A 54,573-nucleotide genomic window follows, 5' to 3' on the forward strand; every position below is an offset into this window, starting at 1 on the left:
ATCCGGCGTCGGACACGGCCATCGGCCGCACCGCCTACGCCTCGGCCGAGGTGTTCGAGAGCCTGACCCGCCGGTACGGCAAGCCCGACTGGGGGCTGGAGACGCTTGAGATCGACGGCAAGCCGGTTCGCACCACCGAACAGGTCGTCTGGTCCTCGCCCTGGTGCCGACTGGTGCGGTTCGCCCGCAACATCGGCGACCTGAAGCGCGCGGGCAAGCCCGCGGCGGCGCCCGCCGTGGTGATCGTGGCCCCGCTGTCGGGCCACTACGCCACCCTGCTGCGCGGCACGGTCGAGACCTTCCTGCAGGACCACGACGTCTACGTCGCCGACTGGACCAACGCCCGCCAGGTGCCGATGCTGGAAGGGCGGTTCGACTTCAACGACTACATCGACCACGTGCGCGACATGCTCGCGGCGGTGGGGCCGCGCGCCCACATCGTCGGCGTCTGCCAGCCGGGGCCGCCGGTGCTGGCCGCCTGCGCGGTGATGGCGGCGCAGAACGACCCGAACCGGCCCGCCTCCATGACCTTCATGGGCTCGCCCATCGACGCCCGCCTGTCGCCGACGACGACGAACCAACTGGCCGAGGAAAAGCCCTTCACCTGGTTCAAGTCGAACATGATCCACACCGTGCCCTGGCCCTATCCGGGCGTGGGGCGGCGGGTCTATCCGGGCTTCGTCCAGCTCTACAGCTTCATGTCGATGAACGAGGACAAGCACGTCGACGCCCATCGCCGCTATTTCGAGAGCTTGGTCGAAGGCGACGGCGACGGGGTCGAGAAGCACGAGCAGTTCTACGACGAATATCTGTCGGTGCTGGACCTGACCGAGGAGTTCTATCTCCAGACCATCGACATCGTCTTCCAGCAGCACCTGCTGCCGCGCGGCCTGTTGCAGCATCGCGGCGAGACGGTCGATCTGACGGCGATCGCGGACATCGGCCTGGCCACCATCGAGGGCGAGATGGACGACATCTCCGGCGTCGGCCAGACCCAGGCGGCGCACGGCCTGACGCCCAACATTCCCGACGACCGGCGCCTGCTCTACGTCCAGCCCAAGGTCGGCCACTACGGCGTCTTCAACGGCCGCCGTTTCCGCGAGGAGATCTATCCCCGCGTGCGCGACTTCATCGCCCAGAACGAAGCCATCAGTGTCGTACCGGAACGGTCAGCGTCTGCCGCTTGAGGGCGGCGGCGCCCTGAGGCTGTCGGTCAATCCGCGCGCGCGTCGGCTGTCGATCCGCATCGACGCCCGCGCCGGCGAGGCCGTGGCCGTAGCGCCCAGCGAGCGACGCCTGGGCGAGGTGGTGGCCTTCGCCCGCACCAAGGCCGGATGGATCGCCGAGCGACTGGCCGCGCGCGTTGACGCCCAGCCGTTCGAGCCGGGCGCGGTCGTGACCTGGCTGGGTCGCCCGGTGCGCCTGGAAGCCAGCGGAGGCGCAGGAGCGGCCCGCCTGATCGACACGCCTGAGGGTCCGGTGCTGCGCTCGGGCGGCGAGGGCGAGGCTTTCTCTCGCCGCATCGAGAACTGGTTCCGCCGCGCCGCGCGGGACTTCCTGGTCGAGCGAACCGACGTCCACCTGAAGACCCTGGGCCAGAAGCCGGTGAAGGTGTCCATCGTCGACACCCGCTCGCGCTGGGGCTCATGCAGCCCGCACAACCGCTCGATCCGCTATTCCTGGCGCGTCATCATGGCCCCGCCCGCCGTCGCCGACTACCTGGCCGCGCACGAGGTCGCCCACCTGGTCCACGCCGACCACAGCCCCGCCTATTGGGCGGTGGTCGCCCGCCTGGTCGGAGATCACCGCCCGCATCGCCGTTGGCTGCGCGATCACGGCGCAGCCCTGCACGCGGTGGGCGGATAGGGCTTCAGTCCCGCATCGTCCTGAGCGCGCCCAGGCGGGCGAAGGCCAGGGTCAGGGCCTTGCGGCGCGCGGGCGCCAGGGGCGTAGCCGGCGCGTCGCGCACCACCGCCCCGCCGAAGCCGTCGGCGACGATCAGGCCCGGCTCGTCCGGCAGCACGCCTTCGGGGAACTCCGGCGCGACGGCGAAGTAGAAGGCGTCGCAGAAGGGGCCGTACTCCTGCCATTTGCGATCGACGCGGTAGTCGTCGATCCCCGACTTCACCTCGCAGATGACGATGTCGCCCTTGGGCCCCAGGGCCATGACGTCGGCGCGCCGCCCATTGGGCAGGCAGACCTCCAGCAGGGGCGCATAACCCATGTCCAGCATGAGCCGCGCCGCCCCCCGCGTGACGGACAGGGTCGTTTCGGGGCGGCTGAAGACCAGTTCGAGGTGAAGCGCGGCGGCGGGCATTCGCCTTTATGTTCCGCCTATGTTCCTACCGCAAGCGCTGCCGGTTCACGCGCCACTGCTCGCGCGACTGACCCCACAGGTTGACCGCGTGCTCATGGAAGGGCGGCGGCATGACGCCCGGCCCGCGATTGGTCGAGCCCAGCCGCTCGGCCACCTTCTCCGACGCCCGGTTGTCGGGGTCGATGCAGTGGATGACGTCCGGCCAGTCCAGCACGTCGCAGGCGTAGTCCATCGTCGCCGCGGCGGCCTCGATCGCATAGCCCTTGCCCGTGGCGTCGCGGTGCAGGCTCCAGCCCACCTCCCGACCCGGCCAGCCATAGGGATGCAGCGGCCCGATGCGCCCCATCCACAGGCCGGTCGTCTTCTCGATCAGCGAGAACATGCCCTCGCCGTGCAGCGCCCACATGCCCGCGACCGAAGCGATGGCGCGCCACACCTCATGCCGGGACTGCACCCCGCCGATGAAGCGCGTCGTCTCGGGGTCGCTCATGAAGTCGGCCCAGCGCGGAAAATCCTCCAGCATCGGCGGGCGCAGGAACAGGCGTTCGGTCTCCAGCGTGGGACCGAGGGGCGATGTCGGGCGATCGATCACAACAGATACTCGCGTTCCAGGGTGTAGACGCTGCCGTCCCCGGTCAGGACGCTGGAGTACAAGCCGAAGCGATCCACGCGGATCGGCGGCGACTTCAACAGATTGTGCCCGGTGATCCAGGCGCCGATGCGGTCGGGGTTCGCCTGGGGCTTCAGATAGGCCAGGGTGACGTGCGGCCGGTATTCGCGCTTCTCAGGCGGAACGCCCGCCCGCTCGCCCGCCGACCGACAACGCCCGGCCAGGACGTTCAGCCGCTCGGACCGCTCCAGCCCGGCCCACAGGGTATGGCTGCGGTGGGCGTCGCCGAAGGCGCCGACGCCGTTCAGGGTGATCTCGAACGCCCCGCCGCCCTCGGCCCGCGTCAGTTCCGAGGCCAGATCGTCGGCCGTGCGCTCGGACGCCTCGCCATAGAAGGCCAGGGTGACGTGCAGGGCGTCCAGCGGCCGCCAGCGCGCGCCGGGCAGGCCGGATTGACGCCGCGCCAGGGTCTCGGCGACGTCCTCGGGAATGGCGATGGCGGTGAACAGGCGCAACATGCGACCCTTGGTAGCGGGCGGAACCGGCGGCCGGAAGTCCGGTTTTTCTTGCAAGGATGCGTCTGCATCCCGATATTTCAGCCAAAGGTCGGGACATTCCCGGCCGAATGGGAGACTTCTTTCGCGATGAGCGATTTCAACAACGGCTATGCGCGCCCGCTTCCGCAGTCGGCGGACATGTCCGTCGACGCCGGTCTGCGCGCCTTCATGCTGGGCGTTTACAATAAGCTGGCGATCGGTCTGGTCGTCGCGGGCGCCCTGGCCTACGTCACCGGCAACGTCCCGGCGGTGCAGCAGCTGCTGTTCGCCCGCATGGACGACGGCCGCATCGGCCTGACGATGCTGGGCATGATCGTCCAGTTCTCGCCGCTGGTCATGCTGTTCGGCTCGATGTTCTTCATGAAGAACCCGACCGCCAAGGGCGTGAACATGCTCTACTGGGCCGTGGTCGCCACGATCGGCGCGGGCCTGGGCGTGCTGTTCCTGCGCTACACCAACGGTTCGCTGGCCTCGACCTTCTTCGTCACCGCCGCCGCCTTCGCGGGTCTGAGCCTGGTCGGCTACACGACCAAGAAGGATCTGACCGGCATGGGCACCTTCCTGATCATGGGCGTGATCGGCCTGGTCATCGCCTCGATCGTGAACATCTTCATGCAATCGGGCGTGATGTACCTGATCATCTCCGGCGCCGGCGTGCTGATCTTCTCGGGCCTGATCGCCTATGACACCCAGCGTCTGAAGATGACCTACTACGCCCTGGGCGGCGACAAGAACGCGATGGGCGTGGCGACGGGCTTCGGCGCGCTGAGCCTGTTCATCAACTTCATCAACCTGTTCCAGTTCCTGCTGGCCTTCATGGGCAGCCGCGAATAGGGGCACAGGCGGTTTGAAACACAGAAGGCCCCGGCAGCAACGCCGGGGACTTTTTCTTAGCTGCGTTCACGTTGAGGGTTGGCGACTGCCTAGCTCCGGGCATCCCGGCGGACGCCGGGATCCAGTGCTTTGGCTTCAGAGCGCCCGGCTCAGCGGCTCGGCCCCGCTTTGGCTCACTCTCTGGATCCCGGCGTCCGCCGGGATGAGCGGGAATGAAAGGGCGCCCTACTCCACCACCGTGAACTTGCGGCTGTCGAAGACGCGCAGCACCTGGGCCAGGTCGCGGCCGCGCTTCAGCACATGGCCGCCCTCGCCGATCACGGCCCACTGTCCCTGTTTCAGGCGCAGGGCCGGACGCTTCTCGATCCGATAGAGCGGCGCGTCGCCGTGGCGGCGAAAGACGGCGAACTCGGCGTGGTCCTTCTGGCCGGCCATGGCGTAGTCGCGCCATTCGCCCGCCGCCACCATCCGCCCATAGACCCGCAGCATCTGGTCCAGTTCGCGACGGTCGAAGAAGACCGGCCCCGCCTCCGGTTGCGCATTCGGACTGTCGACGTCGAAGCTCATGGCATCAACTTAGGCCGCTCGCCGCGAAACGCCAGCGGCGGATCACGGGTCGGATCAGGGCCTGAACGCTTGTCACCCGCCGCGCGCCCGTCCAAAAGGCGGAACAAGTTCTAGATACGGAGACGAACCCATGGCGACGAGCGAAGGCTGGGACATGCCCACCGGAGACCTCATGAAGGGCAAGAAGGGCCTGATCATGGGGGTCGCGAACTCCAGCTCCATCGCCTGGGGCATCGCCTCGCAGCTGGCCGCCCAAGGCGCCGAGCTGGCCTTCACCTATCTGGGCGAGGGGCTTGAGCGCCGCGTGCGCCCGCTGGCCGAAAGCGTCGGCGCCAAGCTGCTGATCCAGGCCGACGTCACCGACGACGCCTCGATGGACGCCGCCTTCGCCGAGCTGGAAAAGGAATTCGGCACGATCGACTTCGTCGTCCACTCGGTGGCCTTCGCCAACAAGGACGAGCTGAAGGGCTCCTTCGTCGACAACACCACCCGCGACAGCTTCCTGCTGGCCATGAACATCTCGGCCTTCAGCTTCGTCGACGTGGCCAAGCGTTCGGCCAGGCTGATGCCGAATGGCGGCTCGATGATCACCCTGACCTACCTCGGGTCCGAGCGGGTCATCCCCAACTACAACACCATGGGCGTGGCCAAGGCCGCCCTGGAAGCCGCGACCCGCTACATCGCCCGCGACCTGGGTCCGAAGAACATCCGCGTCAACGCCATCTCGGCGGGCGCCATGCGCACCCTGTCGCTGGCCGGCATCTCGGGCGGGCGCGGCCTGCACTCCAAGTCGGCGCAGTTCTCGCTGATCAAGGAAGAGACCTCGATGGAAGGCGTCGCCGGCGCCGCCCTGTGGCTATGCTCGGACCTGGGCCGCTCGACCACGGGCGAAGTCGTCCACGTCGACGCCGGTTTCCACGCCGTCGGCCTGCCGGACGACATGGAAGGCTGAACCCGACCGGGTTTCGGACAGACAGAGGGCCGCCGGGACACCGACGGCCCTTTTTGCATCTCCCCCCACTAGCCGCTCATCCCGGCGTCCGCCGGATGAGCGGAAAGCCGCATTTCTACTTTCAGGCGTCCGCCCCTCGGCCTAGCTTGAACGCATGAGTGCCCTGCGCCTGCCGCCGCCCGCCAGTTTCTCCGCCGCCGCCGTGGCGACCGTCGTCGGCTTCGGCGGCACGGTCGCCCTGGTGGTGCAGGCCGGACAGGCCATGGGCGCGGCGCCCGCCCAGATCATCTCCATGGTCACCGCCCTGTGCCTGGGCATCGGCCTGCCCGGCGCGGTGTTGAGCTGGCGGCTGAAGATGCCCGTGGTGCTGGCCTGGTCGACGCCGGGCGCGGCCCTGTTGGCGGCCTCGACCCTCGGTCTCGGCTGGAGCACCGCCGTCGGCGCCTTCGTCATCGCCGGGCTGCTGATGGTGCTGACGGGACTGGTCCCGGCGCTGGGGAGGCTGGCCGAACGCATTCCCGCCGCCGTCGCCTCGGCCATGCTGGCGGGGGTGCTGCTGCCCTTCTGCCTCAAGCTGTTCCTGGTGTTCCCGACCGACATGACGCTGGCGGCGGGTCTGCTCCTGGTCTTTGTGGTCATGCGGCGTCTGGCGCCCGCCTGGACCCTCCCCGTCGTTCTGGTCGCCGCCTTCGCCGTGCTGGCGCTACGCGGTCAGGTCGCCCTGCCCGAGGGGACCGGCCTGTTCGGCAATCTGTCGCCGGTCATGCCCGCCTTCGACTGGAAGGCGGCGATCAGTCTGGCCCTGCCGCTGTATCTCGTGACGCTGGCCTCGCAGAACCTGCCCGGTCTGGTGGTGCTGAGGGCCGCCGGATACGCCCCGCCCGCCGGAAAGTTGATCTTCTGGGGCGGGCTGACCAGCACGCTTCTGGCTCCGTTCGGCGCGCACGGCGTCAATCTGGCCGCCATCACCGCCGCCATCTGCACCGAGCCGGACGCCCACCCCGACGCCTCCAAACGCTGGACCGTGGGCGTGATCTACGGCCTGTTCTACCTGGTCGTCGCCCTGTTCGCGGCGCCGCTGGCGGGCCTGTTCATCGCCATGCCCACGGGGGCGCTGGCCGCCATCACCGGCCTGGCCCTGATCGCGCCCCTGACCGGATCGCTGGGCGCCATGATGGCCGCGGCCAAGGATCGCGAGGCGGCGGTGCTGACCTTCGCCGCCACCGCGTCGGGCGTGGCCCTGTTCGGGGTCGGTTCGGCCTTCTGGGGCCTGGCGATCGGCTTCCTGGCCCTGGCGGCGCGGCGCTGGATTCCAGCGCGCGGCTGATCGCCTCACGGCCTTTTACATTTCACGCCCTTTACGCCTTGAGCGGGGCCGTGGCAGCTTCCTCGCCTCGGCCGACTGGCGGCCGTCAGAGCGAGGCGATCATGGCGCACAAGTTCGAAGTCTATCAGGACAAGGCCGGCGAGTTCCGCGTCCGGTTCAAATACAACTCGGAAATCATCTTCTCGACCGAAGGCTATTCCGACAAGTCGGGCGCCAAGCGCGCCATCGAGTCGATCAAGAAATACGTCGGCGACGCCCCGACCGAAGAAGTCTGAGACTGCGCGGGGGCGCGGCGCACCGCCCGCCCCCGCAACCTCGCCTTACGGCTGCGCCGGGATGCTCAGGCCCCGCTGCACGGCCGGTCGGGCCAGCCCGCGCGCCAGCCAGGCGGCCACGCGCGGGAAGTCCGCATAGCCGACCAGATCGCCCGCGCCATAGTGTTCGATCAGGTTGCGCACCCAGCCCAGGATGGCGATGTCGGCGATGGTGTAGTCGTCGCCCATGATCCACTGGCGGCCCTCCAGACGCCCTTCCAGCACGCCCAGCAGACGCCGCGATTCCGCGACGTAGCGATCGCGCGGCCGCTTGTCCTCGTACTCGCGCCCGGCGAATTTATGGAAGAAGCCGACCTGGCCGAACATCGGGCCGATGGCCGCCATCTGGAAGAAGACCCACTGCAGCGTCTCATAGCGCGCCGCCGGATCGGTCGGCAGGAAGCGCCCCGCCTTCTCCGCCAGATAGACCAGGATGGCGCCGGACTCGAACAGGGCCAGCGGCTTATGCCCCGGACCGTCGGGGTCGATGATGGCGGGGATCTTGCCGTTGGGGTTCAGCGACAGGAACTCAGGCGTCCAGGTCTCGTCCTTGCTGATGTCGACCCGGTGCGCCTCATAGGGCAGGCCCAGCTCCTCCAGCAGGATGGAGACCTTCACCCCGTTCGGCGTCGTCAGGGAATAGAGCTGAAGCCGATCAGGATGCTGCGGCGGAAACTGGCGGGTGACGGGAAAGGCGGACAGATCGGCCATGAAGCGCTCCGGCTGGTGTGACCCCCTCCATGTTGGAAGCCTGCGCGCAATCCGCAACCGTGTCAGCGTCAGTCTTCGTCGCGATCGCTGACTTCGCTCGGGCGAACGATACGCAGCCAGCCTTCCTTGATGTGCAGTTCGGGCGCCGCCTCGCGCGTGAAGGGCAGATACCAGGTCGGGCCGCCCTCGGCTGGGGCGATCTCCAGCATGTCGTCGGCGCCGAAGTTCTGAACCGACTTCACCTTGCCCAGCACCACGTCGGCCGGATCGCGCCCTTCCAGGCCGATCAGGTCGGTCAGGTAGAACTCGTCTTCTTCAGGCTCAGGCAGGGCGTCGCGGGTGACGAACAGCTTCTGGCCGCGCCGGGCGTCGGCCTCTTCCTTGGAGGCGATCTCCTTGACGCGCGCCACCACGCCCGCCTTGTCAGGCCGCGCCGAAAGCAGGGTCAGCACCGGCTTGCCGTCGGCGCCCAGCAGCGGCGAATAGCCGACCAGGGCCATGGCGTCAGCGGTATAGGCGCTGATCCGCACCTCGCCCTTCACCCCGAAGGCGCCGCCGATCTGGCCGACCAGGATCAGTCTGTCTTCGCTGCTCATGACCGGGCTCCGTTTGCCGATGCGATGGGTCCAGATAGCAGAAAAGCAGCGCCCCGGAAGGACGCTGCTTTCCCGTTTCAACCGGCCGGGGCCGGATGAAGAGATAAGGCTCAGGCCTGCTCTTCGGTCGCCTCGGCGGCGACTTCAGCAGCGGGGGCTTCTTCAGCCGGCGCTTCTTCCACGGCCGGAGCGGCGGCGGCGGCGGCGGCGGCTTCAGCGGCCTCGGCCTTGGCGGCGGCTTCGGCTTCCAGGCGGTCGGCTTCGCGCTGGGCGCGCTCGGCGGCGCGTTCCTGGGCCTTCTTGCCCGGCTCGCCCTTCTTCGGGTTGTTGCTCTGGGTCCACTTGACCTTGCCGACCAGAACTTCGTCCTGGCTCTGGCTGATGAAGCGGGCGACGCGGTCGGTCGGCTGAGCGCCCTTGGCCAGCCATTCCGAGATGCGGTCAGCCTTCAGGACGATGCGCGGGGTGGCGCTGTCCTTCGGCAGCATCGGGTTGTAGCTGCCGACGCGCTCGATGAACTTGCCGTCGCGCGGGCTGTGCGAGTCGGCGATGACGATGTGGTAGTAGGGGCGCTTCTTGGCGCCGCCGCGGGCCAGACGAATCTTCAGCATTTTCAGTCTCTTTCTAGAAAGGCGCTAGTTCTTTTTGGGGAAGCCCGGCAGACCCGGAAGGCCCCCCGGAAGTTGTCCGCCGCCCAGACCCGCCAGGCGGTCCTGAATGGCTTTCATTTCATCGGCCGAGGGTTCCGGCATCTTGCCGCCGCCCAGGGCCTTCAGGCGGTTCATGTCCGGACCGCCGCCGCCCATGCCGGGCAGGCCGCCCATCATGGAGGCCATCTTCTGCAGGTTCTTGCCGCCGCCCTTGGACAACGACTTGACCATGTCGGCCATCTGTCGGTGCTGCTTCAGCAGGCGATTGATGTCCTGAACCTCGACCCCGGCGCCCTTGGCGACACGTTTCTTGCGGCTGGCGTTCAGCAGGTCCGGCTTCTTGCGCTCGGCCTTGGTCATGGAGCTGATGACGGCCAGCTGGCGGTCGATCATCTTGTCCGAGACGTTGTTCTCGGCCATCTGGTTCTTCAGCTTGGCCACGCCGGGCAGCAGGCCCATGATGCCCTGAAGACCGCCCATCTTCTTCATCTGGTTCAGCTGACCCGCCAGGTCGTCCAGATCGAACTGGCCCTTGGCCAGCTTGCGGGCCATCTTCTCGGCCTTGGCCTGATCCAGCTCGCCCGCGGCCTTCTCGACCAGGGCGACGATGTCCCCCTGCCCCAGGATGCGGCCAGCGACGCGGCGGGCGTCGAAGACGTCCAGCGCATCGACCTTTTCGCCCGCGCCCAGATATTTGATCGGCAGGCCGGTGACGGCGCGCATCGACAGCATGGCGCCGCCGCGCCCGTCGCCGTCGGCGCGGGTCAGCACCAGGCCCGTCAGCGGCAGACGCTCGTGGAAGGCGGCGGCGGTGCGCACCGCGTCTTGACCCGTCAGGCTGTCGGCGACCAGCAGGGTCTCGACCGGCTTGGCGATCGCGGCGACCTCGGCCACCTCGTTCATCAACCCTTCGTCAAGGGTGATGCGGCCGGCGGTGTCGAGGATCAGGACGTCAAAGCCCTGAAGCTTGGCCGACTGCAGCGCGCGGCGGGTGATCTGGACCGCGCTCTCGCCCGCCACGATGGGCAGGGTCGCGACCTCGATCTGCTGACCGAGCGTAGCCAGCTGCTCCATGGCCGCCGGACGACGCGTGTCCAGCGAGGCCATCATGACCTTCTTCTTGTCGAACTTCGACAGACGCAAGGCCAGCTTGGCCGAGGTCGTCGTCTTGCCCGAGCCCTGCAGACCGGCCATCAGCACGACGGCGGGCGGGGTCGCATTGGTGTTCAGCGGAACCGGCTCTTCGCCGCCCAGCATCTCGACCAGGCCGTCATAGACGATCTTGACCACCTGATCGGCGGGCTTGACCGCGCGGATGACTTCCTCGCCGGTCGCGGCCGTCTTGGCGCGGGCGATGAAGTCCTTGACCACCGGCAGGGCGACGTCGGCCTCGAGCAGGGCGACGCGGACCTCGCGCAGGGCCTCCTCGACATCCTTTTCGGACAGGGCGCCGCGCCCGGTGATCCGGTCGAAGACGCCTGTCAGCCGCTCGTTCAGAGCCTCGAACATTCAAACCCTTTCATGCGCCTGGGCCGTCAGCCTCCATGAGAAACGCCCATAGGCGGGCGACCTCTGCGAACGATCACGTCGACAGAGGCCCTCTCCGGGCTCATCCATCCATGAAAGGATGGGGTCGTCCCGGTGGAGGCGCAGGTTCAATTGCGCCGGAAGTCGCGGCTTATGGCGGAAAAGCAAGGCGATGTCGACTCCGTTTCTCGCGACGAAAGGCGACCACACAAAGGGTTTCTGCGTTGCAGCATGGGCTGGCGCGTTCGGATCCCGCTGATACGGTTCCGGTCCGGCCTCCCCGCTGAGAGACGACCCACATGACCCAAGCCCCCGAGTTTCCCCACGACCGCCTCCGCGACGAAGTCCGGCTTCTGGGCGCCTTGCTGGGCGAGGTGATCCGCGACGAGGGCGGCCAGGATCTCTACGACCGTATCGAGGCGGTGCGGCGGGCCTCGGTGGCCTATCACCGCGACCCGGCCTCGGACGACGCTTCGGAGCTGGAGCGGCTGCTGGGCGAGCTGTCGCTGGATCAGGCCATCGGCCTGACGCACGGCTTCGCCGCCTTCTCCCTGCTGGCCAATGTCGCCGAGGATCGCGCAGGCAAGCGCCGCGCCCAGGCCCAGGCCGAGGCCGGCGAACGGGCAGACACCCCCGAAGGCGTGCTCAAGCGTCTGGCCGAGGCGGGCGCCGACAGGAACGCCGTGCGCGACCTGCTGGCCCAGGCCCTGATCTCGCCGGTGCTGACCGCCCACCCGTCCGAGGTGCGCCGCAAGAGCGTCATCGACCGCACCACGGCGGTCGGCGAACTGCTGGACGGCTGCGACCGCGACGGGATCGCCTGCGACGCCGACACCCTGAAGGCCGCGCTGCGCCGCCAGATCGTCATCCTGTGGGCCACGCGGCTGACCCGCGCCTCGGCCCTGGTGGTGCAGGACGAGATCGACACCGTGGTCGACTGGCTGCAGCGCATCTTTCTTCATGTCGCCCCGGCCCAGCTGGCCGAGTGGCGCCGCCTGCTCGACGCGCCGGACCTGACGCCCTTCGTGCGCATCGGCTCCTGGGTCGGCGGCGATCGCGACGGCAACCCCAATGTCGACGCCGACACCCTGCGCGCCGCCTTCCGCAGCCAGGCCCGGGCGGCGCTGGGCTTCTATCTGGACGAGGTGCACGCCCTGGGCGCCGAACTCAGCCTGTCCATCGACCTGACCCGCGTCACGCCCGAACTGGCCGCCCTGGCGCAAGGGTCGGGCGACGCCTCCATCCAGCGCGCCGACGAGCCCTATCGCCGGGCGCTCAGCCAGATCTACGCCCGGCTGTCGGCCGCCCACCCCGCCCTGACCGGCGAGCCGACGCCGCGCCCGGCCCGCTTTGACGCCCCGGCCTATGACGGACCCGACGCCTTCCGCGCCGACCTGAACGTGCTGCACGACAGTCTGGTGCGGACCCACGGCGCCGTCTTCGCCGACGACCGGCTGGCGCGGCTGATCACGGCGGCGGACGTGTTCGGCTTCCACATGGCGACGCTGGACCTGCGCCAGAATTCGGACGTGCATCAGCGCGTGGTCGCCGACCTGCTGAAGGTCGCGGGCGTCTGCCCCGACTACGCCGCCCTAGACGAGGCCGAACGGCTGGCCGTGCTGGCGCGCGAACTGGCCAGTCCCCGTCCCCTCTTCTCCCCCTATGCCGACTACGCGGCCGAGACGCTGAAGGAGCGCGCCATCCTTCAGGCCGCCGCCGAGGCCCTTTCGACCTTCGGCCCGCAGGCGATCCGCACCCACATCGTGTCCAAGACCGACGCCGCCTCGGACATGCTGGAGGTCTATCTGCTGCTCAAGGAGGTCGGCCTCTACGACCCGGCCGACCCCGGCGCCTGCCCCATCCAGGCCGCGCCCCTGTTCGAGACCATCGACGATCTGCGCGCCGCCCGGGCCACGCTGGAGCGCGTCCTGGCCGAGCCTTCCGCCCGCGCCGTGGCCGAGGCGCGTGGGGTGCAGGAGGTGATGATCGGCTATTCCGACTCCAACAAGGACGGCTCCTACCTGACCTCGGGGTGGGAGCTGCACGAGGCCTCGCGCGCCCTGCTGGACGTCACGCGCGCGGCAGGGGTGCGGCTCCAGCTGTTCCACGGCCGGGGCGGCGCCGTGGGGCGCGGCGGCGGCTCCGCCTTCTCGGCCGTGCTGGGCCAGCCCGCCGGCACGGTCGGGGGCCGCATCCGCGTCACCGAACAGGGCGAGGTCATCGCCAACAAATACGGCGAGCCGGAAGTGGCGCAGCGCAACCTCGACGCCCTGACCTGCGGAACCCTGCTGGCCTCGCTGGGGCCGCAGTCCGACGCGGGCTACAGCGCCGAGCACGGGGCCGCGGCCGCGCGCCTGTCGGCCGCCTCGATGAAGGCCTATCGGGCCCTCGTCTATGAGACGCCGGGCTTCGTCGACTATTTCCGCGCCGCCACCCCCATCGCCGAGATCGCCGACCTGAAGATCGGCTCGCGCCCGGCCAGCCGCACCGCCTCCCCTGCCATCGAGGACCTGCGCGCCATTCCCTGGGTGTTCAGTTGGTCGCAGTCGCGGGTCATGCTGCCCGGCTGGTTCGGCTTCGGCTCGGCGGTTCAGGGCGAAGACCCAGCCGAACTGCGCGCCATGGCCGAGGCCTGGCCCTTCTTCCGCACCGTGGTCCAGAACATGGAGATGGTGATGGCCAAGGCCGACATGGCCATCGCGCGCCGCTACGCCGGGCTGGTCCCCGACGCCGCCCTGGCCGAGCGCATCTATGACGCCATCCGCGCCGAATGGGACCGCACCGTCGCGGCCGTCCTGTCGATCACCGGCCAACGGACTCTATTGGGCGGCCAGCCCGAACTGGACCGGCTGATCCGCCAGCGGATGCCCTATGTCGAGCCGCTGAACCATGTGCAGATCGAGCTGATCCGTCGTCGCCGCGCAGGCGACGACGACCCGCGCGTCAGCAACGGCATCCTGCTCGCCATCAACGGCGTGGCGGCGGGTCTCAGGAACAGCGGCTGATCACAGCCACCGGGTCCGCTTGAAGGTGACGTAAAGGCCGATGCAGATGGCGACGATCAAGGCCAGCACCGCCGGATAGCCATAGGTCCAGCGCAGCTCGGGCATATGCTCGAAATTCATGCCGTAGATGCCCGCCACCGCCGTCGGCGTCGCCAGGATGGCGGCCCAGGCGGCCAGTTTGCGGGTGATGACGCCCTGGCGCTGCTGCTCCAGCAGGTTGGACACCTCGAACACCGAGGCCAGGATGTCGCGCAGGCCCGCCGCGCGGCTGGCGACGCGGCGCACATGGTCGGCCACGTCGCGGAAGTAGGGCCGCACCTCGCGGTCGATGCAGGGCAGGTCCAGCGACTGCAACTTGACGCAGAGCTCCTCCATCGGCCCCAGCACCCGGCTGAACTTCACCAGTTCGCGACGCAACTGGAACAGGCGGGTGATGTCGTCGCGCGACAGGAAGCTGTCCAGCGCGACCTGCTCCATCTCCAGCACCTTGTCCTCGATGGCGTCGATGATGGGGATGTAGCCGTCGACGATGAAGTCCAGCACCCCGTGCAGGATGAAGTCCGGCCCGTGGCTCAACTGGTGCGGCGAGGCCTCCAGTTGGGCGCGCAACTGAGTGTGCGCCCGCGCCGATCCATGGCGGATGGTGATGACGTAGTTGGGGCCGAGGAAGACATGGGTCTCGCCATACAGGATGCGGTCGCCCTTGGCCTGGGCCGTGCGGGCGACGATGAAGAGTTCGGAGCCGTAGACCTCCAGCTTGGGGATCTGATGCGCCGACAATGCGTCCTCGACCGCCAGGGGGTGCAGGTGGAAACGGCGCACCAGGACGTCGAACTCTTCATCCGACGGCTCGTGCAGGCCGATCCAGAGGTACTCCCCCTTGGCCAGGTTCAGCCCCTGAGGCGTCAGCGGCGCTTCGCGCACCCGCTTGCCGTCCTTGTAGACGTAGGAGGCGACGACGCTCATGGGCGCTCCTTCTTTGCTGTGCCGCGATCAGAAGGCTCCGCCTTCTCGACCCGACGCAGCCCGTGACACAGCCAAGGCTTACGCCACCCCGGCCGAAATAGAAAAGGCCCGGCGGATTTCTCCGCCAGGCCCCCTCTTTGGTTGGGCCGCGGTCAGAAGGCTTTCGCCTTCTCGACCCGACGCGGCCCTAGGCGCCCAACGGGCCTCAAGTAGCCCGAAGGGCGGTAGGCCCACTTAAGAAACCGGGAAGCCGCGCACCTTCAGCAGGGCCGCCACGTCCGGGTTGCGGCCGCGGAACTGGCGATAGGCGTCGCCGCGATCCGTGGTGTTGCCCGGCGCCAGGATGATCGACTTGAAGCGGCCGCCGATGTCCGGATTGAAGACGTCGCCCGACTCCTCGAAGTAGGCCCAGGTGTCGGCGTCCATCACTTCCGACCACAGGTAGGAGTAGTAGCCGGCCGAATAGGCGTCCGAGGTGAACAGGTGATTGAACTGCGGCAGGCGGTGCCGCATCACGATCTCCTTGGGCATGCCCAGACGGCCCAGCGAGGCCTTCTCGAAGGCGTCGATATCCGTCGGCGGCGTCGCCTGGGTGTGCAGGTCCATGTCGACCAGGGCCGAGGACAGGTAGCTGACTGTGGCGTAGCCCTGGTTGAAGGTCGAGGAGGCCTCGATCTTGTCCACCAGCGCCTGCGGCATCGGCTGCTTGGTCTCGACGTGCTTCATGTAGCCGTCGAGGATCGGGCGGCTCAGCACCCAGTGCTCGTGCACCTGCGACGGATATTCCACGAAGTCGCGCGGCGTGTTGCCGAACGACGGATAGGTCACCACCGACGAGAAGTAGTGCAGGGCGTGGCCGAACTCGTGGAACAGGGTCTCGGCGTCGTCCAGCGAGATCAGCAGCGGCTGACCGTCCGGCGCCTTGACGAAGTTGTTGTTGTTCGAGGCCAGGATCGGCTTGGAGCCGGTCAGCTTCGAGAACGAGCGGTAGGTCGTCATCCAGGCGCCCGAACGCTTGCCCGGACGGGCGAAGTCGTCGGCGTAGAACAGGCCGATCAGCTTGCCGGTGGCCTTGTCCGTGACCTCATAGGTGGTCACGTCCGACTCGAAGGTCGAGACTTGGCCCTTGGGCAGTTGCTTGAAGACGAAGCCGTACAGGCGCTCGGCCATGTAGAAGGAGGCCGCGCGCACGGCGTGCAGCTCGAAGTAGGGCTTCAGCTCGTTCTGATCGAGGTCATACTTCGCCTTACGCACCTTCTCGGCGTAGTAGAGGTAGTCCCACGGCTCGATGTCGTGGCCGGCGATCGCCTTCATGTCGGCGACTTCCTCGGCGACGCGAGCCTTGGCCGGCGCCCAGACGCGCTGCATCAGGTCCATCGCCGCGGCCGGGGTCTTGGCCATGGTGTCCTGCATGCGCCATTCGGCGTGGTTGCTGAAGCCCAGCAGGCGGGCGCGCTGCTGACGCAGGGCGACGATGCGGGCGATGGTCGACTTGGTGTCGTTGGCGTCGCCGTTGTCGCCGCGCTTGGCGAACTTGGTCCACACCTGCTGGCGCAGGGCGCGGTCGTCGGCGAAGGTCAGGAAGGGATCGACGCTGGAGCGGGTGTTGACGATGGCCCAGCCCTGGACGTTGCGCGTGCGCGCAGCAGCCGCGGCGGCGGCCTTGTTCGATTCCGGCAGGCCCTTCAGACCGGCCTCATCGGCGATGACGGTCCAGGTGTTCTCGTCGGCCACCACCTTCTGACCGAAGCCGGTGAAGGCGTTCGACAGGTCGGTGTTGATGCGGCCCAGCTCGGCCTTGCCGGCGGCGTCCAGGGCGGCGCCGTTGCGCACGAAGGCGTCACGGCTGCGCTCGGCCAGACGCTTCTGCTGGGCGTTCAGGCCCGCCGCGTCGGCGCCGTCGGCCACGGCCTTGATGCGAGCGAACAGCTTCTCGTTGAAGGTGATCTCGTCCGAGGCGGCCGACAGGATCGGCGACAGCTCGGTCTCCAGAACGTCCCACTGCTCGCCGCCGATGTTCGACGTCATGACGCTGAACACGTTCAGGGCGCGGTCCAGCGGCTCGCCCGCCATCTCCATCGCCGCCATGGTGTTGGCGAAGGTCGGGGCTTCGGCGTTGTTCGCGATCGCGGCGATGTCGGCGCGTTGCAGTTCAATGCCTTCCAGGATGGCTTCGCGCATCTTGGGCGCCGTCACCTTGTCCCACGGCGGCACGCCTTCATACGGACCGGTCCAGGGCTGCAGCAGCTCGGCGCGCGGCGCGGTCGCCGGCAGGACGGCGCGGGCGATGCGGGCCTCATCGGCGGTCGTCAGGGCGGCGACGGCGCCGCTCACGGCGTTCTCCACGGCCCCGGCCGAGGCGCAGCCCGACAGGGCGAAGAGGCTCGCGCCCCCGATGAGAAGATGGCGTCTGTGCATCCAGGTCTCCCAACCATTGCTGTTTCGGACGTCCTTCGGCGCAAGGGCTTTTGGCGTCGCATAAATCCGGTTTAATCCTAACTATTGGACGGCGAAACCCCGCGAGGCTAAAGGCCGCTGCATGGCGATAGGCGTTTTCGACTCCGGCGTGGGGGGCCTGACGGTCCACCGCGAACTCACGACCCGCTTTCCGACGCGGGACTTCATCTATCTGGGCGACCAGGCCCACGCCCCCTATGGCGGACGCAGCGGCGAGGACATCGTCGAACTGACCCGCGCGGGATGCGAACGCCTGTTCGAGGCGGGCGCCTCCGTGGTCGTCCTGGCCTGCAACACGGCTTCGGCCATCGCGCTGCGTCGTCTGCAACAGACCTGGATTCCGGGGATGCGCGAAAAGCTGGGCCGACCGGTCAACGTCCTGGGCATCATCGTCCCGACCATCGAGGCGGCCACCGGCCTGCCCTGGTCGTTCGAGGCCGAGCGCGAAAGCCGCCTGGAGGGCGAGAAGAAGCAGGCGATCGACATCACCGGCGTCTTCTGCACCGCCGCCACGGCCATGAGCCGCGTCTATGAGATCGAGATCGACAAGCGCCGCGACGACCTGGCCGTCTTCACCGAGGCCTGCCCCGGCCTGGCCGGTCTGATCGAGCTGGGCGCCCCGCCCGAGGAGCTGAAGGTGGTCGTCGACGACCACGTCGACGCCCTGCGCCGCCGCATCGGCCGCCATCCGGACAAGGCCATCCTGGGCTGCACCCACTATGAGATCGTGGCCGACCTGTTCGCCCAGGCCCTGCCGCCCGGCGTCCAGGTCATCAGCCAGCCCGCCGCCGTGGCCGACTCTCTGGAGCGCTATTTCGACCGCCACCCGGAATACGATCTGGGCGCGTCGGCGCGCCGCGACTTCTTGACCACGGGCACGCCCGGCCCGCAGTCGGATCTGGTCGCCCAGTTCTGGGGCGCGCCCCTGACGTTCGATCCGGCCTAGGCCGACGCCCCCTACTCGGCGGAGCCTGACGCGTTGCGGCGCTGGCCGAAGGTCGGCGCTCGCTCCTTCTGCTGCGCCCAATAGGCGGGGCCGTCGTCGGGCTTGAACATGGTGCGCGGGACGCCGTTGCGGTCCACCACGGCGAAGGTGTTGGTCGAGGCCTGATAGAAAAGGGTGTCGCCGTTCGGCCGCTTGACCGTCTCGGTTCCCCTTGGCGCATCCTCGGTGAAGGCCCGCACCTTCTGAAGATAGTCATCGGCCGACTTGGCGCCGAAATCCGCGCCGTTGCGCGCATAGAGCCTCTGCACCTTGGCGTCGGCGGTCTCGCGCCGATTGGCGGTGACGGGCGGCTTGGCCGCTTCGACCGCAGCCGTCTCGACCGCCGCATCCGGCGCCCCCGCCGAAGTCAGGCCGACCGGCTCGGCCGCGCTTCTCTCGCGCGTCTCCACCGCCGAACCGCCGTTGTCGCACCCGGCCAGCACCAGCACCGTCGCGGCCAGCGCCGCCGTCACCCGCATCCGCATGGAAACCCCTCCCGACATTCCGTCGAACACAGTTAGGCACAAGATTTTTGTTCCGACAATGTTCCATTTACACCCGCACCAACCAGACCGCTTTGTCTCGACGCCGTCACGCGACGCGGCTACAGATTTCCGCATGACCGCACCCTCGCTTTCCGGCCGCAAGGTTCTGCTGATCGTCGGCGGCGGCATCGCCGCCTATAAGGCGCTGGAGCTGATCCGCCTGCTCAAGAAGGCGGACGCCGAGGTCATGACCGTCCTGACCAAGGCCGGGGCCGAGTTCGTCACCCCCATGTCGCTGGCGGCCCTGACCGGCCATCCGGTGCGGCAAGCTCTGTTCATGCCGGAAGACGAGACGGCCATGGGCCATATCGAGCTGTCGCGCTGGGCCGATCTGGTGGTGGTGGCGCCCGCCACGGCCGGGCTGATCGCCAAGGCGGCCAACGGCATGGCCGACGACCTGGCCTCGACCACGCTTCTGGCCACGGACAAGAAGGTGCTGCTGGCCCCGGCCATGAACGTGCGCATGTGGCTGCACCCGGCGGTTCAGGCCAATGTCGCGCGGCTGAAAGGCTTCGACGGCTTTCACGGCATGGCCGTGGTCGGGCCGGACGACGGCGTCATGGCCTGCGGCGAGTTCGGACCGGGCCGCATGGCCGAGCCGCCCGCCATCTTCGACGCGATCGGCCGCCTGCTGGCCGGACCGGACGGCCGCCCGCTGGCCGGCAAGACCGCCGTCGTCACCGCCGGACCGACCTTTGAACCCATCGATCCTGTGCGCGGCCTGACCAACCGCTCCAGCGGCAAGCAGGGCTACGCCGTCGCCGCCGCCCTGGCCGAACTGGGCGCGCAAGTGACGCTGATCTCCGGCCCGGTGGCGCTGGACGCGCCCGTCGGCGTGACCCGCGTCTGGGTCGAGGCCGCCACTGAGATGAAGGCCGCCGTCGAGGCCGCCCTGCCCGCCGACATCGCCGTGATGAGCGCCGCCGTGGCCGACTGGCGCGTGGACGGCGTCGCCTCGGGCAAGATCAAGAAAAAGCCCGGCGGTCCGCCGTCCCTGGCCCTGATCGAGAACCCCGACATCCTGGCGGGCGTCTCCGCCCCCGGTCCGCGCCGTCCGAAACTGGTGGTCGGCTTCGCCGCCGAGACCAGCGACCTAGAGGCCAACGCCCGCGCCAAGCTGTCGCGCAAGGGGTGCGACTGGATCGTCGGCAACGACGTGTCCGACGAGGTCTTCGGCTCGGACGGCAACGCCGTGACCCTGTTCACCCAGAATGGCGCCGAACCCTGGCCGCGCCAGTCCAAGACCGAGGTGGCGCGCAAGCTGGCCCTGCGCATCGCCGATCACTTCAAGGCCTGAGAGAGACCCTCCCCGACATGACCGTCATCCGCGTCGAACGCCTGCCCCACGCCGAGGGCCTGGCCCTGCCCGCCTATGAGACCCCCGGTTCGGCCGGCATGGATCTGCGCGCCGCCCTCGGCGAGGGCGAGACCGTGGTGCTGGAGCCGGGTCAACGCAAGCTGATCCCCACCGGCCTGAAGATCGCGCTGGAGCCCGGCTATGAGGCCCAGGTGCGCCCGCGCTCGGGCCTGGCGCTGAAGCACGGAATCTCGGCGCCCAATTCGCCCGGCACCATCGACAGCGACTATCGCGGCGAGGTCGGGGTCATCCTGATCAACCTCGGCGAGCTGCCGTTCGAGATCAAGCGCGGCGACCGCATCGCCCAGATGGTCATCGCCCGATACGAACAGGCGCAAATGATCGAGGTCGAGGCGGTGGACGAGACCGCACGCGGAGCCGGCGGCTTCGGCTCAACCGGACGTTGACCGCGACTTTGCTTTCACACCCGTAGATAATGGTCTAGCGTGATCGCCATGAACACGCTGGACCAGCTCGTCTATTGCAGCCGCTCGCGACTGGCCCCGGAGGAGGAGGCGTCGGCGATGACGGACATCGTCCATATCGCCGCCTTCCTGAACGCTCGCAACGGCATCACCGGCGCGCTGACCCTGCAGGACGGCGTGTTCGTGCAGGTTCTCGAAGGAACGCCGACAGCTCTGGATATTCTGATGCTCCATCTGCATTTCGATGAGCGTCATGAAGAAATCGAGGTCGTCGCTCGTGGCCAGATCGAGCGCCGCGCCTTCCCGGCTTGGGGCATGACGGCGCCGGCGCGTGGCCGGTGCGAAGCGCTCCGCCGCTTGATCGACAGCCGCTCCAACGATCTGGGCGCCTGGCGCGCGGCCATGGGCGCCCTTCTGGCCGAACCCGCCTGACCGGAAGGACGTTGCGCTCAAGCAGCGAGCCGCTGCGCGGCGAGCGATAACTCAGGGGCGCGCCAGCGCCCCCCCGGCATCAAGCCTGACGGAAGCCCAACACGTCCTGCATGTCGTAGAGACCAGGGCGACGGTTGCGCACCCAGGCGGCGGCGGCCACGGCGCCCTTGGCGAACAGGCTGCGGTCCATGGCCGAATGCGACAGGGTCAGCATCTCGTCTTCCGAAGCGAACATGACCGTGTGGTCGCCGATCACCCCGCCCGCCCGCAGGGAGGCGAAGCCGATCTTGCCCGTTTCGCGCGGGCCGGTGATGCCGTCGTAAGGGGCGCTGCGCAGTTCCTTCAGGTCGCGGCCACGGCCGTTGGCCGCCGCCTCGCCCAGCATCAGGGCCGTGCCCGAGGGAGCGTCGACCTTGCGCCGGTGATGGGTCTCCAGCACCTCAATGTCCCAGTCGCGCGCATCCAGCCGCAGGGCCGCGTGCTCGACCAGGCCGATCAGGATGTTCACGCCCAGGGAGAAGTTGCCGCTCATGACGATGGCGATCTTATCGGCGGCGGCCTCGATCTCGGCCTCCTGCTCGGGCGTCAGGCCGGTCGAGCCGACGACCAGCGCCGGTCCGCCCGCAGCAGCGCAAGCCTTGGCCAGGGCGACCGAAGCCTCGGGCGTCGAGAAGTCGATGATGACGTCGCACAGCTTCAGATCGACCGTCTCGCCGCGATCGAAACGGGCGGCCACCACCACGTCCTCGCGGGCGTCCAGAACCTGAGAAACGGCGCGGCCCATGCGGCCCCTGGCGCCGGAGATGCCGGCGTGGAAGATGTCGCTCACGCGGTCTCTTTCGGATTATCGGCGTCGCCGCCCAGGATGTCGGCCCAGAAACGCTTGGCCTTGCCCGCGAAACTGGTGTTGCGGGGCGTCTGGGTTTCGCCCAGGGAGGCGGCCAGTTCGGACAGCAGCTCCTTCTGACGCGCGGTCAGATCGGTCGGCGTCTCCACGAACAGCTCGACCACCAGATCGCCGCGGCCGCGCCCGTTCAGGTGCGGCATCCCCTTGCCCTTGATGCGGACGGTCTTGCCGGTCTGGGCGCCCGCAGGCACCTCGACCGCCGCCTTGCACTTGCCGTCGCAGGCGTCGGAAACAAGACAGGGGGCGTCGACGATGCCGCCCAGGGCCGCCACCGTCATCGGCACCGGCACCGTGACCAGCAGGTCCAGGTTGTCGCGCTCGAACAGTTCATGCGGCAGCACCGACAGGAAGACATAGAGGTCGCCGCGCGGCCCGCCGCGCTGGCCGGCCTCGCCCTCGCCCGACAGGCGGATGCGCGAGCCGTCATCCACGCCCGCCGGCACCTTGAGGCTGAGCTTGCGGGTCTTGCGGACCTGGCCGTGGCCCCGGCAGGTGGTGCAGGGGTCGGCGATCATCTCGCCCGAGCCGCCGCAGCGGGGGCAGGTGCGCTCGACCTGGAAGAAGCCGTTGGCCTGGCGCACGCGCCCGGCGCCGCCGCAGGTGTTGCAGATGGTCGGCTTGGTGCCCGCCTTGGCCCCCGAGCCGTCGCAGACCTCGCAGGTCATCAGGGTCGGGATGGCGATCTCGACCTCGGCGCCCTTATAGGCCTGCTCCAGGGTGATCTCGAGGTCGTAGCGCAGGTCCGAGCCGCGACGCGGCCCGTGGTTCTGGCGTCCGCCGCCGCCCCGGCCGCCGAACGCGTCCCCGAAAGCGTCGCCGAAGACCTGGGAGAAGATGTCATTGATGTCGTGGAAGCCCTGGCCGCCTTGGCCGAAGGGATTGCCCCCGCCCGCGCCGCCGCCCACGCCCGCATGGCCGAAGCGGTCATAGGCCGCGCGTTTCTGCTCGTCCGACAGGACGGTATAGGCCTCGGAGATTTCCTTGAAGCGGGCCACGGACTCTTCGGAGCCGCCGTTGCGGTCGGGGTGATGCTCCATCGCCAGCTTGCGATAGGCGCTCTTGAGCACGGCCGCATCGACCGTCCGCTCGACCCCCAGAATCTCGTAATAGTCACGTTGCGCCATCAGGCGTTCGTCCTCTTACTTTCCCGCCGCGCCAGGGTTCTGTTCGGCCTCTCTTGATCTGGAGGCGCTCCGTTCGCGGATGACCGACGGCCTGCCTGATGACATGGGCGCCCGGTCGAATGATGCAAGTTTCATGAAACGGCCCCGCCTGCCGTCTGGCAAGCGGGGCCGAACATCAGCGGGGCGCCGGTTTAGGCGTCCTTCTTCTCGTCCGTGTCCGAGACTTCCTCGAACTCGGCGTCGACCACGCCGTCGTCGGCGGGCTGGCCTTCAGCGGCGCCGTCGGCCCCGCCCTGCTGGGCGGCGTACATGGCCTCGCCCAGCTTCATCGAGGCCTGAGCCAGGGTGTTGGTCTTCTCGCGGATGGCCTCGGGGTCCGTGCCGTCCTTGGCCGACTTCAGATCGTCCAGAGCCGACTGAATGGTCGCCTTGGTCGCGTCGTCGATCTTGTCGCCGTGCTCGGCCAGAGCCTTCTCGGTCGAGTGGACCAGGCTGTCGGCGCCGTTCTGGGCCTCGACCAGCTCCTTGCGGGCCTTGTCGGCCGCGGCGTTGGCTTCGGCTTCCTTGACCATGTTCTCGATGTCGGCGTCCGACAGGCCGCCGTTGGCCTGGATGCGGATCGACTGCTCCTTGTTCGTCGCCTTATCCTTGGCCGTCACGTGGACGATGCCGTTGGCGTCGATGTCGAAGGCGACCTCGATCTGCGGCATGCCGCGCGGCGCGGGCGGAATGCCCATCAGGTCGAACTGACCCAGCACCTTGTTGTCGGCGGCCATCGGGCGCTCGCCCTGGAAGACGCGGATCGTCACGGCCGACTGATTGTCGTCAGCGGTCGAGAAGACCTGGGCCTTCTTGGTCGGGATCGTCGTGTTGCGCTCGATCAGGGGCGTGAACACGCCGCCCAGGGTCTCGATGCCCAGGGTCAGCGGAGTCACGTCCAGCAGCAGCACGTCCTTGACGTCGCCTTGCAGCACGCCCGCCTGAACGGCGGCGCCCAGGGCCACGACCTCGTCGGGGTTCACGCCCTTGTGCGGCTCCTTGCCGAAGAATTTCTTCACGGCTTCCTGAACCATCGGCATGCGGGTCATGCCGCCGACCAGCACCACTTCATCGATGTCCGAGGCCTTCAGGCCCGCGTCCTTCAGCGCCTTGGCGCAGGGCTCGATGGTGCGCTGAACCAGGTCGTCGACCAGGGCTTCCAGCTTGGCGCGCGACAGCTTGATGTTCAGGTGCAGCGGGCCCGAGGCGTTCATGGTGATGAACGGCAGGTTGACCTCGTACTGGGTCGTCGAGGACAGCTCCTTCTTGGCCTTTTCGGCCTCTTCCTTCAGGCGCTGCAGGGCCAGCTTGTCCTGGCGCAGGTCGACGCCCTGCTCCTTCTTGAACTCGTCAGCCAAGTAGTCGACCAGACGCAGGTCGAAGTCCTCGCCGCCCAGGAAGGTGTCGCCGTTGGTCGACTTCACCTCGAACACGCCGTCGCCGATCTCCAGGATCGAGACGTCGAAGGTGCCGCCGCCCAGGTCGTAGACGGCGATCTTCTGACCGTCGTTCTTCTCCAGGCCATAGGCCAGGGCGGCCGCGGTCGGCTCGTTGATGATGCGCAGGACTTCCAGACCGGCGATCTTGCCGGCGTCCTTGGTCGCCTGACGCTGGGCGTCGTTGAAGTAGGCCGGAACGGTGATGACGGCCTGGGTGACCTTCTCGCCCAGATAGGCCTCTGCGGCCTCCTTCATCTTGCCCAGGGTGAAGGCCGAGACCTGCTGGGGCGAATAGTCCTTGCCGTGCGCCTGGACCCAGGCGTCGCCGTTCGGGCCCTTGACGATCTCGAAGGGCACCATGCCCTTGTCCTTGGCCACCACCGGATCGTCATAGTTGCGGCCGATCAGGCGCTTGATGGCGAAGAAGGTGTTGGCGGGGTTGGTCACCGCCTGACGGCGCGCAGGCTGGCCGACGAGGATTTCGCCGCCGTCCTGGATCGCGACCACCGACGGGGTGGTGCGGGCGCCTTCGGCGTTTTCGATGACCTTGGGGTTCTTGCCGTCCATGACGGCGACGCACGAGTTGGTCGTGCCGAGGTCGATGCCGATGATCTTGGCCATGGGCTTGTCTTTTTCACTCCTTGCGGCGGGCGATGCGGCGGCCTCGGAAAATCAAGCGCCGCGCGTGACCGCCCCCAGTTGGGCTTTTGAGATTTTGCCTCGCCGGACGACGCCCGGTTCGGCGGTGGATGGGGTCGGCGGACAAACCCCTAACGAAAAGGGGGTTATCGCCGGATTGGCTCGGATATGGGAAAGACCGCAGGGGCTGCAAGGCCTTCCGCCCGGTTCCGGCCAGATTCCGCGCCTTATGGCGGACAAGGCGGCCCGGCGCCGCTAAATTCGGCCGATGATCCCGCAAAACAGCCCGCAACCGTCCAGAAAAGAGCTGAGGGAAGCGCCGACCGCCCTGCCCGGCTTTCGCCTGTGGCCCGGCCTGCTGGACGCCGCTGAACAGGCCGAACTGCTGGCCGAAGTGCGGCGAGGGCTTGAGGCGGCGCCCCTCTATCGCCCCGTCACGCCGGGCGGGCGGCCCTTCTCGGTGCGGATGAGCAATTTCGGCGCCCTGGGCTGGGTGTCGGACCGCGAAGGCTATCGCTATCAGCCGACCCATCCGGTGACCGGCGCGCCCTGGCCCGCCATTCCGCCCCGGCTTCTGGGCCTGTGGGACGCCCTGACCGGCTGGCCCACGCCGCCCGACGCCTGTCTGGTCAACCTCTATCAGGGCGAGGCGAAGATGGGGCTGCATCAGGACCGGGACGAGCGCGATCTGACGGCGCCCGTGCTGTCGATCTCCCTGGGCGACACGGCGGTGTTCCGCATCGGCCCGGCCGAGGGCGGCGCGACCGCCGCCGTGCGCCTGGCCTCCGGCGACGTCTGCGCCCTGACCGGCCCAGCGCGGTTGGCGCGTCACGGGATCGACCGACTGCTGGCGGGCTCGTCGCGGCTGCTGCCCGGCGGCGGGCGGGTCAACCTGACCCTGAGGGTCGCGGGATAGGCGGAAAGACTCGACGGCGCACAAAAAGCCGGGGCACTGTCACGCCTTCCACAGCGCCGACCGGAGACCCGAGATGACCCTGATCACCCGGCCCGAGGGCCTGAGCCCCGACCAGATCGCCCCCAGCCGCCGCAGCCTGGGCGCAGCGACGGCGGGCGGCCTGTTCTTCGCCGCCTACGCTCCCGCCGCCCTCAGCCAGTCGGCCCAGCCGATCGCCACCGACACGGCGGGCCTGATCACGGCCGACGCGGCCTATCCGGCGCCCGACGGCTTCGCCCTGCCCGCCTATGTCGCCCGACCCGAAGGCGCCGGCCCCTTCCCCGTCGTCATCGTCGTGTCCGAGATCTTCGGCGTGCACGAATACATCCGCGACGTCTGCCGCCGCCTGGCCAAGGCGGGCTATGCGGCCGTGGCCCCCGCCTTCTTCGTTCGCGTCCAGGATCCCGCCCCGCTCAGCGACATGCAGGCGATCCAGCGCATCGTCGCCGCCGCCGGCTACGACCAGGTGATGGGCGACATCGGCGCCACGCTGGACTGGATCGGGGCCCAGCCCTGGGCCAAGGCCGACAAGGTCGGGATCACCGGCTTCTGTTGGGGCGGCAAGGTGGTGTGGCAGGCCATGGCCCGCTTCCCGACGCTGGACGCCGGGGTCGCCTGGTACGGCCGCCTGTCCCCCGCCGCCACGGCCACTGACGAACAGAAGACGGCGGGCCGCCCCTGGCCCATCGACCTGGCGGGCGAGCTGAAAGCCCCCGTGCTGGGCCTCTACGGCGGTGCAGACAGCGGCATTCCAAACGACACGGTCAAGGCGATGAACGACGCCCTGAAGGCCGCCGGCCGGAACGACAGCCAGATCGTCCTCTACGACGACGCCCCGCACGGTTTCCACGCCGACTATCGCGCATCCTACCGCGAGGCGGATGCGAGGGACGGCTGGCGGCGGCTGCTGGCGCTGTTCGATACGAGATTGAAGAACTGACCCTTCCTTCCGCTCGCCCCGGCGGACGCCGGGGCCCAGTGCTTTGGCCGCAAGCGCGGTGCGGGAAGCCAAGCAAAGAAAAACGGCCCGACGCGTCTGCGCCGGGCCGTCCTCGTTTCAGCGTGCGAAGACCATCAGGCCTTGGCGTCGAAATTCCCGCCGGTCGTGTTCGGGTCCGCATAGGCGCCGCCCGCCGCGGCGCCCGAGCCCTTGGCCGCGACCACCACCATGGCCGCGCGCACGGTGCGGCCGAACAGGGCGTAGCCCGGCTGCAGCGTCTGGATGACGGCCCCGCCCGGCACGGTGTCCGAAGGCTGCTCCATCATCGCCTGATGCAGGTGCGGATCGAAGGCGTCGCCCGGCGCCGGATCGACGCGGGTCAGGCCGTTGGCCTCGAAGGCCGACAGCAGGGACTTCTGCGTCAGCTCCAGCCCCGTGACCATGGCGGCCGCCGGACCGTCCGCATCCTTCGGCGCCGTCGCCAGACCGCGCTCCAGGGTGTCGGCCACGCTCAGCAGATCCTTGGCGAAGCGCTGAATGGCGTAGGCGCGGGCGTCGTTCTGCTGCGTCTCGGCGCGGCGCTTGACGTTCTCGGCCTCGGCCACGGCGCGCAGGGCGCGGTCCTTCCACTGATCGCGCTCGGCGATCAGGGCGTCGACCACAGCCATGTCGCCGTCGGCGCCTTCCGCCGCAGCATCCGCCTCGGACTCCTTGATGTCCTGCTCGAGTTGATCCCGGGTCTCGTCGTTGATGTCGTTCACGTCTCTTGTCCGTCCAGAATCCGGCCCAGCACCCGGGCGGTATAGTCCACCAACGGGATGACACGGGCGTAGTTCAACCGCGCGGGTCCGATGACGCCGATGGCGCCCAGCACCCGCTGCCGGCCCGACATATAGGGCGCCGCGATCACGGCGGAACCCGAAAGCGAAAAGAGTCGCGTTTCCGCGCCGATATAGATGCGCACGCCCTGAGCCGCGCCGACGTCGTCCAGCAGGCCGATCAACTGCTCCTTCTGCTCCAGATCGTCGAACAGGACGCGCACCCGCTCCAGATCCTCGGCCGCGCGGGCGTCCTGCAATAGATTGCCGCGCCCGCGCACGATCAGGTTGCGGTCGTGGCCTGCGCCGCCCGCGCCGCCGCTCCAGGCCGCCAGCCCGTCCTCGACCAGGCGGGCGGCGGCGGCGTCCAGATCGCGCCGGGCGGCCTCCATCTCGGCCTTCATCTCATGCCGGGCCTCGGCCAGCGGACGGCCCTTCAGCCGGGCGCTGAGGAAGTTCGACGCCTCCTGCAGGGTCGAAGGCGTGACGCCCGGCGCCAGGTTCATCAGCCGGTTCTCGACCACCCCGTCGTCGGCGACCAGCACGGCCAGCGCCTGTCCGCCGCCCAGGGCCACGAACTCCACATGGCGCACCCCCGCCTCGCGCACCGGGCTGGCGACGATGCCCGCGCCGCCCGCCAGACCCGACAGCAGGGACGAGGCCGCATCCAGCGCCTCTTCGACATTGCGGCCGCCGCCCTTGGCGCCCAGAACGGCCAGCCGGGCGTCGATCTCGCGCCGCTCCTCCTGGCCGATGTCGCCGACTTCCAAGAGGCCGTCCACGAACAGCCGCAGGCCCGCATGGGTCGGCGCCCGCCCGGCCGATGTATGCGGCGAGGCCAGCAGCCCGGCCTGCGTCAACGCCTGCATGGTGTTGCGGATCGAAGCGGGCGACAGGTCCAGCCCGGCGCGCGACAGGGTGTGCGACCCCACCGGCTCGCCCGTCTCCAGATAGCTCTCGACCACCCGCCGAAAGATGTCGCGCGCCCGCGCGTCCAGCGTCGCCAGGCCCGGCGAGGGATGCAGCAGGCTCATGCCGTCATCCTCCGCGCCGCCCAGTCCGCGCGGGTCAGGCGATGGACCAGGCAGTCGTCCGTCCCGTTGAAGACGTGTCGCCCCTCCGGCCGAAAGCCCAGCCGCTGATAGAAACGATGCGCCTGCGTGTTGGAGTTGAGCGGATCGATCACCACGGCCTCGACACCCGGCCTGGCGAAACAGGCGTCCAACGCCTGGGTCATCATCTGCGCGCCATAGCCCCGGTTCAGGGCGTCGGCCTCGCCGATCCAGATATCGAGGGCGCGCAGGTTCGGCTCGATCTCGCCCCAATAGCCGTTGGGCTCGCCCGCCGGGTCGATGTCCAGCATGGCGCCGATCGGACGGCCGTCGACCTCGGCGATGAAGTAGCGGAAGACGTCGGACTGCGCAGCCAGCTCCTCGTCCCAGTCGGCGGCCTCGTGTTGGTCGGGGTCGTCGGTCAGGCAGGCGACGACATGCGGCGCCGTGTCCCAGCGCGCCAGGATCGCGGCGTCGGCGGCCACGGCCGGACGAAGACGCACGACAGACGGGTCAGGGCGGGACAGGCTCATGGTTTCAGGATAAGCACGCGCCATCCCGCTTCCAAGGAATTCCCATGCGCCCGTCCGAACGCACCCCCGAACAACTCCGCACCGTCACGCTGGAAACCGGCGTCAACCGCTACGCCGAGGGCTCGTGCCTGGTGTCCTTCGGCCACACCAAGGTGCTGGCGACGGCCTCGATCGAGGAGAAGGTGCCGGGCTGGATGCGCAACACCGGCCAGGGCTGGGTCACGGCCGAATACGGCATGCTGCCGCGCGCCACCCACACGCGCGGCCGCCGCGAAGCCGCCGCCGGCAAGCAGTCGGGCCGCACCCAGGAAATCCAGCGCCTGATCGGCCGCAGCTTGCGCGCCGTGGTCGACCTCAAGGCGCTGGGCGAGCGTCAGGTGCTGATCGACTGCGACGTGATCCAGGCTGACGGCGGCACGCGCACCGCCTCCATCACCGGCGCCTGGGTGGCGATGGCTTCGGCGCTCAACTACCTCAAGGACGAGGGCGTGCTGACGACCGATCCGATCCTGGATCAGGTGGCGGCCGTGTCCTGCGGCGTGTTCAACGACCTGCCGGTGCTGGACCTCGACTATGAGGAAGACTCCACCGCCGAGGCCGACAGCAACTTCGTCCTGACCGGCGCGGGCCAGATCGTCGAAATCCAGGCCACCGGCGAGAAGCGCGGCTTCAGCCGGGCCGAGTTCGACCGCCTGTTCGAACTGGCCGAAATCGGCTGCACCGAACTGTTCGCCCTGCAGCGCGCCGCCGTCGAGGCCGCCCGCCGATAAGGCTTTTCGCGGAGCCGGATCGGGGCCATCGTCGTTGCAAAGGCGAACCCCGATCCCGGAGCCCCGCATGACCCGACCGCCCCTTCTGGCCTGCCTGATCCTCGGCGGCCTGCTCGCCGCCTGCCAGCCGCGCCCGGAGCCGGCGGCCTCCGCGCCGGCCCCGACGCCCGCGCCTTCCCCCGCCCGCGAGCCCGAGGCCCGCCTGCCCGAAGGCCCGGACATGGCGCCCCAGCCGGTTCCGATCGACGACCGGCCCTGCCTTGAGACCCTAGGCGAAGCGGCTTCGGCCCGCCTGGTCCAGCGCTGCATCACCGTCAGCCCCGCGACCCGCCCGCCCTGCCACGCTTCCAACCCCTGCGACGTGATCCAGGGCGAGATCGATCGTTCCTGCGCGATGTGGACCCGCGACGGCGAAACCCCGCCGAAAGAGTGCAAGGGCTAGCTCCCTCTCCTGTTGGGAGAGGGATGACGCCGCGTTCTGTATCGCCTCAAGCGCGCTCAAACAGCGCGCGACCGCGTCGCGAGCGATAGCGCACAAAAAAGACCCCGGCGGATCGCTCCGCCGGGGCCTTCTTCAGTTCAGCGATAACGCCGAGGCTTAGTCGCGACGGCGACGGCCGCGGTCGCCGCCGTTACGGTCGCCCTTGGGACGGCCGCCGGTGTCTTCCGACAGCGGAGCTTCACCGCGTTCAGCGCGCTCGGCGTTGATCTTGTCGGTGATGTCCTCGCCGGTTTCCTGATCGACGACCTTCATCGACAGCTTGGTCTTGCCGCGATCGTCGAAGCCCAGGAACTTGACCTTGACCTCTTGGCCTTCCGACAGGACGTCGGCCGGGTTGGCGACGCGTTCCAGGGCGATCTGGGACACGTGGACCAGGCCGTCCTTGGCGCCGAAGAAGTTCACGAAGGCGCCGAAGTCGACGACCTTCACGACCTTGCCGGTGTAGATGGTGCCGACTTCCGGCTCCGAGGCGATGGATTGGATCCAGGCCTTGGCGGCTTCGATCTTTTCCTGCTCGTTGGCGGCGATCTTGATGGTGCCGTCGTCGCCGATGTCGATCTTGGCGCCGGTCTTTTCCACGATCTCGCGGATGACCTTGCCGCCCGAACCGATCACTTCACGGATCTTGTCGACCGCGATCTTGATGGATTCGATCTTGGGCGCGAACTCGCCCAGCTCGGCGCGGGGAGCCTCCATCGCCTTCGACATTTCGTCGAGGATGTGCAGACGACCGGCCGAAGCCTGCGTCAGAGCCTGCTGCATGATTTCCTTGGTGATGCCGGCGACCTTGATGTCCATCTGAAGGCTGGTGATGCCTTCCGAGGTGCCCGCGACCTTGAAGTCCATGTCGCCCAGGTGATCTTCGTCGCCCAGGATGTCCGACAGGATGGCGAACTCGCCCGACGGCTCCAGGATCAGACCCATGGCGATGCCCGAGACCGGACGGGCCAGCGGTACGCCGGCGTCCATCAGGGCCAGCGACGAACCGCAGACCGTGGCCATCGAGGACGAGCCGTTGGACTCGGTGATCTCCGACACCAGACGGATGGTGTAGGGGAAGTCTTCCTTCGACGGCAGCATCGGGCGGATGGCGCGCCAGGCCAGCTTGCCGTGGCCGATTTCGCGACGGCCCGGCGAGCCCATGCGGCCCGCTTCACCGACCGAATAGGGCGGGAAGTTGTAGTGCAGCAGGAAGGACTCTTTGTAGGTGCCCGTCAGGCTGTCGATGTACTGCTCGTCCTCGCCGGTGCCCAGGGTGGCGACGACCAGGGCCTGGGTTTCGCCGCGCGTGAACAGCGACGAACCGTGGGTGCGCGGCAGGACGCCGACTTCCGAGACGATGGCGCGGACCTTGTCCAGGGCGCGGCCGTCGACGCGGTGGCTGTTCTCGATGATGTCGCGACGCAGGACGTCGGCTTCGCATTCCTTAAACGCGGCCGAGAACTTGGACGAGTCGACGCCTTCCGGCTTCTCGTCGGTCTTCACCAGGGCCTCGGCGGCCTTCTTCTTGGCGGCGTCGACGCCCGAGCGGCGGTCATACTTGCCCGGGTGGGCGTAGGCGGCCTTGATCTCTTCGCCGACCAGCGCCTTGATCGAGGCGACCACGTCCGAGTGGTCTTCGGCCTGGAAGTCGAACGGCTCCTTGGCGGCGTGCTCGGCCAGATCGATGATGGCGTCGATAACCGGCTGCATGCCCGCGTGCGCGAACATCAGGGCCTCGAGCATCTTCTCTTCCGACAGCTCCTTGGCTTCGGATTCGACCATCATCAGGGCGTCCTGCGTGCCCGCGACGACCAGGTCCAGGGCGCTTTCGCCCATCTGGTCGATGGCCGGGTTCAGCACCAGCTCGCCGTCGATCATGCCGACGCGCGCGGCGCCGATCGGGCCCATGAAGGGCACGCCCGAGATGGTCAGAGCGGCCGAGGCGGCGACCATGCCCAGGATGTCGGGATCGTTCTCAAGGTCGTGCTGCAGCACGGTGACGATGACCTGGGTCTCGTTCTTGAAGCCCTTGACGAACAGGGGGCGGATCGGGCGGTCGATCAGGCGGGAGACCAGGGTCTCCTTCTCGGTCGGACGGCCTTCACGCTTGAAGTAGCCGCCCGGGATCTTGCCGGCCGCAAAGGTCTTTTCCTGGTAGTTGACCGTCAGGGGGAAGAAATCCAGGCCCGGCTTGGGCTGACGGCCGTAGACGACGGTGGCCAGGACCACGGTCTCGCCATAGGTCGCCAGCACGGCGCCGTCGGCCTGACGGGCGATGCGGCCCGTCTCGAGGGTCAAGGGGCGTCCGGCCCACTCGATCGTCTTGCGTTTGATATCGAACATGTTTCGTCTTTCGTCTCCCGCGGGCGTATTCCCGTCGGGGGTGTGCGGAGCGTCAGGCCGTTCAGTCCTTAACGGTCCCCGTTGACCTGACCGCGACATCGCGGCCGGGCGGGTGATTGAGGACCGGATTTCAGGCCCTCGCGTCGGTTGCGCCGGTAAGACCCGCGGCGCGCGGGAAAGCGTAGTCTAGGAGCGGAACGAGGCGCGGACGTGTCCGCCCGCGCCTCGTGGAATTATCCGATCCGCAACCGGGCGCGCCTTAGCGACGCAGGCCCAGCTTGGCGATCAGCGCCTGATAGCGGGCGCTGTCGGTCTTGTTCAGGTGGTCCAGAAGGCGACGACGCTGCGAAACCTGCTTCAGCAGGCCACGACGCGAGTGGTTATCCTTCTTGTGGGTCTTGAAGTGCTCGGTCAGGTTGGCGATGCGTTCCGTCAGGATCGCGACCTGGACTTCCGCCGAACCGGTGTCGCCCGTCGAGCGAGCGTTGTCGGCGATGACTTCAGCCTTACGTTGAGCCGTAATCGACATCAGAGTTCTCCGTTATGGGAGGTTGAAAACACGATCGGGTTCAAGCCGACCGGCCCTGAGATTGCCGAGCGCGACCAGGGTTCCGCCCTCGAAGACCGAAACCAGCCGCGAGCCGGCGGGCAGCCGGTCCTTGAGGGTTTCAATCTGTCGGGGGAGCAGAACGATCGGCCGTCCCTGCCTCAGAGAGAGGGCGTCCTGATCCGTCACGGCCAACTCCGGGATGTCGTCCAGAGCGGTCGAAACGGGCAGCAAGCCCTCAAAGGCGGCGCCCTTATGCGCCAACTCTTCCAGAAAATCCAGCGTTACGGCGTTGTCGACCGAGAACGGCCCCACCCGCTCGCGCCGCAGGTCCGAGACATGGCCCTCGGCGCCCAGCATGATCGCCAGGTCGCGCGCCAGGGATCGGACATAGACGCCCTTGCCCGTCCGCATCGTGATCTCGACGTGATCGGCGTCGGGCGCGGCCGTCACCGCCGCCTCATGAATGGTCACGCGACGGGACTGAAGTTCAACCTCGACCCCCGCCCGCGCCAGATCATAGGCGCGCTCGCCATTGACCCGTACGGCCGAGAAGGCCGGCGGCGTCTGGTCGACCTCGCCGACAAAGGACGGCAGGGCGGCCTTCACCGCCTCGACCGAGGGGCGCACGTCGGAACGAGCGATGATCTCGCCCTCGCGGTCGATGCTGTCGGTCGAAATGCCCCAGTGGATGGTGAAGCGATAGACCTTCTGCGCCTCCATCATGAAGGGCACCGTCTTGGTCGCCTCCCCCAGCGCGATGGGCAAGATGCCCGAGGCCAGCGGGTCCAGCGTGCCCGCATGGCCCGCCTTCTGGGCGTTGAACAGGCGACGAATCTTCGTCACCGCCTCGGTCGAACCCATCTCATAGGGCTTGTCCAGGCACACCCAGCCGTTGACGAGATCGCCCTTCTTGCGTCGTGCCATAACTCAGTCTTCGCCCTGGTCGTCAGCGTGTTCGATATCGGCGCGCACGCGCGGATCGTTGAACAGGCGGTCCATGTGGCTGGCCGTGTCGAAGCTCTCATCGTGGCGGAATTTCAGGTCCGGCGTGAACTTCATGTCGATGCGGCGGCCCAGCTGGCCACGCAGGAATTTGGCATGGTCGTTCAGCGCCTTGATGATCTCGCTCTCGTGACCCGTCGTTTCGGCGGCGTCGACGCCGGCGCCCAGCGGTTCGACGAAACAGGTCGCGTGCCGCAGGTCCGGGCTCATCCGCACCTCGGTCACGGTGACGGAGACGCCGACCAGGGCTTCATCGTGAATCTCATGCTCGCGCATGACGTCGACCAGGGCGTGGCGGATCAGTTCGCCGGCGCGCAGCTGGCGCTGCGACGGCCCCAGCGGGCCGCTGGCGTTGCGGGTGTGTTGCTTGCGGGCCATCGTGGGCTCCTCCTGCTCGCGCCGCCGGGGATCGGACGCCGGCTCTGAAACGCGAAGGGGCGGGGTCTAGTCGCCTGCGTCGTTCAAGTCCAGTTCCGCCGCACTCTGTTCCGCCTGCCGGGCCGCCCGCATCACCGCGCCTGAGGTCAGGCTGCGGGCCATGGGCATGGGCAGGCCGCCCGCGTTCAGCACCTCGGCCATCCAGTGATTGCACAGATGCCCGACCCAGAAGGTCTCGCCGCTGGCGTAGAAGACGGCGGCGTCGTCGTCTCTCTGCGCCGAAACCACCACCTGCCCGCCTTCATCCAGCCGCAGCGAATTCGCCACCCGTGCGCGCAGGGCGGCGAAGCCCTGGGGCGACAGGCGCAGCGTCGCCCGCCCCGGCTCGGCGAACAGCGCCGGATCGGCCGGATCGGGGTCCAGCATGAGCACCGAAGGATTGCCGCCGGGCTTGAAGAAGGCCCGCGCCCCGTCGGGCAGGCGGCCGCTGATCGCCCCCTGTTCGACATAGAAGACGGAGTCGCCCCAGCCGATCCGCACCCAGTCGCCCGGCGGCAGGGCCCGCACCGCCCGCGCCAGGGCGTCGTCGCCCGTCGCCAGCGCCGCGCGCGGCACGGCCAGGTCGGTGTGAAAGCCGTTGTCGAGCAGATGGACGACAATCGCCGTCTCCGACGATGCGGCGGGGAACAACGCTGGATCGCCCGGCCGCTGCGCCGTCCACACCCCGGCCAGCAGGCCGATCAGGACAGCGAGGCTCCAGCGCATCAGCACCTCCGCGCCGCCTAGTTGGTCCCGAAGGCGGCGGGGACGTCGCGGGCGGGCGAAGAGCCCTGCATCGTCGCCCATTCGCCGCGATAGTCGTAGTTCAGGGTGACGCAGTGACGGAACTGGCCGTCGGCCCAGCGCCCGACCGTCTCGATCGTCAGGGGATGGCCGGTGCGCACCCGTCCGACGACGATGAAGGCCTCGTCCGAGCCGGGGCACAGGGCGCGCGACAGGGCGCGGCCGTCGCCGTCGGTCGTGATGGTGTAGACCCCGCCGTCCGCCGCCCCCTGCGGCAGGACGCGCCGCACCTGATCCGGCCCGCCGCGCTCGAACCGGGCCGACCCGCGCGAGGTCGAAGAGAACAGGTTCCTCACCGAAGTGGCGCCGAACCAGCCGCGCTCGACCTCCAGCGTCACCCCGCGCGTCAGGGCCTGGGTGGCGCGGTCGCGCGCATCGAAGGACAGGAAACGAGTATCGGCCATCGCCGGCGTCGCTAGGGCGCCCAGGCCGGCGACGATCAGCAGCAGAGACAGGTCAGGACGAGGCATGGCGGCCCATTCATTAGCGCCCCCCGACGCGATAGAGCCGAACCCTAAGGCCAAGCGGGCTTCAGATGAAGCCCATCGAGTGGAAAGACGGCGGTCGATCCGTCATGATTACCCCTCCCCCCGCTACATGACCCAAGACCGTGTTCAGAGACCCCTTCGACATCGACAACTACGCCCAGGATCCGGATCACTACCTCGCCGTGCCCTTCGTGCCGACCGAGGAGGACACGGTCGAGGCCATGCTGAGTCTAGCGGGCGTCGGTCCCGGCGATCGTCTGTATGATCTCGGCTGCGGCGACGGACGCATCGTCATCGCCGCCGCCCGCGATCGCGACGCGCGCGGCGTCGGCGTCGACGTCGACCCCCTGCGGATCGCCGACGCCATGGAGTTCGCCGGCTGGGCCGGGGTCGAACACATGGTCGACTTCCGCGAGGAAGACCTGTTCAGCGTCGATGTCCGCGAGGCCACCGTGGTCAGCCTCTATCTCCTTCAGTCCATCAATGTGCAGTTGCGCCCGCGCCTGCTCAGCCAGCTGAAGCCCGGCGCCCGCATCGTCTCCCACGCCTTCGACATGGGCGACTGGCAGGCCGACGAGCGGATCAAGGTCGCCGACGGCTACATCTACAAATGGACGGTTCCCGCCTCGGTCGCAGGTCAATGGAGTTGGACGGGCGCCGACGGAACGCCGTGCCGGTTGGAGCTGGAGCAAACCTATCAGCAGGTCACGGGCCGCGCCTGGCTGGGGGAGATTGAGGTCGACCTGCTCGGCGCCGAACTGTGCGGAGAACGGCTGGAGATTGAGCTTCAGGCGAACGCCGCGACGCCGGTTCAGCGCTTCACCCTGACCTTCGCGGATGGCGCGTTGAAGTCCGCCGTCGAGACCTGACCTCACTCACCCGCTCATCCCAAAGACAAAGGGCGCGGCTTCCGTGGAAACCGCGCCCTTCATGTTTCAGGCCGTGAGGCTCAAGCGTCCTAGTCCAGGGTGCGCTTGATCTCTTCGACGGTGAAGCACTCGATGTAGTCGCCTTCCTTGATGTCCTGGAAGCCGGCGAACTGCATGCCGCACTCCTGACCCGAAGGCACTTCGTTGACCTCGTCCTTGAAGCGCTTGAGCGTGTTGAGCACGCCCAGCTCCAGCACCACCACGTCGTCGCGGATGATGCGGACGCGCGCGCCCTTGCGGACCACGCCCTCGGTGACGCGGCAGCCCGCGACCCGGCCGACCTTGGTGATGTCGAAGGTCTGCAGCACCTTGGCGTTGCCCAGGAAGGTTTCGCGCTGGAGCGGAGCCAGCATGCCCGAGAGCACGCCCTTAATGTCGTCCAGCAGGTCGTAGATGATCGAGTAGTAACGGATCTCGACGCCTTCACGCTCGGCCAGGTCGCGCGCCTGTTTCGAGGCGCGGACGTTGAAGCCCAGGATCGGCGCCCCGGCCGATTTGGCCAGGTTGACGTCGCTCTCGGTGATGCCGCCGGCGCCCGAATAGACGGTGCGGGCGCGGACCTCGTCGTTGCCCATCTTGTCCAGCGAGCCGACGATGGCTTCGGCCGTGCCCTGAACGTCGGCCTTGATGAGGACCGGCAGTTCATTGACCTTCTTGGACTGCAGCTTCGACATCATGTCGACCAGCGACAGCGAACCGCCCGAGACCTGGGTCTTCTCGCGCTTCACGCGCTGACGGTATTCCGTCAGTTCGCGGGCGCGGGCCTCGGATTCCACCACGGCGAAGACGTCGCCCGGCGACGGCGCCTCGTCCAGGCCGAGAATCTCGACCGGAACCGACGGACCGGCTTCAGGCAGTTGCTCGTTGCGCTCGTTCAGCAGGGCGCGAACCTTGCCCCAGGCCGAACCGGCCACGACGATATCGCCGCGCTTCAGCGTGCCGCGCTTGACCAGGACGGTCGCGACCGGGCCGCGGCCCTTGTCCAGCTTGGCCTCGATGACCACGCCCTCGGCCGAACGGTCGGCGTTGGCGCGCAGGTCCATGACTTCAGCCTGCAGCAGGATGGCGTCGGTCAGACCGTTGAGGTTGATCTTCTCCTTGGCTGACAGCTCGATGATCTGCGTGTCGCCGCCCAGGCTCTCGGAGATGACTTCATACTGAAGCAGCTCGTTGACGATCTTCTGCGAATTGGCGTCCGGCTTATCGATCTTGTTGACCGCCACGATGATCGGCGAACCCGCCGCCTTGGCGTGCTGGATGGCCTCGACCGTCTGCGGCATGACGCCGTCGTCGGCCGCCACGACCAGGACGACGATGTCGGTGACGTTGGCGCCGCGCGCCCGCATCGCCGAGAAGGCCGCGTGGCCCGGCGTGTCCAGGAAGGTGATGCGCTGACCGTCGGCCAGGCGCACCTGATAGGCGCCGATGTGCTGGGTGATGCCGCCGGCTTCGCCGCCCGCCACGTCCGTGGTGCGCAGCGCGTCCAGAAGCGAGGTCTTGCCGTGGTCGACGTGGCCCATGATGGCCACGACCGGGGCGCGGATCTCGCCCGCGTCGGCGTCGTCGGCGTCGGCGATGAAGCCTTCTTCAACGTCGGATTCGGACACGCGCTTGACGGCCATGCCGTATTCCTCGGCCACCAGTTCGGCGGTGTCGGAATCGATCACGTCGTTGATCTTCATCATCAGGCCCTGACGCATCAGGAATTTGATGATGTCGACGCCGCGCACGGCCATCCGGTTGGCCAGTTCGCCGACGGTGATGGTGTCGGGGATGACCACTTCACGCGGACGGTTCGGCGTCTCGGTCGAGCCGCCGCGGCGCTTTTCCTTCTCGCGTTCGCGAGCACGGCGCACCGAGGCCAGCGAGCGCATGCGCTCGACGGCGTCCTCGTCGCCTCCCGCCACCGAATGGATGGTCAGGCGGCCTTCGCGGCGCTTGGGCTCGCCGCGCGTGCGGCTGACGGCCTTGCCGGGCGCGTTGTCGGCGAAACGCTTCTCGCGATCGTCCTCGCGGCCGGTGGCCGGACGGGCGAAGCCGCCGCCGGCGCGGCTGGGGCGCGCCACTTCGGGCTGGGCCGGAGGCTGGTTCGGGGCCGGACGGGCGCCGGGACGCGAAGCGCCGGGCGCGCCGGTGCGGGCGCCGGGGGCCGGGCGCGGGTTCAGCGCCGAATAGCGGACGGTCTGGGCCGGACGCGCAGGACGCTCGGCGCCATCGCGGCCGCCTTCGCGCGGCGCCTGTTCACGGGCCTGCGGACGCTCGCCGTCGCCCATGGCCTGTTCGCGAGCCGAACGACCGCCGAAGGCGGGACGCTCCAGCGGCGCGCGGCCGGTCGGGATCTTGGGCGCGCGCTGGCCGAAGTTGACGGCCGGGCGCTTGGGCGCGGCCGGGGCCGCCGGCTTGGCCGGCTCAGGCTTGGCTTCGACCTTCGGAGCCTCGACCTTGGGCGCTTCAACCTTCGGCGCGGCAGGCTTGGCCGGCGTGGGGGCGGGCGCCGCTGCGCTCAGCTTGGCGGCCTCCACGCGGGCGGCCTCGGCTGCGGCCTTGGCGGCGGCGGCTTCAGCCGCGGCCTTGGCGGCGGCGGCCTCGACGGCGGCGGCCTGTTGGCGCTCGGCGGCCTCGGCGGCGGCCTTGGCGGCGACCGCCTTGCGTTCGCGCTCGGCGGCCTGTTGCGTGGCCAGGGCGATGGCGCGGCGACGCGCCTCCTGTTCCTCGGGCGACAGGGCGCCGCCGGCCGGTTGACGCGGCGCGGCCGAACGCGGCGCGCCGCCTTCGGGGCGCGGACGCGCGACGTCGAAGCCCTGCGGACGCTGATGCCCGCCCTGCGGGCCGGCGCGGCGCTTGGTCTCGACGACGACGGTCTTGGAACGGCCGTGGCTGAAGCTCTGTTTCACCGTGCCGGTCGAGACCGAGCCCGCCGCACGCGGCTTCAGGCTCAACGGCGCGCGCGGCCCCGTTTGCGAAGGCGTGTTGGCAGGAGTCTTGCCGTCGTTGGAATTGTTGTTTTCGTCGCTCATCCGGTCGCTTTACTCAGGGCGGAGAATTCCGCCTTCGTCTCTCAATCACCCATAGCAGAATGCGGCCCCGCCTCCGTTGTTTCGGAAACAGGCCCGCAGCCGCTCAAACCCTAAGGCTCTCCTTCCGGAGCCGCGCTCCGGTCGTCCTCTGCGCCGTGTTCGGGCCCCGCCCGGTTCCAGCTCTGGGGACAGAGAGGTCGAAATCCCGCCAGCCGCTGAACCTCCATGGTCCAGCGATCGGCCCGCCCGCCTTGCAGCAGGACGGCGTGTATCGCATTTTCCAGCCCAAGGGCCAAACTCAAATCGTCCGCGCTGAAAGCCCCGCAGATTTCGGGGGCGGGCGAGGCGTGTCTGGAGAGGGCCAGAAGCTTGCCGCGCCCATCGGCCGAGCCGTCGGCGGCTTCAATCAGCCAGGCGGCGCGGCCGCTGCGGATCGCCGCAGCGCATTTCTCGAACCCAGAGATAAGCACGCCTTCGCGCCGGGCAAGACCCAGCTGGTCCAGGCAGCGCCGAACCAGCAGGCTTTCGACCACATCAGGCAGGTCCGCGGCGGGCTTCAACGGCGCCTTGGCCGCCCGCGCGAACAAGTTCTTCTTGATCGCGGCCTCAAGCGAGGCGCGATCGGCCGCGACCCACAGGCCGCGCCCCGGAAGCTTGCGCCCCAGATCGGGCGCCACCGCCCCGTCCGGGGCCGCCACGAAACGGATCAGGCGAGATTCATCAAGGGCCTGGCGCGACGCCAGGTCCTGACGATCCCTATCGATCAACGTCTCGGACGACCTCATGGACGGCTGCGGCTCCCATCACATGTCGCGGGACTGATCGTCGAGGTCGCCGGAAGCGGCCTCTGCATCAGCGTCGACGTCAGCGTCAGCCGCGACGGCGTCTTCATCGCCCTCGGCTTCGGCCTCTTCCTCGAAAGCTTCTTCCTCGACGTATTCCGGCTGAGGCAGTTCCGAAGCGTCGATCCAGCCAGCGGCCACGCGCGCCTGCAAGATCAGCATTTCGGCGTCTTCCTGGCTCAGATTGAAGCTTTCCAGCACGCCCGGAACCTTCACGCGCTCGCCGCCGCGCACTTCATAGCCGCCGCGGATTTCGTCGGTGGCCAGGTCGGCCAGATCCTCGACCGTCTTCACCCCGCCTTCGCCCAAGGCGACGGCGATGGCGGCGGTCACGCCCGGCACTTCCAGAACGCCGTCTTCGACGCCCAGGGCCACGCGCTTGGCGTCCAGCTCGGCCGCCTGACGCTCCAGGTGTTCGCGGGCGCGGGTCTGCAGCTCTTCGGCCGTGTCCTCGTCGAAGCCTTCGATCTCGGAGATTTCATAAGCCTCGACGAAGGCCAGATCCTCGACCGTGGCGAAGCCTTCGGTGACCAGCAGCTGGGCGATCGTCTCGTCCACGTCCAGGGCTTCCTGGAACAGGGCGGTGCGCTCGGCGAACTCGCGCTGGCGACGCTCGGAGTCCTGGGACTCGGTGATGATGTCGATCTGCCAGCCGGTCAGCTGCGAGGCCAGGCGGACGTTCTGGCCGCGACGGCCGATGGCCAGCGACAGCTGCTCGTCCGGCACCACGACTTCAACGCGGTCGGCTTCTTCGTCCAGCACCACCTTGGCCACTTCGGCCGGGGCCAGGGCGTTGACGATGAAGGTCGGCTCGTCCTCGTTCCACTGGATGATGTCGATCTTCTCGCCCTGCAGTTCGGCGACGACCGCCTGAACGCGCGAGCCGCGCATGCCGACGCAGGCGCCGACGGGGTCGATCGAGCTGTCGTTCGACAGGACGGCCATCTTGGCGCGCGAACCGGCGTCGCGGGCGGCGGCGCGGATCTCGATCACGCCGTCGTAGACTTCCGGCACTTCCTGGGCGAACAGCTTGGCCATGAAGCCGGGATGGGCGCGCGACAGCATGACCTGCGGGCCCTTGGCCTCCGGGCGCACGTCGTAGATGTAGGTACGGACGCGGTCGCCGACGTTGAACACCTCGCGCGGGATCGACTGGTCGCGGCGCATGATGCCTTCGCCACGGCCCAGGTCGACGATGGTGTTGCCGTATTCGACGCGCTTGACCGTGCCGTTGACGATCTCGCCGACGCGATCCTTGAACTCTTCGTACTGGTTGGCGCGCTCGGCCTCGCGGACCTTTCCGGTCACGACCTGGCGGGCCATCTGGGTCTGGACGCGGCCGAACTCGAACGGCGGCAGGATCTCGACGTATTCCTTGCCGACCTCGGCCTCGGCGTCGCGCTTCAGCGCGTCGCGCAGGCGCACCATGGCGCTGTCGTTGAACTCTTCCAGCTCGTCTTCCGGCTCCCAGTCGTCAGCGACGATGGTGACGTGACGGGTCAGGCTCAGCTCGCCGGTCTTGTGGTCGATCTGGGCGCGGATGTCGTGGTGCGCGCCATAGCGCGACTTGGCGCCCTTCTGGATCGCTTCCTCGATCGCCTCGATGACGATCTCCCGGTCGATGTTCTTCTCGCGCGCGACGGCGTCGGCGATGGAGAGCAGTTCCAGACGGTTGGCGGAGATTCCGGTCACGGCCATCAGGCGTCGTCCTTAGTGGAGTCGGAGTTGGATTGTTCAGCGTCGGGCGCGCCTTCCGGCAGGCCGTCGTCTTCGGGTTCGCCACGCGCCGCGCGCAGGGCCGCGCCGCGTTTCAGCAGTTCGTCGGTCAGCACCAGCTTGGCGTCGGCCAGCCAGGCGAAGGGGATGAGGGCGGTCTCGTCCTCGCCGTCCAGATCGATGGCGATGTTCTCGCCCTCGGTCCCGGCCACGACGCCCTTGAAGCGCTTGCGGCCCTCGACCATGCGGTCGGTCTCGAGCCGGGCCTCCAGCCCTTCGAACAGGTCGAAGTCGATCAGGCGCGTCAGCGGCCGGTCGATGCCGGGCGACGAGACTTCCAGCAGATATTCGCCCGAGATCGGGTCGGCGGCGTCCAGCACCTCGGACACGGCGCGCGACAGACGGGCGCACTCCTCGACCGAGATGTCGTGGTCGGTCTGGCGCTCGGCCATGATCTGCAGGCGGCGACGCAGCGTCCCGCCCATCAGGCGCACGCGCACGACCGCCAGCCCCAGGCTCTCGGCCACGGGGTCGATCAGCTCCAGCAGAGCACGGTCTTCGGCGGTCTTGGCCCGCAAGCGGCTACTCCAAAAACAAAAGCGACGGTCCGTCCGGGCCGCCGCTTGATACGACGCCGTTGGACGTCGGTCTAACGATGTGAGCGGTCATATAGGCGAAAGCGGGGGCCGTGTCAGCCCCCGCCGTCACCCCATGACAATCAAGGCCATACGATCAGGCCGTCCGGTCAGAACTCCTCCCAGTCGTCCTCGACCTCTTGCAGCCGAGCGGCGCCGCCGCGACCGACGGTCTTCAGCACCGCGACGGTCCGAGGCGCCGAGGCCGGCGCAGACGATGGCGCGGGCGCGACAGCCCCTCCGATGCGGAAACGCGCCACCGAGGCGGCCAGGACGTCGGCCTCCTGGGCCAGCGAGTGGCTGGCGGCCGTCGATTCCTCGACCATCGCAGCATTCTGCTGAGTGACTTGATCCATCTGGTTCACGGCGGTGTTGACCTGCTGCAGGCCTGTCGCCTGCTCCTGGGCCGAGGCCGAAATCTCCGCGACCAGGCCGTCGATTTCGGCCACGCGGCCGACGATGCGCTGCAGGGCCTCGCCCGTCTGTCCGACCAGGGCCACCCCCGCGCCGACCTGCTGACTGGAGGCCGAGATCAAAGCCTTGATCTCCTTGGCCGCCTCGGCCGAACGCTGGGCCAGGGCGCGCACTTCGGAGGCCACCACGGCGAAGCCGCGGCCGGCGTCGCCCGCGCGCGCCGCCTCGACGCCGGCGTTCAGCGCCAGAAGGTTGGTCTGGAAGGCGATCTCGTCGATCACCCCGATGATGTCGCCGATCTGGTTGGACGACGCCTCGATCCGGCTCATGGCCTCCACGGCGTCGCGCACCACCTGGCCGCTGCCCTCGGCGTCATCGCGCGCCGAATGCGCCACGCCCGAAGCCTGACGGGCGCCGTCGGCGGTCCGGTTCACCGTGGCGGTGATCTGATCCAGAGCCGCCGCCGTCTCTTCCAGGCTGGCCGCCTGTTGTTCGGTGCGGCGCGACAGGTCGTCCGACGCCTGGGAAATCTCGTTCGAGCCCGAGCGAATGGCCGCGACATTGGCCACGACCGCCGCCACGGCGCTTTCCAACTGTGCGATGGCGGCGTTGAAGTCGGCCTTCAGCTGCTCCGCCTTGGGCGCCACCGACACGGTCATGCGATGGGTCAGGTCGCCCGACGCCATAGCGTTCAGGCCCTGCCCCAGGGCGGTGATGGCGATGCGGTCCTCCTCGGCCGTCTGGGCCTTTTCAGCCTCGACGCGGATGCGCTCCTCTTCGGCCGCCTGACGCTGGGCCGCAGCTTCGGCCTCCAGGCGGTCGTTGGCGATGGCGGCGTCGCGGAACACCTCAAGGGCGCCGGCCATCCGCCCGATCTCGTCACGCCGCGCCAGGCCCGGAATGGCTGTCGTCCTGTCGCCGTCCGCCAGGCGCTTCATCCGCGCGGCCAGGGCCACCACCGGCTGCGCCACCGATCGCCCCAGGAACCATCCGGCGGCGCCCACGGCGACCGCCACGGCGAGCGCCATCCCGCCCAGAGCCAGGGCCGCACGCCCCACAGCGGCGACGATCTGGTCCGTATAGACGCCCGAACCGATCACCCAGCCCCACGGCTTGAAGGCCTGGACATAGGACACCTTGGGCGCAGGCTCCTGCTGGCCCGGCTTGGCCCAGCGATAGTTGACGAAGCCCCCGCCGTCGCGCCGGGCGACCTCGGTCATCTCGCGGAACATGAAGACGCCGTCTGCGTCGGTCTTGGCGCTCAGATCCTCCCCTTCCAGCTGCGGGCTGAAGGGGTGCATCACCATGCGCGGCTGCATGTCGTTGACCCAGAAATAGTCGTCCTGACCATAGCGCAGGGCGCGCAGGGTCGACAGGGCGGCGGCCTGAGCCTGGGCGCGGGTCATGACGCCCAGCCGCTCCTGGGCGTGATAGTGGGCGACGACGCTATGGGCCACCTCGACGGTCTTCTGGGTGCGGTCCGCGATCTCATCGCGCAGCACGCCGTCAAGCTTCATCAACGACAGGCCCGCGACCAGCAGAAGTCCGGCCACCGCCAGCACCGAAAGCAGGTTCACCCGCCCGCTGATCGTCAAACCGCCCATACATCATCCCCCTGACTGTCAAAGCCAAGGTGACGGACGGGAGTAAACACAAAGAAAACCGTCGTTCGTAGAATCGTCCAGGCCGTAGGTTCAGGCCAGGCGTTCGAACTCCAGGAAGATCGGATCGGTGTCGCCCAGCTTCTTTTCCTCATAGCGGGTGACGACGTGGTCTTCGGGCGCGGCGAACCAGTCGGCGCCCGTCTCCCGGCGCGCCAGCCCCGGCGTACGCGCCAGCCGCTCCAGCGCCCAGTCGGCGTAGTCCAGCCAGTCGGTGACGAAACGCACGCGGCCGCCCGGCTTCAGCAGGCGGGCGATCTCCACCGCCGTCTCGTCCTGCAGGAAGCGGCGCTTGTTGTGGCGCGCCTTGTGCCAGGGGTCGGGGAATAGGATCATCACCCGGTCCAGCGAGGCGTCCGGCAGGGCCGTCATCACCGCGCGGGCGTCGTCGGCGTGCAGCCGCACATTCTGAAGCCCGCCTTCCTCGACGTGACGCAAAGCCGAGGCGACGCCGTTCAGGAAGGGCTCGCAGCCGATCATCACCGCCTCGGGATGGCGCGCCGCCTGGGCCGCCAGATGCTCGCCGCCGCCGAAACCGATCTCCAGCCACGCCGCTTTCGCGCCGAGCATCAGGGCTTGAGGGTCGATCGGCCCCTTGGCCGGGTCCGGCACGGCGATGCGCGGCATCAGGGTGTCGAACAGGGCCGCCTGCTTCGCCTTGATCGGCCGCGACTTGATGCGCCCGAAGGAGCGCAGCGGGCCATGCGCCTTGGCCCATTCAGGGCGGTCGGCGTCGGACGGTTTGGGATCGGTCTCGTCGGTCATGGCGCGCGCTCTAGACCATTTTCGGTTCAGTCGAAATCGACTGAACCCAGAACAATGGTCCAGAATTATGCTTGGAGCGAATATCTGTGTTCAGTTGGACACTCGTCCAACTGAACCGATTTCGCTCTAGCGGCTTAAGCCCGCTCACGCAAAGCCCCATACTTGCGGAAGCCTCAGCCCCACGGCCCGCGCGGCGGCGCGGCGGGGGCGTCGTCGGTCGTCGGCACGCTGGTTCCCCGGATCGGCGCGGCGGACGCGACAGGCGCAGGCGCCACGAAGGCCGCCGTCGGACGCATGCGCCCGCCCATGCCCATCTTCGCGCCCAGTTCCATCAAGGCGCGGACGCGATTGCCGGTGGCCGGGTGGGTCGAGAACAGATTGTCCGCCCCCTTTCCGTTCAGCGGATTGATAATGAACATATGGGCCGTCGCCGGATTGCGCTCGGCCGGGGCGTTGACCGCCCCGCGCGCATAGGCCTCGATCTTCTGCAGGGCCGAGGCCAGGGCCTGAGGGTCGTCGGCGATCTCGGCGCCGACGCGATCGGCTTCATATTCGCGAGTGCGGCTGATGGCCATCTGCACCAGACCCGCCGCCATCGGCGCCAGCAGCATCAGGGCGATGGTCCCGATCATGCCGCCCGGCCGCTCGCGGTCGTCGCCGCCGCCGAAGAACAGGGCGAAGTTGGCCAGCATGGCGATGGCGCCCGCCACCGTCGCCGTGACCGTCATGGTCAGGGTGTCGCGGTTCTTCACATGGGCCAGCTCGTGCGCCATGACGCCGCGAATCTCTTCGCGCGTCAGCATGTCCAGCAGGCCCGTCGTCGCCGCCACCGCCGCATTTTGAGGATTGCGTCCCGTGGCGAAGGCGTTCGGCTGATCGTTCGGAATGATGGTGATGTTGGGCAGGGGCAGGCCCGCGTCGCCGGCCATCTGCTTCACATCGGCGACATAGGCGCGCACCACGGCGTTGGGGTGGGTCTCGTCCACCGGCTGGGCGCGGTACATCTTCAGGACGATCTTGTCCGCATTCCAATAGGAAAACAGGTTCATGCCCGCCGCCGCGACCAGGGCGATCGCCATGCCGGGCCCTTTGCCGATCAGATAGCCGATCCCCATGAACAGGGCGGTCATCACGGCCAGCAGGGCGAATGTCTTCAGATGGTTCATACGGGCTTCGGTCGCGCTGTCGGACTTCAAGGGGTGGCGTGTTCAGCCGGAACGTCTATTTGAGCCCCAGTATCCCCGCTCTCAAGGCAGGCGACCTGTGACCGAACAGCCCACCCCCCCGACTGAACACCCGACCGAACCTTCCCCCGAGGAAGCCTTCAACGCCGACGTGCCCCACGCCACGTCCGAGCGCCCCCTGAACGAGGCCGCCCGCCGCGCCCTGCTGGAGGCGGCCGAACGCCGCGCCGCCGAGGAGGCCGCCGCGCTTCCGAACGAGGTCGGCGGCCGCAAGGGACCGGAGCCCACCCGTTTCGGCGACTGGGAGAAGAAGGGTCTAGCAGTGGACTTTTAGGGCGCTAGCGCTCACCGCGCGGCGGCTCGCTGCTTGAGCTGGTTAGGACGCTAGCGCTCCCCGCGCGGCGGTTCGCTGCTCGAGCTGGTAGAGCGCCAACGCTCGCCGCGCAGCGACTCGCTGCCTGAGCGAAGACGGTCTGGACGCCTCATGCCTCCCGCCGATGCGGCCTCCCGGTTCCCTTGACGGGAGAATAGTGAACGCTCCGGCCAGATCCGCATTAACCTTTACGGCTGAAACAAGGAGCGCAGCCATGAAGGCTCTATTCTACGCCGCCGCAGGCGCGGCGATCCTCATCGCCGGAGCGGCCGAGGCTCATCAGGCCGGCGCCCGATACAACGCCGCCGCCGGCTACGCCCGCGGTCCCGTGATCCAGACCCGCGCCCAGACCTGGTACAGCGACACCGGCTGGCAGGGCGGCTACGGCCCGATCGAAAGCTACGGCTATGGTTACGGCTACGGCGGCGCCGGAGTTCGTCCGCCGGTCGTGATCGCTCCGTCGCAGCCGCCGATCCAGCACGGCGGCTACGCCTATTCCGGCGTCACCCGCTCCATGCCCTTCGGCTATCCGGTCGACGGCTACGGCCGCTACCCCTGGGCGCGCTACGGCTATGGCGGTTACGGCGGCCAGTACAGCGGCGGCGGCTATTACCAGCAGGGCTATTATCAGGGCGGATACGGCCAGGACTGCGGCCGTTGCGGCCCGCCGCCCCAGCCCGTCTACTACCGTTCAGAGCCGGTCTACGTCAGCCAGCCGCCGGTCTATGTCTCGCAACCGCCCGTCTATGTGGAATCGCCGCCGGTCTATGTGCAGCCGGCCCCGGTCTACGTCGAACCGGCCCGCGTCCACGTGGCGCCGCCGCCGGTCCATGTGGCCGCCGCCGACGTGCGCGTCGCCCCGGCCCAGGTCGAGGTGGCCCGCCCCAACGTCTACGTCGAGCCGCCGCGCGTCGAAACCGCTCCGCCGGTTGTGAACTTCGACCAGGGCTATTACGCCGTGCCGCCCGCCCCGCCGGCGCCGCCGTCTCTGACCGAGCGGCCCTACCGCCAGGAACGCGGCGAACGCGGCTGATACGAAAAAGGGCGGCGTCCGCAGACGCCGCCCTCCTTGTTTCACGTGAAGCAGACCCCTTACGGATCAAGCCCATAGGCCTCAGACCAGGGCGACCTCCTGGGTGATCGCCTGGGCCGCCGCGCGCGGATCGGCGACGGCGGTGATCGGACGGCCGATGACCAGATGGGTCGCCCCCGATTGCAGGGCGCTGGCCGGGGTCGCGGCGCGCGCCTGATCGTCCATGGCCGCGCCTGCGGGCCGCACGCCCGGCGTCACGATCAGGAAGTCCTCACGCCCCGCCCCCGCCGCGATTTCACGCGCGCGGCCCGCCTCATGCGGGCTGGAGACGACACCGTGGATACCGGCCTCCAACGCCTGACGCACCCGCTGCTCGACCAGTTCGGCCGCCGACAGGCTGTGGTCGTCCGCCTTCAGATCGTCGTCGGTCAAGCTGGTCAGGACGGTGACGCCCAGGATCTTCAGCTCCGATCCCGCCGCGCCGCGCGCCGCCGCCGCCATCACCTGCGGCCGGGCGTGAACGGTCAGCAGGTCGCAGCCCGCATTCGCCAGCACCGCCGTCGCCTTCTCCACCGTCGCGCCGATGTCGTGCAGCTTCCAGTCCAGGAACACCTGGGCGCCCGACGCCTTCAGCTCGCGCGCCAGCCCCATGCCGTCCGAGGCGAACAGCTGCAGCCCGACCTTGTAGAAGCCGACCGCATCGCCGATCCGTTCGACCAGGGCGCGCGCCTCATCGGTCGTCGGCACGTCCAGGGCGCAGATGACGCGCGGGTCGAAGGGGCGATTGGGACGGTCTGCTGACATTTCCGGCTCTCGGCGGCTTGCAGGCGCGCGCGGATGCCCCGATAGGTGAGACAAGGGGTCGCGGTCGCGCGGCGGGTTTTCTAAGGCGGGGGCAAGCAATGAACGCGGTCGATCTGGGGGTCAACCTGTTCGTGGCGCTGTTCGCCCTGCTGGACCCGATCGGCAATGTGCCGATCTTCGCGGCGGCGACGGCGGGCGCCTCTCTGCGCCAGCGCATCACCGTCTCGGCCATGATCTGCGCCTTCGCGGCGGTCTTCCTCGGCTTCTTCTTCTTCACGGGCCTGGGCCTGCTGCAGTTCTTCGGCATTTCGCTGGCCGCCTTCCGCATCGCGGGCGGCATCCTGCTGCTGCTGCTGGGTCTGGACATGGCGCGCGAGGACTTCCTCAAGATCTTCGCCGACGCCGACGCCGCGACCGACGCCCAGGACGTGCGCGGCTACGCCAAGCGCCGGTTCAAGCGTCTGATCGTGCCCTTCGCCATTCCCCTGATGATCGGACCGGGCGCCATCTCGGCCATCATCATCCAGGCGGGCGAGGCCCAGAAGCTGGGCGCAGCGGGCACGGCCGCCTCGCTGACCGCCATGGTCGCCGCCTGCGTCGTCACCTTCCTGTGCTTCGCCGCCACCGGCCCGATCAGCCGCCTGCTGGGCGACGTCGGCATGGCCATCGTGGTGCGGGTGCTGGGCCTGATCCTGTGCGCCCTGGCGATCCAGTTCATCCTGATGGGTCTGGGCGAAGCCCTGCCGGGCATGTTCAGCGCGGGCGTCACCACTCCCTACCCGTCCGGCGGCCACTAAAAGCTCTAGAGGCGGTCCAGCCGTTTGGCGTGGCCGCCGACCATCTTCAGCGCCAGGGCGTCGGGCAGCAGCCCGCCCAGCGCCGCCAGCACATTGTTGGCTGCGCCCGGCGTCACGCGCGGCCGGTTGGCCTCGACCGCGTCCCAGCCGATGCGGGCCACGCGGTCGGCGTCCATCCACATCCACTTCGGATAGGCGGCCGAGACCTGATCGCGCGAGCCGTTGACGTCGTGGAACTCGGTGTAGGTGTAGCCGGGGCACAGGGCAGTGACGTGCACGCCGGTCCCTTGCGTCTCCAGCCACAACCCCTGCGACGCCTTGATCAGGAAGCTCTTGATCGGGCCGTAAAGCGTGTCGCCGCCCGTCGCCGGCATCTGTCCGGCCAGGGAGGCTACGTTCAGCACCCGGCCCCAGCCGCGCGCGACCATGCCGGGCAGCACCAGGCGCGACAGCTCGACCGGCGCGCTCAGCATGACGCGGATCATGGCGGCGTGGTCGTCCGGATCGGTCGTCAGAAAGCCCGTGGTGCGGCTGAAGCCCGCATTGTTGATCAGGCCGTCGACGCTCAATCCCCGCGCCGCGATCGCCTCGACCAGGCGCGCAGGCGCCTCGGGCTCGGCCAGATCAGCGACGACGACGGTCGCGGCGACGCCGTGGGCGGCGGCCAGCTCCTCAGCCAGGGCCTGAAGCGGCCCTTCGCGCCGGGCGGTCAGGATCAGGTCATGGCCCCGCGCCGCGCAGACGCGCGCCAGGGCGGCGCCGATGCCCGCCGAAGCGCCCGTGATCAGAACAGTGCGACGCCCCTCCCCCAAGGACGCCTCGTCAGGCCGCGTCGGCGTTGGGGCAGCACGGATGCGGCGCGAACGGACGCAGCACCTCGGAATCTTCGGCCAGCAGGTCGGCGATGGTGATCTTCGACAGGGCCGCGCCCGCCGCCTGATCCGCCGCCGTCAGGGCCTTGGCCACCTGGCGCGGAATATGCTCGCCGACCGGGCAGCCCTTGGCCCCGGCGGGCGGCGAGCCCAGTTGGGCGCAGCCGTTCACCGCCTTCAGCACCTCATCCAGGCGAATATCCTCGGGCCGCCGCAGCAGCCACGAGCCGCCCGACGCGCCGGGGCGCGTGGCGATCAGGCCCGCCTTGGCCAGCAGGGCCGTGACCCGGCGGATCACCACCGGGTTGGTCGGCACCGAAGCCGCCAGGACGGCGCTCGGCTCGGCCTCGGTCGCCGCATAGGCGCCCTTGTGGGCCAGATAGGCCAGGGCGTGGGCGGCGACGGGAAAACGTTGGCTGTCAGACATCAAGGTTCATGCTCCTGATGGGAAGGTAGGCCTTCCGAGGGCGTTTCACAAATCTATCCGTAACAAAAACTGTTTCCATATAGCTCCGCTAGGCCCCGGCCCTGCGCGCAAAGCCCCAGGCCGCATCCGAAAGCGGGCCGACCTGGGCCGCCATGGCCTTCGCATGGGCGCTGGCGGCGGTGCCGTCGCGCACCCGTCCAGCGATGCCCTGACAGATGGCCGCCAGCCGGAACAGATTATAGGCGAACAGCCAATCCAGGTTCGTCGGCGCCGCCGTCCCGGTCTTCTGCGCATAGCGTTCGACCGTCTCCTCGACCGAAGGAATGCCCAGCGCCTTCAGATCGGCCCCGGCCAGGCCGTTGCGCAGGGTCGCCGGGATCACCCAGGCGATCAGCAGATAGGAGAAGTCCGCCATCGGGTCGCCCAGGGTCGACAGCTCCCAGTCCAGCACCGCCCGCACCTTCGCCTCGGCCGGATCGAGGATCAGATTGTCGAGGCGGAAGTCCCCATGCACGATCCGCGTCGGCCCCTCGGGCGGCAGGCTGTCGGGCAGGAAGGCGATCAGCCGGTCCATGGCCCCGATCGGTTCGATCTTGGAGGCGCGATACTGCTTGGTCCAGCGCCCCACCTGGCGGGCGAAATAGTTCCCCGACTTGCCGTAGTCGGCCAGGCCGACGGCGTCGGGCTCCAGTCGGTGCAGGGCCGCCAGCGTATCGACCTGGGCGTCATAGATCGCGCGGCGCTCCGGCGGTGTCAGGCCGGGCAGCTTCAAGTCCCAGAAGATGCGCCCCTCGACCTTCTCCATGACGTAGAAGATGGAGCCGATGACGCCATCGTCCGAACACAGAGTATAGGGTCGCGCGACAGGAAAACCCTGGGCGTGCAGGGCGGAAATGACGGCGAACTCCCGGTCGACGGCGTGGGCGCTGGCCAGCAGCGCGCCCGGCGGCTTGCGACGCAGCACATAGGTTCGGCCCGACGTGGTCAGCTCATAGGTCGGGTTGGACTGGCCGCCCTTGAATTGACGGATGGTCAGCGGCCCAGCGTAGCCCTCGACGTTCGCCGCCAGCCAGGCGTCCAGCGCCGCCTCGTCCAGCCGATGGCGCTCGTCCACCTCGCGCGTGCCCGAAAACGCAGTTTGAGCGTCCAATGCCTGTGAATCCGCGGCCTCGGTCATTCCCCCTCCTCCGGCTGGGCGGCGATGATGGCCGCCCTGACCGCGCCGCGCCAGCCCTTGAGCAGCCGCGCCCGCTCCTCGGCTCCCATGCGCGGGGTCCAGACGGCGGGCGCCTCGGCCGGGGCGGTCCACAGGGCCTCGGTCAGGCCGACGCCATAGGCCGCCAGCCGCGCCGCCCCCATGGCCGTCATCTCCTGGAAGGCGGGGCGTTCGACCTCGACCTCGCAGATGTCGGCGATGAACTGCATGGCGAAGGCGTTGGCGGTGACGCCGCCGTCGACCTTGAGTCGTTTCAGCGGCGGCGCCCCGTCCTTCGTCAGGGCGTCCAGCAGGTCGCGGGTCTGATAGGCCAGGCTCTCCAGCGCGGCGCGGACCATGTGCGCCGGGCCGCTGTCGCGGGTCAGGCCGACGACGGTCCCCCGCGCCTCCGGCTCCCACCACGGCGCGCCGAGGCCGGTAAAGCCGGGGACCAGATAGACCCCGCCGTTGTCCTTCAACATCTGGGCCACCGCCTCGGACTGGCGCGAGTCCGACAGCACCTTCAGCCCGTCGCGCAGCCACTGGATCGCCGATCCGGCCGAAAAGATGGACCCCTCCAGCGCATAGGCCGCCTCGCCGCCCGCCGCATAGCCCAGCGTCCCCAGCAGCCGCGAGGTCGAGGCCACCGGCGCCGCCCCGACATTGGCCACCAGAAAAGCGCCGGTGCCGTAGGTGATCTTGGCGTCCCCCGCCGTCAGCGCCCCATGTCCGACCAGCGCCGCGTGCTGATCCCCCGCCGACCCATGAATGGGCAGGGCGCGACCCAGCAGGGACGCATCGGCCTTCCCCAACAGGGCGTCGCAGTCGCGGATTTCCGGCAGAGCCTGCATCGGCACGCCGAACAGGGCGCACAGATCCTGTCGCCATGTGCGCGTCGTCAGGTCCATCAGACTGGTGCGGCTGGCGTTGGTGGCGTCGGTGGCGTGGCTGTTTCCGCCCGTCAGCTTCCAGATCAGCCAGGCGTCGATGGTGCCCAGCTTGACCTCGCCCCGCGCCGCCCGTTCGCGCGCGCCAGGCACGGCGTCCAGCAGCCAGGCGTATTTCGAGGCCGAGAAATAGGGATCGAGGATCAGGCCCGTCGCCGCCTGCACCATCGCCTCATGCCCTGCCGCCGCCAGCTTGCCCGTGGCCTCAGCCGTACGCCGGTCCTGCCAGACGATGGCGCGGTGCAGGGGCTCGCCGGTCGCCGCGTCCCAGATCACCGAGGTCTCGCGCTGATTGGTGATGCCGATGGCGGCGAAGCGGCCGACGCCGCCCGCCTTCCTGACCACCTCGCGACAAGTCTGCAGCGTCGCGCGCCAGATCTCGGCCGCGTCATGCTCGACCCAGCCCGACTGCGGGAAGTGCTGCGCCAGCTCGATCTGGCTGACGGCGACCGCATGAAAGGCCCCCTCGGGCGAGACCTCAAACGCGATCGCCCGCGTCGAGGTCGTGCCCTGGTCGATGGCGA

General features: G+C 68.7%; 54 protein-coding genes (2 of these 54 running past the window's edge). 19 read left to right on the forward strand and 35 right to left on the reverse strand.

Going from position 1 to position 54,573, the window contains the following annotated elements:
• Positions 1 to 1,187, forward strand: the 3' portion of a protein-coding gene (locus ACU5AP_RS02195) for a polyhydroxyalkanoate depolymerase (RefSeq protein WP_128719263.1). It extends 94 nt beyond the left edge of the window; 1,187 of the gene's 1,281 nt are visible here — the last part of the coding sequence; the start codon falls outside the window, past its left edge; it ends in the stop codon at positions 1,185 to 1,187.
• Positions 1,153 to 1,866, forward strand: a complete 714-nt coding sequence (locus ACU5AP_RS02200) for a M48 family metallopeptidase (protein WP_128719262.1) — start codon at positions 1,153 to 1,155, stop codon at positions 1,864 to 1,866. The genes ACU5AP_RS02195 and ACU5AP_RS02200 overlap by 35 nt, the downstream gene beginning before the upstream one ends.
• Before the next feature lie 4 nt (positions 1,867 to 1,870).
• Here ACU5AP_RS02200 and mmcB read toward each other — a convergent pair whose 3' ends face one another.
• The 3 genes from mmcB to thpR are packed head-to-tail and all read right to left on the reverse strand — an operon-like array spanning position 1,871 to position 3,445.
• Positions 1,871 to 2,317: a DNA repair putative endonuclease MmcB gene (gene mmcB / locus ACU5AP_RS02205; RefSeq protein ID WP_076224449.1), complete on the reverse strand. Its 447-nt coding sequence runs from the start codon at positions 2,315 to 2,317 to the stop codon at positions 1,871 to 1,873.
• A 25-nt stretch (positions 2,318 to 2,342) separates the two neighbouring features.
• Positions 2,343 to 2,909, reverse strand: a complete 567-nt coding sequence (locus ACU5AP_RS02210) for a GNAT family N-acetyltransferase (protein WP_003166668.1) — start codon at positions 2,907 to 2,909, stop codon at positions 2,343 to 2,345.
• Positions 2,906 to 3,445 (reverse strand): RNA 2',3'-cyclic phosphodiesterase, encoded by a 540-nt coding sequence (gene thpR, locus ACU5AP_RS02215; RefSeq protein ID WP_125899540.1) that lies wholly within the window; start codon positions 3,443 to 3,445, stop codon positions 2,906 to 2,908. The genes ACU5AP_RS02210 and thpR overlap by 4 nt, the downstream gene beginning before the upstream one ends.
• A gap of 126 nt (positions 3,446 to 3,571) precedes the next feature.
• Here thpR and ACU5AP_RS02220 point away from each other — a divergent pair, with 126 nt between their 5' ends.
• A complete protein-coding gene (locus tag ACU5AP_RS02220) occupies positions 3,572 to 4,318 on the forward strand; it encodes a Bax inhibitor-1/YccA family protein (protein ID WP_076224445.1) in 747 nt (248 codons plus the stop codon).
• Positions 4,319 to 4,543: 225 nt separating this feature from the next.
• Here ACU5AP_RS02220 and ACU5AP_RS02225 read toward each other — a convergent pair whose 3' ends face one another.
• Positions 4,544 to 4,885: a DUF2794 domain-containing protein gene (locus ACU5AP_RS02225; protein WP_003166665.1), complete on the reverse strand. Its 342-nt coding sequence runs from the start codon at positions 4,883 to 4,885 to the stop codon at positions 4,544 to 4,546.
• A 154-nt stretch (positions 4,886 to 5,039) separates the two neighbouring features.
• Here ACU5AP_RS02225 and ACU5AP_RS02230 point away from each other — a divergent pair, with 154 nt between their 5' ends.
• From ACU5AP_RS02230 to ACU5AP_RS02240, 3 genes are all read left to right on the forward strand, one after another.
• Positions 5,040 to 5,837, forward strand: coding sequence for an enoyl-ACP reductase FabI (locus ACU5AP_RS02230; protein ID WP_162200520.1), 798 nt, complete (start codon positions 5,040 to 5,042; stop codon positions 5,835 to 5,837).
• Positions 5,838 to 5,991: 154 nt separating this feature from the next.
• Positions 5,992 to 7,164: a benzoate/H(+) symporter BenE family transporter gene (locus tag ACU5AP_RS02235; protein WP_128719259.1), complete on the forward strand. Its 1,173-nt coding sequence runs from the start codon at positions 5,992 to 5,994 to the stop codon at positions 7,162 to 7,164.
• Between the two features lie 101 nt (positions 7,165 to 7,265).
• Entirely contained in the window at positions 7,266 to 7,439 is a 174-nt protein-coding gene (locus tag ACU5AP_RS02240; protein WP_076224443.1) for a YegP family protein, read from the forward strand.
• 45 nt (positions 7,440 to 7,484) lie between these two features.
• Here the strand turns inward: ACU5AP_RS02240 and ACU5AP_RS02245 are convergent, their stop codons facing one another.
• The 4 genes from ACU5AP_RS02245 to ffh all read right to left on the reverse strand — a co-directional run bounded on the left by ACU5AP_RS02245 (position 7,485) and on the right by ffh (position 10,944).
• Positions 7,485 to 8,189 (reverse strand): glutathione S-transferase N-terminal domain-containing protein, encoded by a 705-nt coding sequence (locus tag ACU5AP_RS02245; RefSeq protein ID WP_046653061.1) that lies wholly within the window; start codon positions 8,187 to 8,189, stop codon positions 7,485 to 7,487.
• 68 nt (positions 8,190 to 8,257) lie between these two features.
• A complete protein-coding gene (gene rimM, locus ACU5AP_RS02250; protein ID WP_446680740.1) occupies positions 8,258 to 8,785 on the reverse strand; it encodes a ribosome maturation factor RimM in 528 nt (175 codons plus the stop codon).
• Between the two features lie 110 nt (positions 8,786 to 8,895).
• Positions 8,896 to 9,396 carry a 30S ribosomal protein S16 gene (rpsP, locus tag ACU5AP_RS02255; protein WP_003166663.1) on the reverse strand — a complete coding sequence of 167 codons (501 nt, stop codon included), beginning with the start codon at positions 9,394 to 9,396 and terminating at the stop codon, positions 8,896 to 8,898.
• Between the two features lie 24 nt (positions 9,397 to 9,420).
• A complete protein-coding gene (ffh, locus tag ACU5AP_RS02260; RefSeq protein WP_446680741.1) occupies positions 9,421 to 10,944 on the reverse strand; it encodes a signal recognition particle protein in 1,524 nt (507 codons plus the stop codon).
• Positions 10,945 to 11,261: 317 nt separating this feature from the next.
• Here ffh and ppc point away from each other — a divergent pair, with 317 nt between their 5' ends.
• Complete coding sequence (gene ppc / locus ACU5AP_RS02265; RefSeq protein WP_446680742.1) at positions 11,262 to 13,967, forward strand: phosphoenolpyruvate carboxylase; 2,706 nt, start codon at positions 11,262 to 11,264, stop codon at positions 13,965 to 13,967.
• On the opposite strand, the gene ACU5AP_RS02270 is transcribed toward ppc, so the two are convergent.
• Positions 13,968 to 14,933 (reverse strand): magnesium and cobalt transport protein CorA, encoded by a 966-nt coding sequence (locus tag ACU5AP_RS02270; protein WP_128719256.1) that lies wholly within the window; start codon positions 14,931 to 14,933, stop codon positions 13,968 to 13,970.
• Positions 14,934 to 15,167: 234 nt separating this feature from the next.
• The gene (locus ACU5AP_RS02275) at positions 15,168 to 17,351 is read right to left on the reverse strand and encodes a M3 family metallopeptidase (RefSeq protein ID WP_128719255.1); all 2,184 of its coding nucleotides are present in this window, start codon (positions 17,349 to 17,351) and stop codon (positions 15,168 to 15,170) included.
• Positions 17,352 to 17,472: 121 nt separating this feature from the next.
• On the opposite strand from ACU5AP_RS02275, the gene ACU5AP_RS02280 reads away from it, so the two are divergent.
• On the forward strand, positions 17,473 to 18,336 hold the full coding sequence (locus tag ACU5AP_RS02280) for a glutamate racemase (RefSeq protein ID WP_128719254.1): 864 nt from the start codon (positions 17,473 to 17,475) through the stop codon (positions 18,334 to 18,336).
• Between the two features lie 11 nt (positions 18,337 to 18,347).
• Here ACU5AP_RS02280 and ACU5AP_RS02285 read toward each other — a convergent pair whose 3' ends face one another.
• Positions 18,348 to 18,860, reverse strand: coding sequence for an S-type pyocin family protein (locus ACU5AP_RS02285; protein ID WP_128719253.1), 513 nt, complete (start codon positions 18,858 to 18,860; stop codon positions 18,348 to 18,350).
• A 133-nt stretch (positions 18,861 to 18,993) separates the two neighbouring features.
• On the opposite strand from ACU5AP_RS02285, the gene coaBC reads away from it, so the two are divergent.
• The 3 genes from coaBC to ACU5AP_RS02300 are packed head-to-tail and all read left to right on the forward strand — an operon-like array spanning position 18,994 to position 21,134.
• Positions 18,994 to 20,217 carry a bifunctional phosphopantothenoylcysteine decarboxylase/phosphopantothenate--cysteine ligase CoaBC gene (coaBC, locus tag ACU5AP_RS02290; protein ID WP_446680743.1) on the forward strand — a complete coding sequence of 408 codons (1,224 nt, stop codon included), beginning with the start codon at positions 18,994 to 18,996 and terminating at the stop codon, positions 20,215 to 20,217.
• Between the two features lie 17 nt (positions 20,218 to 20,234).
• Positions 20,235 to 20,684 (forward strand): dUTP diphosphatase, encoded by a 450-nt coding sequence (gene dut / locus ACU5AP_RS02295; protein WP_003166655.1) that lies wholly within the window; start codon positions 20,235 to 20,237, stop codon positions 20,682 to 20,684.
• Between the two features lie 48 nt (positions 20,685 to 20,732).
• Entirely contained in the window at positions 20,733 to 21,134 is a 402-nt protein-coding gene (locus ACU5AP_RS02300; protein WP_076224485.1) for a BLUF domain-containing protein, read from the forward strand.
• Positions 21,135 to 21,213: 79 nt separating this feature from the next.
• On the opposite strand, the gene dapB is transcribed toward ACU5AP_RS02300, so the two are convergent.
• The 3 genes from dapB to dnaK all read right to left on the reverse strand — a co-directional run bounded on the left by dapB (position 21,214) and on the right by dnaK (position 25,264).
• Entirely contained in the window at positions 21,214 to 21,963 is a 750-nt protein-coding gene (dapB, locus tag ACU5AP_RS02305; protein WP_076224433.1) for a 4-hydroxy-tetrahydrodipicolinate reductase, read from the reverse strand.
• Positions 21,960 to 23,165, reverse strand: a complete 1,206-nt coding sequence (gene dnaJ / locus ACU5AP_RS02310; protein WP_046653051.1) for a molecular chaperone DnaJ — start codon at positions 23,163 to 23,165, stop codon at positions 21,960 to 21,962. Before dnaJ ends, dapB begins: the two co-directional genes overlap by 4 nt.
• Before the next feature lie 191 nt (positions 23,166 to 23,356).
• Positions 23,357 to 25,264: a molecular chaperone DnaK gene (gene dnaK, locus ACU5AP_RS02315; protein ID WP_003166651.1), complete on the reverse strand. Its 1,908-nt coding sequence runs from the start codon at positions 25,262 to 25,264 to the stop codon at positions 23,357 to 23,359.
• A gap of 286 nt (positions 25,265 to 25,550) precedes the next feature.
• Between dnaK and ACU5AP_RS02320 the strand changes: the two genes are divergently transcribed.
• Together ACU5AP_RS02320 and ACU5AP_RS02325 are read left to right on the forward strand one after the other, a co-directional pair.
• Complete coding sequence (locus tag ACU5AP_RS02320; RefSeq protein WP_446680744.1) at positions 25,551 to 26,198, forward strand: alpha-ketoglutarate-dependent dioxygenase AlkB; 648 nt, start codon at positions 25,551 to 25,553, stop codon at positions 26,196 to 26,198.
• Between the two features lie 73 nt (positions 26,199 to 26,271).
• The gene (locus ACU5AP_RS02325; RefSeq protein ID WP_128719249.1) at positions 26,272 to 27,177 is read left to right on the forward strand and encodes a dienelactone hydrolase family protein; all 906 of its coding nucleotides are present in this window, start codon (positions 26,272 to 26,274) and stop codon (positions 27,175 to 27,177) included.
• Between the two features lie 134 nt (positions 27,178 to 27,311).
• Here the strand turns inward: ACU5AP_RS02325 and grpE are convergent, their stop codons facing one another.
• From grpE to ACU5AP_RS02340, 3 genes are read right to left on the reverse strand one after another with little or no spacing between them, the layout of a single operon-like run.
• Positions 27,312 to 27,938 (reverse strand): nucleotide exchange factor GrpE, encoded by a 627-nt coding sequence (grpE, locus tag ACU5AP_RS02330; RefSeq protein ID WP_046653048.1) that lies wholly within the window; start codon positions 27,936 to 27,938, stop codon positions 27,312 to 27,314.
• A complete protein-coding gene (gene hrcA, locus ACU5AP_RS02335) occupies positions 27,935 to 29,029 on the reverse strand; it encodes a heat-inducible transcriptional repressor HrcA (protein WP_003166648.1) in 1,095 nt (364 codons plus the stop codon). The genes grpE and hrcA overlap by 4 nt, the downstream gene beginning before the upstream one ends.
• Entirely contained in the window at positions 29,026 to 29,580 is a 555-nt protein-coding gene (locus tag ACU5AP_RS02340; RefSeq protein ID WP_223850642.1) for a GNAT family N-acetyltransferase, read from the reverse strand. The genes hrcA and ACU5AP_RS02340 overlap by 4 nt, the downstream gene beginning before the upstream one ends.
• Positions 29,581 to 29,624: 44 nt before the next feature.
• On the opposite strand from ACU5AP_RS02340, the gene rph reads away from it, so the two are divergent.
• Together rph and ACU5AP_RS02350 are read left to right on the forward strand one after the other, a co-directional pair.
• Positions 29,625 to 30,350, forward strand: coding sequence for a ribonuclease PH (gene rph, locus ACU5AP_RS02345; protein WP_446680745.1), 726 nt, complete (start codon positions 29,625 to 29,627; stop codon positions 30,348 to 30,350).
• A 67-nt stretch (positions 30,351 to 30,417) separates the two neighbouring features.
• On the forward strand, positions 30,418 to 30,792 hold the full coding sequence (locus ACU5AP_RS02350) for a hypothetical protein (RefSeq protein ID WP_128719245.1): 375 nt from the start codon (positions 30,418 to 30,420) through the stop codon (positions 30,790 to 30,792).
• Positions 30,793 to 30,948: 156 nt separating this feature from the next.
• Here the strand turns inward: ACU5AP_RS02350 and pnp are convergent, their stop codons facing one another.
• The 6 genes from pnp to ACU5AP_RS02380 all read right to left on the reverse strand — a co-directional run bounded on the left by pnp (position 30,949) and on the right by ACU5AP_RS02380 (position 36,420).
• Entirely contained in the window at positions 30,949 to 33,177 is a 2,229-nt protein-coding gene (gene pnp, locus ACU5AP_RS02355; protein WP_040346467.1) for a polyribonucleotide nucleotidyltransferase, read from the reverse strand.
• Between the two features lie 259 nt (positions 33,178 to 33,436).
• Positions 33,437 to 33,706, reverse strand: a complete 270-nt coding sequence (gene rpsO, locus ACU5AP_RS02360) for a 30S ribosomal protein S15 (RefSeq protein WP_003166644.1) — start codon at positions 33,704 to 33,706, stop codon at positions 33,437 to 33,439.
• Between the two features lie 12 nt (positions 33,707 to 33,718).
• Positions 33,719 to 34,651: a tRNA pseudouridine(55) synthase TruB gene (gene truB / locus ACU5AP_RS02365; RefSeq protein ID WP_003166643.1), complete on the reverse strand. Its 933-nt coding sequence runs from the start codon at positions 34,649 to 34,651 to the stop codon at positions 33,719 to 33,721.
• A 3-nt stretch (positions 34,652 to 34,654) separates the two neighbouring features.
• On the reverse strand, positions 34,655 to 35,107 hold the full coding sequence (gene rbfA, locus ACU5AP_RS02370) for a 30S ribosome-binding factor RbfA (RefSeq protein ID WP_046653043.1): 453 nt from the start codon (positions 35,105 to 35,107) through the stop codon (positions 34,655 to 34,657).
• A gap of 66 nt (positions 35,108 to 35,173) precedes the next feature.
• On the reverse strand, positions 35,174 to 35,872 hold the full coding sequence (locus ACU5AP_RS02375) for a DUF2459 domain-containing protein (protein WP_128719244.1): 699 nt from the start codon (positions 35,870 to 35,872) through the stop codon (positions 35,174 to 35,176).
• A gap of 17 nt (positions 35,873 to 35,889) precedes the next feature.
• A complete protein-coding gene (locus tag ACU5AP_RS02380; RefSeq protein ID WP_128719243.1) occupies positions 35,890 to 36,420 on the reverse strand; it encodes a hypothetical protein in 531 nt (176 codons plus the stop codon).
• Positions 36,421 to 36,560: 140 nt separating this feature from the next.
• Between ACU5AP_RS02380 and ACU5AP_RS02385 the strand changes: the two genes are divergently transcribed.
• Positions 36,561 to 37,307 carry an SAM-dependent methyltransferase gene (locus tag ACU5AP_RS02385; RefSeq protein WP_128719242.1) on the forward strand — a complete coding sequence of 249 codons (747 nt, stop codon included), beginning with the start codon at positions 36,561 to 36,563 and terminating at the stop codon, positions 37,305 to 37,307.
• Between the two features lie 89 nt (positions 37,308 to 37,396).
• Here ACU5AP_RS02385 and infB read toward each other — a convergent pair whose 3' ends face one another.
• From infB to htpX, 7 genes are all read right to left on the reverse strand, one after another.
• On the reverse strand, positions 37,397 to 40,384 hold the full coding sequence (gene infB / locus ACU5AP_RS02390) for a translation initiation factor IF-2 (RefSeq protein WP_446680746.1): 2,988 nt from the start codon (positions 40,382 to 40,384) through the stop codon (positions 37,397 to 37,399).
• A 110-nt stretch (positions 40,385 to 40,494) separates the two neighbouring features.
• The gene (locus ACU5AP_RS02395; RefSeq protein ID WP_046652765.1) at positions 40,495 to 41,169 is read right to left on the reverse strand and encodes an RNA-binding protein; all 675 of its coding nucleotides are present in this window, start codon (positions 41,167 to 41,169) and stop codon (positions 40,495 to 40,497) included.
• A gap of 18 nt (positions 41,170 to 41,187) precedes the next feature.
• Positions 41,188 to 42,924 carry a transcription termination factor NusA gene (gene nusA / locus ACU5AP_RS02400; RefSeq protein WP_128719240.1) on the reverse strand — a complete coding sequence of 579 codons (1,737 nt, stop codon included), beginning with the start codon at positions 42,922 to 42,924 and terminating at the stop codon, positions 41,188 to 41,190.
• Complete coding sequence (gene rimP, locus ACU5AP_RS02405) at positions 42,924 to 43,520, reverse strand: ribosome maturation factor RimP (protein ID WP_003166634.1); 597 nt, start codon at positions 43,518 to 43,520, stop codon at positions 42,924 to 42,926. The genes nusA and rimP overlap by 1 nt, the downstream gene beginning before the upstream one ends.
• 167 nt (positions 43,521 to 43,687) lie before the next feature.
• Positions 43,688 to 45,595 carry a methyl-accepting chemotaxis protein gene (locus ACU5AP_RS02410; protein WP_446680747.1) on the reverse strand — a complete coding sequence of 636 codons (1,908 nt, stop codon included), beginning with the start codon at positions 45,593 to 45,595 and terminating at the stop codon, positions 43,688 to 43,690.
• 90 nt (positions 45,596 to 45,685) lie between these two features.
• Positions 45,686 to 46,417 carry a tRNA (guanosine(46)-N7)-methyltransferase TrmB gene (gene trmB / locus ACU5AP_RS02415; RefSeq protein WP_446680748.1) on the reverse strand — a complete coding sequence of 244 codons (732 nt, stop codon included), beginning with the start codon at positions 46,415 to 46,417 and terminating at the stop codon, positions 45,686 to 45,688.
• A 173-nt stretch (positions 46,418 to 46,590) separates the two neighbouring features.
• Entirely contained in the window at positions 46,591 to 47,583 is a 993-nt protein-coding gene (gene htpX / locus ACU5AP_RS02420; RefSeq protein ID WP_312054310.1) for a zinc metalloprotease HtpX, read from the reverse strand.
• Between the two features lie 169 nt (positions 47,584 to 47,752).
• Between htpX and ACU5AP_RS02425 the strand changes: the two genes are divergently transcribed.
• Together ACU5AP_RS02425 and ACU5AP_RS02430 are read left to right on the forward strand one after the other, a co-directional pair.
• A complete protein-coding gene (locus ACU5AP_RS02425; protein ID WP_095046073.1) occupies positions 47,753 to 47,935 on the forward strand; it encodes a DUF1674 domain-containing protein in 183 nt (60 codons plus the stop codon).
• Between the two features lie 253 nt (positions 47,936 to 48,188).
• The gene (locus ACU5AP_RS02430; protein ID WP_446680749.1) at positions 48,189 to 49,007 is read left to right on the forward strand and encodes a hypothetical protein; all 819 of its coding nucleotides are present in this window, start codon (positions 48,189 to 48,191) and stop codon (positions 49,005 to 49,007) included.
• Between the two features lie 81 nt (positions 49,008 to 49,088).
• Here the strand turns inward: ACU5AP_RS02430 and pyrF are convergent, their stop codons facing one another.
• Positions 49,089 to 49,811: an orotidine-5'-phosphate decarboxylase gene (pyrF, locus tag ACU5AP_RS02435; RefSeq protein WP_046652760.1), complete on the reverse strand. Its 723-nt coding sequence runs from the start codon at positions 49,809 to 49,811 to the stop codon at positions 49,089 to 49,091.
• A gap of 98 nt (positions 49,812 to 49,909) precedes the next feature.
• On the opposite strand from pyrF, the gene ACU5AP_RS02440 reads away from it, so the two are divergent.
• Positions 49,910 to 50,608 (forward strand): MarC family protein, encoded by a 699-nt coding sequence (locus tag ACU5AP_RS02440; protein WP_003166626.1) that lies wholly within the window; start codon positions 49,910 to 49,912, stop codon positions 50,606 to 50,608.
• A gap of 5 nt (positions 50,609 to 50,613) precedes the next feature.
• Here ACU5AP_RS02440 and ACU5AP_RS02445 read toward each other — a convergent pair whose 3' ends face one another.
• The 4 genes from ACU5AP_RS02445 to glpK all read right to left on the reverse strand — a co-directional run.
• On the reverse strand, positions 50,614 to 51,420 hold the full coding sequence (locus ACU5AP_RS02445; protein WP_128719235.1) for an SDR family NAD(P)-dependent oxidoreductase: 807 nt from the start codon (positions 51,418 to 51,420) through the stop codon (positions 50,614 to 50,616).
• Positions 51,421 to 51,430: 10 nt separating this feature from the next.
• Entirely contained in the window at positions 51,431 to 51,907 is a 477-nt protein-coding gene (locus ACU5AP_RS02450; protein WP_003166623.1) for an Rrf2 family transcriptional regulator, read from the reverse strand.
• An 88-nt stretch (positions 51,908 to 51,995) separates the two neighbouring features.
• Positions 51,996 to 53,084 (reverse strand): phosphotransferase family protein, encoded by a 1,089-nt coding sequence (locus ACU5AP_RS02455; RefSeq protein ID WP_128719234.1) that lies wholly within the window; start codon positions 53,082 to 53,084, stop codon positions 51,996 to 51,998.
• A protein-coding gene (gene glpK / locus ACU5AP_RS02460) for a glycerol kinase GlpK (RefSeq protein ID WP_128719233.1) crosses the window boundary here: on the reverse strand, positions 53,081 to 54,573 show its 3' portion. The gene runs 7 nt beyond the window's last position; only the last 1,493 of its 1,500 coding nucleotides appear in the window; the start codon falls outside the window, past its right edge — the gene reads right to left on this strand; its stop codon occupies positions 53,081 to 53,083. The genes ACU5AP_RS02455 and glpK overlap by 4 nt, the downstream gene beginning before the upstream one ends.

The organism is Brevundimonas sp. RM1 (assembly GCF_052907225.1).

Excerpts from the sequence above, each read along its gene's own strand:
- mmcB (WP_076224449.1), bottom strand. The coding sequence starts at position 2,317 with ATGCCCGCCGCCGCGCTTCACCTCGAACTGGTCTTCAGCCGCCCCGAA.
- thpR (WP_125899540.1), bottom strand. The coding sequence starts at position 3,445 with ATGTTGCGCCTGTTCACCGCCATCGCCATTCCCGAGGACGTCGCCGAG.
- ACU5AP_RS02220 (WP_076224445.1), top strand. The coding sequence starts at position 3,572 with ATGAGCGATTTCAACAACGGCTATGCGCGCCCGCTTCCGCAGTCGGCG.
- ACU5AP_RS02225 (WP_003166665.1), bottom strand. The coding sequence starts at position 4,885 with ATGAGCTTCGACGTCGACAGTCCGAATGCGCAACCGGAGGCGGGGCCG.
- ACU5AP_RS02230 (WP_162200520.1), top strand. The coding sequence starts at position 5,040 with ATGCCCACCGGAGACCTCATGAAGGGCAAGAAGGGCCTGATCATGGGG.
- ACU5AP_RS02235 (WP_128719259.1), top strand. The coding sequence starts at position 5,992 with ATGAGTGCCCTGCGCCTGCCGCCGCCCGCCAGTTTCTCCGCCGCCGCC.
- ACU5AP_RS02240 (WP_076224443.1), top strand. The coding sequence starts at position 7,266 with ATGGCGCACAAGTTCGAAGTCTATCAGGACAAGGCCGGCGAGTTCCGC.
- ACU5AP_RS02245 (WP_046653061.1), bottom strand. The coding sequence starts at position 8,189 with ATGGCCGATCTGTCCGCCTTTCCCGTCACCCGCCAGTTTCCGCCGCAG.
- rimM (WP_446680740.1), bottom strand. The coding sequence starts at position 8,785 with ATGAGCAGCGAAGACAGACTGATCCTGGTCGGCCAGATCGGCGGCGCC.
- rpsP (WP_003166663.1), bottom strand. The coding sequence starts at position 9,396 with ATGCTGAAGATTCGTCTGGCCCGCGGCGGCGCCAAGAAGCGCCCCTAC.
- ffh (WP_446680741.1), bottom strand. The coding sequence starts at position 10,944 with ATGTTCGAGGCTCTGAACGAGCGGCTGACAGGCGTCTTCGACCGGATC.
- ppc (WP_446680742.1), top strand. The coding sequence starts at position 11,262 with ATGACCCAAGCCCCCGAGTTTCCCCACGACCGCCTCCGCGACGAAGTC.
- ACU5AP_RS02270 (WP_128719256.1), bottom strand. The coding sequence starts at position 14,933 with ATGAGCGTCGTCGCCTCCTACGTCTACAAGGACGGCAAGCGGGTGCGC.
- ACU5AP_RS02275 (WP_128719255.1), bottom strand. The coding sequence starts at position 17,351 with ATGCACAGACGCCATCTTCTCATCGGGGGCGCGAGCCTCTTCGCCCTG.
- ACU5AP_RS02280 (WP_128719254.1), top strand. The coding sequence starts at position 17,473 with ATGGCGATAGGCGTTTTCGACTCCGGCGTGGGGGGCCTGACGGTCCAC.
- ACU5AP_RS02285 (WP_128719253.1), bottom strand. The coding sequence starts at position 18,860 with ATGCGGATGCGGGTGACGGCGGCGCTGGCCGCGACGGTGCTGGTGCTG.
- coaBC (WP_446680743.1), top strand. The coding sequence starts at position 18,994 with ATGACCGCACCCTCGCTTTCCGGCCGCAAGGTTCTGCTGATCGTCGGC.
- dut (WP_003166655.1), top strand. The coding sequence starts at position 20,235 with ATGACCGTCATCCGCGTCGAACGCCTGCCCCACGCCGAGGGCCTGGCC.
- ACU5AP_RS02300 (WP_076224485.1), top strand. The coding sequence starts at position 20,733 with ATGAACACGCTGGACCAGCTCGTCTATTGCAGCCGCTCGCGACTGGCC.
- dnaJ (WP_046653051.1), bottom strand. The coding sequence starts at position 23,165 with ATGGCGCAACGTGACTATTACGAGATTCTGGGGGTCGAGCGGACGGTC.
- dnaK (WP_003166651.1), bottom strand. The coding sequence starts at position 25,264 with ATGGCCAAGATCATCGGCATCGACCTCGGCACGACCAACTCGTGCGTC.
- ACU5AP_RS02320 (WP_446680744.1), top strand. The coding sequence starts at position 25,551 with ATGATCCCGCAAAACAGCCCGCAACCGTCCAGAAAAGAGCTGAGGGAA.
- ACU5AP_RS02325 (WP_128719249.1), top strand. The coding sequence starts at position 26,272 with ATGACCCTGATCACCCGGCCCGAGGGCCTGAGCCCCGACCAGATCGCC.
- hrcA (WP_003166648.1), bottom strand. The coding sequence starts at position 29,029 with ATGAGCCTGCTGCATCCCTCGCCGGGCCTGGCGACGCTGGACGCGCGG.
- ACU5AP_RS02340 (WP_223850642.1), bottom strand. The coding sequence starts at position 29,580 with ATGAGCCTGTCCCGCCCTGACCCGTCTGTCGTGCGTCTTCGTCCGGCC.
- rph (WP_446680745.1), top strand. The coding sequence starts at position 29,625 with ATGCGCCCGTCCGAACGCACCCCCGAACAACTCCGCACCGTCACGCTG.
- ACU5AP_RS02350 (WP_128719245.1), top strand. The coding sequence starts at position 30,418 with ATGACCCGACCGCCCCTTCTGGCCTGCCTGATCCTCGGCGGCCTGCTC.
- pnp (WP_040346467.1), bottom strand. The coding sequence starts at position 33,177 with ATGTTCGATATCAAACGCAAGACGATCGAGTGGGCCGGACGCCCCTTG.
- rpsO (WP_003166644.1), bottom strand. The coding sequence starts at position 33,706 with ATGTCGATTACGGCTCAACGTAAGGCTGAAGTCATCGCCGACAACGCT.
- truB (WP_003166643.1), bottom strand. The coding sequence starts at position 34,651 with ATGGCACGACGCAAGAAGGGCGATCTCGTCAACGGCTGGGTGTGCCTG.
- rbfA (WP_046653043.1), bottom strand. The coding sequence starts at position 35,107 with ATGGCCCGCAAGCAACACACCCGCAACGCCAGCGGCCCGCTGGGGCCG.
- ACU5AP_RS02375 (WP_128719244.1), bottom strand. The coding sequence starts at position 35,872 with ATGCGCTGGAGCCTCGCTGTCCTGATCGGCCTGCTGGCCGGGGTGTGG.
- ACU5AP_RS02380 (WP_128719243.1), bottom strand. The coding sequence starts at position 36,420 with ATGCCTCGTCCTGACCTGTCTCTGCTGCTGATCGTCGCCGGCCTGGGC.
- infB (WP_446680746.1), bottom strand. The coding sequence starts at position 40,384 with ATGAGCGACGAAAACAACAATTCCAACGACGGCAAGACTCCTGCCAAC.
- ACU5AP_RS02395 (WP_046652765.1), bottom strand. The coding sequence starts at position 41,169 with ATGAGGTCGTCCGAGACGTTGATCGATAGGGATCGTCAGGACCTGGCG.
- nusA (WP_128719240.1), bottom strand. The coding sequence starts at position 42,924 with ATGGCCGTGACCGGAATCTCCGCCAACCGTCTGGAACTGCTCTCCATC.
- ACU5AP_RS02410 (WP_446680747.1), bottom strand. The coding sequence starts at position 45,595 with ATGGGCGGTTTGACGATCAGCGGGCGGGTGAACCTGCTTTCGGTGCTG.
- trmB (WP_446680748.1), bottom strand. The coding sequence starts at position 46,417 with ATGACCGACGAGACCGATCCCAAACCGTCCGACGCCGACCGCCCTGAA.
- htpX (WP_312054310.1), bottom strand. The coding sequence starts at position 47,583 with ATGAACCATCTGAAGACATTCGCCCTGCTGGCCGTGATGACCGCCCTG.
- ACU5AP_RS02430 (WP_446680749.1), top strand. The coding sequence starts at position 48,189 with ATGAAGGCTCTATTCTACGCCGCCGCAGGCGCGGCGATCCTCATCGCC.
- pyrF (WP_046652760.1), bottom strand. The coding sequence starts at position 49,811 with ATGTCAGCAGACCGTCCCAATCGCCCCTTCGACCCGCGCGTCATCTGC.
- ACU5AP_RS02440 (WP_003166626.1), top strand. The coding sequence starts at position 49,910 with ATGAACGCGGTCGATCTGGGGGTCAACCTGTTCGTGGCGCTGTTCGCC.
- ACU5AP_RS02450 (WP_003166623.1), bottom strand. The coding sequence starts at position 51,907 with ATGTCTGACAGCCAACGTTTTCCCGTCGCCGCCCACGCCCTGGCCTAT.
- ACU5AP_RS02455 (WP_128719234.1), bottom strand. The coding sequence starts at position 53,084 with ATGACCGAGGCCGCGGATTCACAGGCATTGGACGCTCAAACTGCGTTT.